The organism is Yoonia maritima (assembly GCF_043641945.1).
GTDB classification, from domain to species: Bacteria; Pseudomonadota; Alphaproteobacteria; order Rhodobacterales; family Rhodobacteraceae; genus Yoonia; species Yoonia maritima_B.
Window position 1 is genome coordinate 400117 of record NZ_JBHZRX010000003.1, and the last position, 56522, is coordinate 456638.

59 protein-coding genes and 1 tRNA gene (2 of these 60 only partly in view) are annotated in these 56522 nt (G+C 53.1%); 29 read left to right on the forward strand and 31 right to left on the reverse strand.

Annotated features, from left to right (window positions below; translation table 11 throughout):
• Positions 1-67: the 5' portion of a helix-turn-helix domain-containing protein gene (locus ACHUEV_RS08575; protein WP_394178913.1), read on the reverse strand. 368 nt of this gene lie to the left of the window's left edge; only the first 67 of its 435 coding nucleotides appear in the window; the start codon lies at positions 65-67; its stop codon lies beyond the left edge, outside the window.
• 175 nt (positions 68-242) lie between these two features.
• On the opposite strand from ACHUEV_RS08575, the gene ACHUEV_RS08580 reads away from it, so the two are divergent.
• On the forward strand, positions 243-461 hold the full coding sequence (locus ACHUEV_RS08580; RefSeq protein ID WP_176249802.1) for a hypothetical protein: 219 nt from the start codon (positions 243-245) through the stop codon (positions 459-461).
• Between the two features lie 217 nt (positions 462-678).
• Positions 679-1773 carry a tyrosine-type recombinase/integrase gene (locus tag ACHUEV_RS08585; RefSeq protein ID WP_394178915.1) on the forward strand — a complete coding sequence of 365 codons (1095 nt, stop codon included), beginning with the start codon at positions 679-681 and terminating at the stop codon, positions 1771-1773.
• Between the two features lie 87 nt (positions 1774-1860).
• Here the strand turns inward: ACHUEV_RS08585 and ACHUEV_RS08590 are convergent, their stop codons facing one another.
• Genes ACHUEV_RS08590 through ACHUEV_RS08615 form a run of 6 tightly spaced genes read right to left on the reverse strand, consistent with a single transcriptional unit; the run spans position 1861 to position 6495 of the window.
• A complete protein-coding gene (locus tag ACHUEV_RS08590; protein ID WP_394178917.1) occupies positions 1861-2703 on the reverse strand; it encodes an energy transducer TonB family protein in 843 nt (280 codons plus the stop codon).
• Positions 2700-3077, reverse strand: coding sequence for an ExbD/TolR family protein (locus ACHUEV_RS08595; protein ID WP_394178919.1), 378 nt, complete (start codon positions 3075-3077; stop codon positions 2700-2702). Before ACHUEV_RS08595 ends, ACHUEV_RS08590 begins: the two co-directional genes overlap by 4 nt.
• Positions 3074-3448 carry a biopolymer transporter ExbD gene (locus ACHUEV_RS08600; protein ID WP_394178921.1) on the reverse strand — a complete coding sequence of 125 codons (375 nt, stop codon included), beginning with the start codon at positions 3446-3448 and terminating at the stop codon, positions 3074-3076. The genes ACHUEV_RS08595 and ACHUEV_RS08600 overlap by 4 nt, the downstream gene beginning before the upstream one ends.
• Positions 3438-4100 carry a MotA/TolQ/ExbB proton channel family protein gene (locus ACHUEV_RS08605; protein ID WP_394178923.1) on the reverse strand — a complete coding sequence of 221 codons (663 nt, stop codon included), beginning with the start codon at positions 4098-4100 and terminating at the stop codon, positions 3438-3440. The genes ACHUEV_RS08600 and ACHUEV_RS08605 overlap by 11 nt, the downstream gene beginning before the upstream one ends.
• Positions 4100-4528: a hypothetical protein gene (locus tag ACHUEV_RS08610; RefSeq protein ID WP_394178925.1), complete on the reverse strand. Its 429-nt coding sequence runs from the start codon at positions 4526-4528 to the stop codon at positions 4100-4102. The genes ACHUEV_RS08605 and ACHUEV_RS08610 overlap by 1 nt, the downstream gene beginning before the upstream one ends.
• A gap of 2 nt (positions 4529-4530) precedes the next feature.
• On the reverse strand, positions 4531-6495 hold the full coding sequence (locus ACHUEV_RS08615; RefSeq protein ID WP_394178926.1) for a TonB-dependent receptor plug domain-containing protein: 1965 nt from the start codon (positions 6493-6495) through the stop codon (positions 4531-4533).
• Between the two features lie 229 nt (positions 6496-6724).
• Between ACHUEV_RS08615 and ACHUEV_RS08620 the strand changes: the two genes are divergently transcribed.
• From ACHUEV_RS08620 to ACHUEV_RS08635, 4 genes are read left to right on the forward strand one after another with little or no spacing between them, the layout of a single operon-like run.
• Positions 6725-7780 carry a hemin-degrading factor gene (locus ACHUEV_RS08620; RefSeq protein WP_394178928.1) on the forward strand — a complete coding sequence of 352 codons (1056 nt, stop codon included), beginning with the start codon at positions 6725-6727 and terminating at the stop codon, positions 7778-7780.
• A gap of 5 nt (positions 7781-7785) precedes the next feature.
• Positions 7786-8634, forward strand: coding sequence for a heme/hemin ABC transporter substrate-binding protein (locus tag ACHUEV_RS08625; protein WP_394179263.1), 849 nt, complete (start codon positions 7786-7788; stop codon positions 8632-8634).
• Positions 8635-8636: 2 nt separating this feature from the next.
• Complete coding sequence (locus ACHUEV_RS08630) at positions 8637-9710, forward strand: FecCD family ABC transporter permease (RefSeq protein ID WP_394178929.1); 1074 nt, start codon at positions 8637-8639, stop codon at positions 9708-9710.
• 3 nt (positions 9711-9713) lie between these two features.
• Positions 9714-10505, forward strand: coding sequence for a heme ABC transporter ATP-binding protein (locus ACHUEV_RS08635; protein WP_394178931.1), 792 nt, complete (start codon positions 9714-9716; stop codon positions 10503-10505).
• A 1-nt stretch (position 10506) separates the two neighbouring features.
• Here ACHUEV_RS08635 and ACHUEV_RS08640 read toward each other — a convergent pair.
• From ACHUEV_RS08640 to ACHUEV_RS08655, 4 genes are all read right to left on the reverse strand, one after another.
• Positions 10507-10582, reverse strand: a tRNA-Thr gene (locus ACHUEV_RS08640).
• A 41-nt stretch (positions 10583-10623) separates the two neighbouring features.
• Positions 10624-12072, reverse strand: a complete 1449-nt coding sequence (locus tag ACHUEV_RS08645) for a heme biosynthesis protein HemY (RefSeq protein ID WP_394178933.1) — start codon at positions 12070-12072, stop codon at positions 10624-10626.
• A gap of 11 nt (positions 12073-12083) precedes the next feature.
• The gene (locus ACHUEV_RS08650; RefSeq protein ID WP_394178935.1) at positions 12084-13271 is read right to left on the reverse strand and encodes a mitofilin family membrane protein; all 1188 of its coding nucleotides are present in this window, start codon (positions 13269-13271) and stop codon (positions 12084-12086) included.
• Between the two features lie 92 nt (positions 13272-13363).
• On the reverse strand, positions 13364-14071 hold the full coding sequence (locus tag ACHUEV_RS08655; protein ID WP_394178937.1) for a uroporphyrinogen-III synthase: 708 nt from the start codon (positions 14069-14071) through the stop codon (positions 13364-13366).
• A gap of 69 nt (positions 14072-14140) precedes the next feature.
• On the opposite strand from ACHUEV_RS08655, the gene tsaD reads away from it, so the two are divergent.
• Genes tsaD through ACHUEV_RS08680 form a run of 5 tightly spaced genes read left to right on the forward strand, consistent with a single transcriptional unit; the run spans position 14141 to position 17311 of the window.
• Positions 14141-15217 (forward strand): tRNA (adenosine(37)-N6)-threonylcarbamoyltransferase complex transferase subunit TsaD, encoded by a 1077-nt coding sequence (gene tsaD / locus ACHUEV_RS08660; protein WP_394178939.1) that lies wholly within the window; start codon positions 14141-14143, stop codon positions 15215-15217.
• The gene (locus tag ACHUEV_RS08665) at positions 15214-16176 is read left to right on the forward strand and encodes an NAD(P)H-dependent glycerol-3-phosphate dehydrogenase (RefSeq protein WP_394178941.1); all 963 of its coding nucleotides are present in this window, start codon (positions 15214-15216) and stop codon (positions 16174-16176) included. The genes tsaD and ACHUEV_RS08665 overlap by 4 nt, the downstream gene beginning before the upstream one ends.
• On the forward strand, positions 16177-16449 hold the full coding sequence (locus ACHUEV_RS08670; protein WP_394178943.1) for a YciI family protein: 273 nt from the start codon (positions 16177-16179) through the stop codon (positions 16447-16449).
• Positions 16449-16868 (forward strand): EVE domain-containing protein, encoded by a 420-nt coding sequence (locus ACHUEV_RS08675; protein ID WP_106358640.1) that lies wholly within the window; start codon positions 16449-16451, stop codon positions 16866-16868. The genes ACHUEV_RS08670 and ACHUEV_RS08675 overlap by 1 nt, the downstream gene beginning before the upstream one ends.
• Before the next feature lie 47 nt (positions 16869-16915).
• Positions 16916-17311 (forward strand): DUF1761 domain-containing protein, encoded by a 396-nt coding sequence (locus ACHUEV_RS08680; protein ID WP_106358641.1) that lies wholly within the window; start codon positions 16916-16918, stop codon positions 17309-17311.
• Between the two features lie 214 nt (positions 17312-17525).
• Here ACHUEV_RS08680 and ACHUEV_RS08685 read toward each other — a convergent pair whose 3' ends face one another.
• The 3 genes from ACHUEV_RS08685 to ahcY all read right to left on the reverse strand — a co-directional run bounded on the left by ACHUEV_RS08685 (position 17526) and on the right by ahcY (position 20162).
• Complete coding sequence (locus ACHUEV_RS08685; RefSeq protein WP_106358642.1) at positions 17526-17867, reverse strand: DUF2853 family protein; 342 nt, start codon at positions 17865-17867, stop codon at positions 17526-17528.
• 126 nt (positions 17868-17993) lie between these two features.
• Positions 17994-18767: an extensin-like domain-containing protein gene (locus ACHUEV_RS08690; RefSeq protein ID WP_394178946.1), complete on the reverse strand. Its 774-nt coding sequence runs from the start codon at positions 18765-18767 to the stop codon at positions 17994-17996.
• Positions 18768-18773: 6 nt separating this feature from the next.
• Complete coding sequence (gene ahcY, locus ACHUEV_RS08695; RefSeq protein ID WP_394179265.1) at positions 18774-20162, reverse strand: adenosylhomocysteinase; 1389 nt, start codon at positions 20160-20162, stop codon at positions 18774-18776.
• 110 nt (positions 20163-20272) lie between these two features.
• Here ahcY and ACHUEV_RS08700 point away from each other — a divergent pair, with 110 nt between their 5' ends.
• The gene (locus ACHUEV_RS08700) at positions 20273-20863 is read left to right on the forward strand and encodes an HD domain-containing protein (RefSeq protein WP_394178948.1); all 591 of its coding nucleotides are present in this window, start codon (positions 20273-20275) and stop codon (positions 20861-20863) included.
• Entirely contained in the window at positions 20860-21351 is a 492-nt protein-coding gene (locus ACHUEV_RS08705) for a GNAT family N-acetyltransferase (protein ID WP_394178950.1), read from the forward strand. The genes ACHUEV_RS08700 and ACHUEV_RS08705 overlap by 4 nt, the downstream gene beginning before the upstream one ends.
• On the opposite strand, the gene ACHUEV_RS08710 is transcribed toward ACHUEV_RS08705, so the two are convergent.
• Positions 21348-22655, reverse strand: coding sequence for a polysaccharide biosynthesis/export family protein (locus ACHUEV_RS08710; protein ID WP_394178952.1), 1308 nt, complete (start codon positions 22653-22655; stop codon positions 21348-21350). The two genes, ACHUEV_RS08705 and ACHUEV_RS08710, sit on opposite strands and share 4 nt — an antisense overlap.
• Before the next feature lie 187 nt (positions 22656-22842).
• On the opposite strand from ACHUEV_RS08710, the gene ACHUEV_RS08715 reads away from it, so the two are divergent.
• From ACHUEV_RS08715 to ACHUEV_RS08750, 8 genes are all read left to right on the forward strand, one after another.
• Positions 22843-24888 carry a putative bifunctional diguanylate cyclase/phosphodiesterase gene (locus ACHUEV_RS08715; RefSeq protein WP_394178954.1) on the forward strand — a complete coding sequence of 682 codons (2046 nt, stop codon included), beginning with the start codon at positions 22843-22845 and terminating at the stop codon, positions 24886-24888.
• Between the two features lie 59 nt (positions 24889-24947).
• Positions 24948-25559 carry a ribonuclease D gene (locus ACHUEV_RS08720; RefSeq protein WP_394178956.1) on the forward strand — a complete coding sequence of 204 codons (612 nt, stop codon included), beginning with the start codon at positions 24948-24950 and terminating at the stop codon, positions 25557-25559.
• Positions 25559-26527 carry a KpsF/GutQ family sugar-phosphate isomerase gene (locus ACHUEV_RS08725; RefSeq protein WP_394178958.1) on the forward strand — a complete coding sequence of 323 codons (969 nt, stop codon included), beginning with the start codon at positions 25559-25561 and terminating at the stop codon, positions 26525-26527. Before ACHUEV_RS08720 ends, ACHUEV_RS08725 begins: the two co-directional genes overlap by 1 nt.
• Before the next feature lie 2 nt (positions 26528-26529).
• A complete protein-coding gene (lptC, locus tag ACHUEV_RS08730; protein ID WP_394178960.1) occupies positions 26530-27129 on the forward strand; it encodes an LPS export ABC transporter periplasmic protein LptC in 600 nt (199 codons plus the stop codon).
• Between the two features lie 28 nt (positions 27130-27157).
• Entirely contained in the window at positions 27158-27643 is a 486-nt protein-coding gene (locus ACHUEV_RS08735; RefSeq protein WP_394178962.1) for an LptA/OstA family protein, read from the forward strand.
• Positions 27643-28392, forward strand: coding sequence for an LPS export ABC transporter ATP-binding protein (lptB, locus tag ACHUEV_RS08740; protein WP_394178964.1), 750 nt, complete (start codon positions 27643-27645; stop codon positions 28390-28392). The genes ACHUEV_RS08735 and lptB overlap by 1 nt, the downstream gene beginning before the upstream one ends.
• A 233-nt stretch (positions 28393-28625) precedes the next feature.
• On the forward strand, positions 28626-29201 hold the full coding sequence (gene hpf, locus ACHUEV_RS08745; protein ID WP_394178966.1) for a ribosome hibernation-promoting factor, HPF/YfiA family: 576 nt from the start codon (positions 28626-28628) through the stop codon (positions 29199-29201).
• A gap of 30 nt (positions 29202-29231) precedes the next feature.
• Positions 29232-29696, forward strand: coding sequence for a PTS sugar transporter subunit IIA (locus tag ACHUEV_RS08750; protein WP_394178968.1), 465 nt, complete (start codon positions 29232-29234; stop codon positions 29694-29696).
• Here the strand turns inward: ACHUEV_RS08750 and ACHUEV_RS08755 are convergent.
• From ACHUEV_RS08755 to cysQ, 7 genes are all read right to left on the reverse strand, one after another.
• Positions 29693-31126, reverse strand: coding sequence for a sulfotransferase family 2 domain-containing protein (locus ACHUEV_RS08755; RefSeq protein WP_394178970.1), 1434 nt, complete (start codon positions 31124-31126; stop codon positions 29693-29695). The genes ACHUEV_RS08750 and ACHUEV_RS08755 overlap by 4 nt on opposite strands.
• Positions 31123-32826 (reverse strand): DUF5927 domain-containing protein, encoded by a 1704-nt coding sequence (locus tag ACHUEV_RS08760; RefSeq protein ID WP_394178972.1) that lies wholly within the window; start codon positions 32824-32826, stop codon positions 31123-31125. The genes ACHUEV_RS08755 and ACHUEV_RS08760 overlap by 4 nt, the downstream gene beginning before the upstream one ends.
• Complete coding sequence (locus tag ACHUEV_RS08765; protein ID WP_394178974.1) at positions 32823-33833, reverse strand: glycosyltransferase family 2 protein; 1011 nt, start codon at positions 33831-33833, stop codon at positions 32823-32825. Before ACHUEV_RS08765 ends, ACHUEV_RS08760 begins: the two co-directional genes overlap by 4 nt.
• Before the next feature lie 28 nt (positions 33834-33861).
• Positions 33862-34824 carry a glycosyltransferase family 2 protein gene (locus ACHUEV_RS08770; RefSeq protein ID WP_394178976.1) on the reverse strand — a complete coding sequence of 321 codons (963 nt, stop codon included), beginning with the start codon at positions 34822-34824 and terminating at the stop codon, positions 33862-33864.
• Positions 34825-34895: 71 nt separating this feature from the next.
• Positions 34896-35789, reverse strand: coding sequence for a UTP--glucose-1-phosphate uridylyltransferase GalU (gene galU / locus ACHUEV_RS08775; protein WP_394178978.1), 894 nt, complete (start codon positions 35787-35789; stop codon positions 34896-34898).
• Between the two features lie 97 nt (positions 35790-35886).
• Positions 35887-36687 (reverse strand): 3-deoxy-manno-octulosonate cytidylyltransferase, encoded by an 801-nt coding sequence (gene kdsB / locus ACHUEV_RS08780; protein ID WP_394178980.1) that lies wholly within the window; start codon positions 36685-36687, stop codon positions 35887-35889.
• On the reverse strand, positions 36687-37484 hold the full coding sequence (cysQ, locus tag ACHUEV_RS08785) for a 3'(2'),5'-bisphosphate nucleotidase CysQ (protein ID WP_394178982.1): 798 nt from the start codon (positions 37482-37484) through the stop codon (positions 36687-36689). Before cysQ ends, kdsB begins: the two co-directional genes overlap by 1 nt.
• Before the next feature lie 121 nt (positions 37485-37605).
• On the opposite strand from cysQ, the gene ACHUEV_RS08790 reads away from it, so the two are divergent.
• The 4 genes from ACHUEV_RS08790 (at position 37606) to radC (ending at position 42613) form a co-directional block, all read left to right on the forward strand.
• Complete coding sequence (locus ACHUEV_RS08790; RefSeq protein WP_394178984.1) at positions 37606-38427, forward strand: ABC transporter permease; 822 nt, start codon at positions 37606-37608, stop codon at positions 38425-38427.
• A 215-nt stretch (positions 38428-38642) separates the two neighbouring features.
• The gene (gene dnaK, locus ACHUEV_RS08795; RefSeq protein WP_394178985.1) at positions 38643-40547 is read left to right on the forward strand and encodes a molecular chaperone DnaK; all 1905 of its coding nucleotides are present in this window, start codon (positions 38643-38645) and stop codon (positions 40545-40547) included.
• A 76-nt stretch (positions 40548-40623) separates the two neighbouring features.
• The gene (dnaJ, locus tag ACHUEV_RS08800; protein ID WP_394178987.1) at positions 40624-41772 is read left to right on the forward strand and encodes a molecular chaperone DnaJ; all 1149 of its coding nucleotides are present in this window, start codon (positions 40624-40626) and stop codon (positions 41770-41772) included.
• Positions 41773-41845: 73 nt separating this feature from the next.
• Positions 41846-42613, forward strand: coding sequence for a RadC family protein (gene radC / locus ACHUEV_RS08805; RefSeq protein ID WP_394178989.1), 768 nt, complete (start codon positions 41846-41848; stop codon positions 42611-42613).
• Here radC and ACHUEV_RS08810 read toward each other — a convergent pair.
• On the reverse strand, positions 42610-43596 hold the full coding sequence (locus tag ACHUEV_RS08810) for a hypothetical protein (protein ID WP_394178991.1): 987 nt from the start codon (positions 43594-43596) through the stop codon (positions 42610-42612). The two genes, radC and ACHUEV_RS08810, sit on opposite strands and share 4 nt — an antisense overlap.
• A 69-nt stretch (positions 43597-43665) precedes the next feature.
• Positions 43666-46359: a preprotein translocase subunit SecA gene (gene secA / locus ACHUEV_RS08815; RefSeq protein ID WP_394178993.1), complete on the reverse strand. Its 2694-nt coding sequence runs from the start codon at positions 46357-46359 to the stop codon at positions 43666-43668.
• 183 nt (positions 46360-46542) lie between these two features.
• Here secA and ACHUEV_RS08820 point away from each other — a divergent pair, with 183 nt between their 5' ends.
• The 3 genes from ACHUEV_RS08820 to mutT are packed head-to-tail and all read left to right on the forward strand — an operon-like array spanning position 46543 to position 49002.
• A complete protein-coding gene (locus ACHUEV_RS08820; protein ID WP_394178995.1) occupies positions 46543-47388 on the forward strand; it encodes a peptidylprolyl isomerase in 846 nt (281 codons plus the stop codon).
• Between the two features lie 4 nt (positions 47389-47392).
• A complete protein-coding gene (argJ, locus tag ACHUEV_RS08825) occupies positions 47393-48607 on the forward strand; it encodes a bifunctional glutamate N-acetyltransferase/amino-acid acetyltransferase ArgJ (protein ID WP_394178997.1) in 1215 nt (404 codons plus the stop codon).
• The gene (gene mutT / locus ACHUEV_RS08830) at positions 48604-49002 is read left to right on the forward strand and encodes an 8-oxo-dGTP diphosphatase MutT (protein WP_394178999.1); all 399 of its coding nucleotides are present in this window, start codon (positions 48604-48606) and stop codon (positions 49000-49002) included. The genes argJ and mutT overlap by 4 nt, the downstream gene beginning before the upstream one ends.
• Here mutT and ACHUEV_RS08835 read toward each other — a convergent pair.
• From ACHUEV_RS08835 to rimP, 6 genes are all read right to left on the reverse strand, one after another.
• A complete protein-coding gene (locus tag ACHUEV_RS08835; RefSeq protein WP_394179001.1) occupies positions 48997-49197 on the reverse strand; it encodes a lipopolysaccharide assembly protein LapA domain-containing protein in 201 nt (66 codons plus the stop codon). The two genes, mutT and ACHUEV_RS08835, sit on opposite strands and share 6 nt — an antisense overlap.
• A gap of 1 nt (position 49198) precedes the next feature.
• On the reverse strand, positions 49199-49633 hold the full coding sequence (locus ACHUEV_RS08840) for a hypothetical protein (protein ID WP_394179003.1): 435 nt from the start codon (positions 49631-49633) through the stop codon (positions 49199-49201).
• Positions 49634-49825: 192 nt separating this feature from the next.
• Positions 49826-52306 carry a translation initiation factor IF-2 gene (gene infB, locus ACHUEV_RS08845; RefSeq protein ID WP_394179005.1) on the reverse strand — a complete coding sequence of 827 codons (2481 nt, stop codon included), beginning with the start codon at positions 52304-52306 and terminating at the stop codon, positions 49826-49828.
• Positions 52303-52938 (reverse strand): RNA-binding protein, encoded by a 636-nt coding sequence (locus tag ACHUEV_RS08850; RefSeq protein WP_394179007.1) that lies wholly within the window; start codon positions 52936-52938, stop codon positions 52303-52305. Before ACHUEV_RS08850 ends, infB begins: the two co-directional genes overlap by 4 nt.
• Positions 52939-52965: 27 nt before the next feature.
• Positions 52966-54579 (reverse strand): transcription termination factor NusA, encoded by a 1614-nt coding sequence (gene nusA / locus ACHUEV_RS08855; protein ID WP_394179009.1) that lies wholly within the window; start codon positions 54577-54579, stop codon positions 52966-52968.
• Positions 54579-55154 carry a ribosome maturation factor RimP gene (gene rimP, locus ACHUEV_RS08860; protein ID WP_106358672.1) on the reverse strand — a complete coding sequence of 192 codons (576 nt, stop codon included), beginning with the start codon at positions 55152-55154 and terminating at the stop codon, positions 54579-54581. Before rimP ends, nusA begins: the two co-directional genes overlap by 1 nt.
• Before the next feature lie 256 nt (positions 55155-55410).
• Here rimP and ACHUEV_RS08865 point away from each other — a divergent pair, with 256 nt between their 5' ends.
• Complete coding sequence (locus tag ACHUEV_RS08865; RefSeq protein ID WP_394179011.1) at positions 55411-56352, forward strand: glycosyltransferase family 92 protein; 942 nt, start codon at positions 55411-55413, stop codon at positions 56350-56352.
• A 91-nt stretch (positions 56353-56443) separates the two neighbouring features.
• On the opposite strand, the gene ACHUEV_RS08870 is transcribed toward ACHUEV_RS08865, so the two are convergent.
• Positions 56444-56522: the 3' portion of an ABC transporter substrate-binding protein gene (locus ACHUEV_RS08870; protein WP_394179013.1), read on the reverse strand. Its footprint extends 1463 nt past the window's final position; only the last 79 of its 1542 coding nucleotides appear in the window; its start codon lies off the right edge, out of view; its stop codon occupies positions 56444-56446.

A 56522-nucleotide genomic window follows, 5' to 3' on the forward strand; every position in this document is an offset into this window, starting at 1 on the left:
CCTCCTGGGAGAGCTTTGACATGTTTCTCACCGCCGCAAGGCGTTCCCCCATCCCTTGAATAGACATTCTGAACTTTCGTTTGTAATCGTATTGACCTCATTCGTGAGCATATCTAACAATATGTGTTACGAACGATGGCGATACGCCTGATTCATGCACGATCAGCGTAGTTTTGTTTCTTTCTGAACGCAAAACTAAATCCCTCGCCTCGAATTGTGAGCAACCGATTGAGAGGCGATCTATGACCAAACTTCTCGAAACACCCAAAGAGCTAGCAGAGCGAGTTGGCATTCCGGTGACCAACGTTCGTTATCTGATCCGCGAAGACATGTTGGACCACATCTACACGGCACCAGGAAAACGTAACCCCAAGATTCCGAGTGGAGCGTGGGAAAAGTATGTTGCCCTCTTCACCGTCAAGGCCGAGCCCAAATGCGCAAGCAGTGGCAGGAAGGGATGAAGGTAATGCAAAATGTAGAACACGCTGACAGCTCGCAAATCCTTGGGCTTGGAAAGACACCCGCTCAATGGGTCGAAGTCATGGCGGGCTTAGGCATCGAGATTTCCGAGCGCACGCTTCGCGAGCGGGCGAATGATACGGGAGCGTATTATCGGTTGGGACGGACCATGCTTATCACTCCTGCACAGATCGACACCATTTTTGAGAGAGGCCCGTCATGCCGACCAAAATCTATAAGCGGGGCCGATACTTCTATGTCTACGGGACGATCGAATACAACGGCAGACCGATCTCACGTAAATACCGCGACAGCACTGGGTCGACTACAGAAGCAGGCGCACGGGACTGGCTAGCGCATGAGACCGAGTATCAAATCCGTCAATATTTGCTCGGGGATGAACCAAGCAAAACGTTTTCAGATGCGATCATGCTCTACAATGCCTCTCCAAAAGCGGCCAAGCAGTTGATCGATATTGTTAAGGAAATTGGCGATACGCCATTAAGAGCGATATCCGGTGCGCTGCTAAAAGGGTTGGGGCCGAAGTTGAAGCCGAAGGCGTCTACCGATACGTGGTGGCGCGAGATTGTGACGCCTGCCAGCGCGGTCATAAATAACGCGCACGAACTGGAAGGTACGCCGCTCATTCGGGTGAAGCCCTATGATAAATTCGAACGGATCGCACAGGACAGACGGCGCGGGAAGCAGAGCAGAATAGAACGGAAACCAGCCGACAAGAATTGGATCGAGGCGTTCTGCCGCGCTGCTGATCCGTACAACGCGGCGTTGGTGCGGTTCATGTTCGAGACAGCGGCGCGGATAGATCAGGCCGTATCATTGGAGCCTGACGATCTGAGGCCAACTGAGAACAAAGTCAGGGTGAAGGCCCAGAAAGGGCATCCGGAGAGCTGGATCACCGTTTCGCCACAGATGATGGACGAGCTGCTGGCATTGCCAGCGAAGCGACCCAAGAACCGAAAGACCGGCAAGTTCATGAAACCGCGAGTCTTCGGCTATGGCAGCTCGACAGGTTACAACACGCGCTGGAAGACAATCTGCAAGCGTGCGGGCATTCCTTACCTGTCGGCCCACCCAGCAGGGCGGCATGGGTTCTTTACTGAGTTGGTTGTCCGTCAAGGAGTCGATCCGGTCACAGCGGCCAAAGCTGGTCGTTGGTCCGACCCCAATTTGCCTATGCGCATTTATGCTCATGCTGAGACGGATGAGGCCGATGTCAGGGCCCGTTTTCGTACAAACCATGTACAGCAGGACACTGTACAAACACCCAAACAACAGAAATCAAAGAAGGAATAGCGCTATGAACGGTTCCCTCCTAAGGGGCAGGTTACTGGATCGAATCCAGTCGGGGTCACCATTTTTTGACTATCGTTTTTAACTTCACTAACGCGTCGTTATCTCGACCTGAAAGCGCGTGCGCGCGCCGGGTGGTGGCGGTGTGAACGGGGCCGCGCGCTGGACGACCTGCATCGCCATTTGGTCCAGCGAAGCACTTCCAGAACTGCGTGCGATCTGCACCGATGCTAAGCTCCCGTTTGCGCCAATGCTAAATGCTACCTTGGCAGCACCATTTTCCCGGCTTCGCGGTCTCCGAACCCGGCTAATACGTCGCATGACTTGTCCCGGATAGTTTGTGACAGCCGCATTGCTTGCCGCCGTTGCGGCGCCAGATGATGCTTGTGATCCAGACGATATTTGCGCCGATGCGGTCTGACGGTTGTTGGAGCCGGCGGTCGCTTGCTGGTTTGCGTTGCCGCGTTCGCGAACTGGCGTCGGCCTTTGGCCTAGATTTCTAGGACGAGCCGTTGGTCGAATTGATGACGTTGGTGCATTGTCGACGATTTGCGCCTCTGCTGGCTCAGCGGGGGCAACAGGCGCAGCTGGAGGTACAATGGGCGCAGCGCTTGGCTGAACGGCCTCTGGTGCCTTGGCAACTGGAGTGGGTTCAATTTGCTCCGCGACGACGGGATTAACCCCTATCATCGTCGCTGGCATCACCGGTGACGGCGTTGTGGGCGCAACACGCGCGGGTGCTGCAACTGTAGGAGTCATAACGCCAACCGCCATGTCTGCGAATGATGATCCCATCTTGGTTTCGACCTGCGCACCCGCAGCGGCAATCAAAACCGGCGGCGGTGGCGTCGCGGGACGCCAGAAGATCACAACATGCAGCGCCATCGCCGCGACCAGAGCGACTACTTTGACGATATGAGAATGCGCAATCATTGGATGGACCGCTCGGTTGCAATGAGGATCGTTTCAGCTCCCGCTTCGCGCAGCGCCGCGCCGATTTGTAGCAGTGTCTTCGCAGGAAGCGCCTGATCAGGGATTACCCGAACAGTCTCTGCACTATGGGTGGCAAAATAATCTTGGGCGCTCGCAATCGGATTGCCATCCGCCTGCAACGTGCCATCGGCATTAATCACCAAGCCTTCGGGTGGCGCCGTGCTATCTAGGTCGCGCGTATTCACCAGCGTAAGATCGGGGTCTAACGGTGGCGCAAGTGTCCCTGCGATCAAAAAGAAGATGAGCATCAAAAAGACCACGTTAATCAACGCAATCGTCGGCTCGCCCTTGGCCTTACGGCGTTTCGGTTTCATGCGGGCACCAATACGTTGAGGGTGAGATAAGGGATCGATTTCACGACCGCGAGCACATCGGTCAAACGCTGAGCCGTTACCTCTGGCCCCAAGCCGACAATCGCCGCTTTTGGCGTGCCGGCATCGCCAGCAAGCGCGGCGGCCAAAGCGTCAAGCGCAATCGTTTCACCGTTCAAGCTGATGTCCTCTGCCGTGACACGTAAGAACAATGGTGTTGATTGCGACGACACGGACCCAGCAGTCCCAACAGGAAGCGGGACTTCGGCGAACTTTGAAAAAGTCGACGACAGCATGAAAAACAGAAGCAGCAAAAAGATGACATCAATCAATGATGTCATCGAGAGCCGGTTTTTACGTTTCTTACGCTGCATTGGTGCTTAGCTGCTTTTCGCTCCAGCTTTCGCTTGGTGCGACGACGGCTTGGATCAATTGCCCTGCAAAAACACGTTCTGCATCCATGCGTTGCTCGAACCACGACAGAATCAGGGATGTCGGCATCGCAACGGCAAGACCAACAGCTGTGGTCATCAATGCGACCCAGATACCACCAGCAAGGATTGATGGATCAACTTGGTTGCCCGCATCCTGCAGCGATTGGAACGCAGAAATCATGCCAAGTACCGTGCCGAACAGGCCCAGCAATGGCGCAAGCTGCGCGACGTTATCCAAGAAACGGAAACCGCGCTCGAGCTTCAAGAACTGTGCTTCTGCCTCAGCCTCTAGGCGGGCGGATAGATCAGATGGGGCGGTATCGCGCACATAGTAGCCAGTACGAATAACTGGCGCGAGATAGCTATTGCTACGGTTCAACGCTTCGATCGCGGGGGCTGGCTGGTTCTGATCCCAAAGGCTCACGGATTGGCGCAGCACGACGTGACGCCCGACACCAGCGCGGTAGAACTGCCAGATCTTATACAGGGTGACAGCCGCAGCCAGAACCGAGCATCCGATCAAAATGGCGACAACAGGACCACCTGTTTCAATGATGCCCATAAGGGGCGCGATAAGCGTTTCAAAATCCATTAGCCCAACAATCCAATCTCGGTGCGGCTGGTCAATTCCAGCGTGGTTGCACAAACGTCTGCGCCCAGTTCGGCGGCTTCACAGGTGCTCGCACCATTGATGAGGATACGGCTAAGGTCGGTGCATGCCATGCCCGCGAATTCAAACTGACGAACGCGTGCGCGCCCAGACGGAAGGCTTCCGAAATCCAGAAGTGTCAACTGCTGGACGCCGCCCTCAGCATTGAACAAAACGGCCTCATACGCCGCCTTTTCGATATCCGCAGGGTGATCGTTCTGTATTAAAAACGACAACCGACACGCTGTGTCGGTGGTTTGTGCGGTGTTCAGTTCAACGCTGAGTTTCGGTTCTACCGCCACTTCCTCTGCCGCGGCGGGTGCCGCGACAGAGAGGACGATGGCAAAATGCCAAAGTGTGCTGATGCGCATGATCAGAAGGTCCTTGCTAGGGTGAGTTTTACGTTACGGCCAGGAGCCGCGTTAAGTGCCAGGCTGGGGGTGTATTCAGCGTCGAATGCGTTTTCGACACCGAGACGCATTTGCGTACCTTCCAGAATGCCAGATTGCGGTACATATGTTGCGCGAAGGTTATTGACGACAAACCCTTCATATTTGGTTCCATCGCGGGTGATGTCTGCATCCACAACTGTTTCAAAACTTAGGTCGAGTTCTTCACCAAACTTTTTCCCAAGCGCAAACTGAAGGCTATTTGCCGGGGTGTTATCCCAGTCGCCTGCGACATCCGCTAGATCGTACGATGTACCATCAACGATATTGGCGTTCACATCGGCATAAATTCCGTTTTCCATTGAATACGATGCTTCGATTTCAACGCCTTCGGTCTCGACCTTAGAAACGCGCGAGTAAGAGGTCACATCCCAGAGTGTCGTTTGATAGACGTTCGCTTTTACGGCGAGGCTATCGCCGGATGTGAACACATCCAGATTGTCGAATGACGCACCCAGTTCAAAGGTTTCAGCCTTCTCGCTTTGTGTCATGTACGGGACATTACCCAAGTCATCGATAATTGGCAGATTTTCTGTATATGCGGCGCTACCAAACACAGCAAAGCCGCTGTCAAATGCATAGCGCGCCGACAGCCCACCCATTACCGCGTCATTGTCATAAGTTCCATCGTTGGGTGCAGTATCACCTTCAAGATGCGAGACTTCCGCACGCAGAGCAGGCGTTAGAGTAAAGTTGTCGCCGAACTGCATTTCGTCGATCAAGAACACTGCAACCCGTTCATCTGTACCGCCCGGAGCGGCATACGCGTTGAGGCGATCTTTGTGTATCAGTTCTAATCCAGCCTGCAGCGTATGGCCAACGCCACCCGTGTCAAATAGGCTCGTATTGGCAGCACGCAGTTTGGTTGTTTGGTAGCGGTTATCGGCATCCAACAAATTGCTACCTACGCCAGAAGCATCCTCGCTCCGAATATCTTGATCTGAATACGAAAGGGTAACGTCTAAATCGATAAGATCGTTGCCGACCGGATTATAAGCATAATTCAATGCAGTAGTGACATTGTGCGTTTCACGGTTCACATAGCCAAACATCGGATTGCCGCTGAATGAATCGTATGGGACTGCACGTTCATCCGTTCGGGTATCAGTATAAGATAGCGTAATCGCCTGTTCGTTGTTTTCGCCAAACACGTACCGACCTTTGATCAAGCCAGATGGTAGCTCGATGCCTTGTTCGGTAATATCGTCACCGCGACCATCAGTTTGAACATCAAGATAGCGTTGAGTGTAGTTGGCAAGAAATTCCACATTCTCGGTGGGCTGCCAAGCTAGAATTGTAGAGCTAGTCACCCCATCGCCGTTGCTAGAAAACTGGAGCGTTTCACGAACCTTGAACCCGATCTCACCATTCGTAAAGTCGGACGCATCTTTGGTATCAAGCTGCACGACGCCACCAACAATGCCGGAACCATACGCAAAGCTGCCGACGGTTCCACGGATGACGCTGACCGATTTGTATAGTTCTGGATCTGTGTAAAGCTGAGTACCGATGCGATACAGTTCTTCTGATCCAACCGATGCGCCATCCACGATGATCGCAACCTTTTGGTCAGACCCGTATGTGCCGTTCGCACCATAGCCGCGAATATTGATGCCAGAGCTTTGCGGTGTTGATCCATTAATCAGTGAAACGCCGGGTACAGAATCAATTAATTCTGCGATCGTACCCGCTTGACGGTCGTTGATTTCATCTTGATCAACCTCCGTCACCGATACCGCTGTATCCGTTTGCACGTCGCGCTTACTTTCTGACAACTGAATCGTGCCCAAAAATGTACCGTCTTGCGCCACTGCAGCCTGCGCGACCAGCATCCCTAATACGATACTGGCCGTGCTTAACAACGTTGTTTTTACTTGTACTTTTGCCATTTCATTTCCCTTGAAGCTGACTGTTGCTAGGCTTGCTTTTTGGGCTGGCGGCGCGTGTTTTTTGTCCTGAGGTGCGAATTATATTTGCATCTGCTGTGGCTTCGCTATTAAACCATACTAATTCTGTCAAGAATAAACCCGCGACATTTTCATGTCGCCCTAGCCAGGCGGTTTTTGCATTCCCGGCCCAGCCATAACCCACTGAAATTGCATGCAAGCAAGGTGACCCATGGCCAATACAACCCTGATGACACCCGAAGACATTCGGACTCAACACGCTGAGAACCCCAAAACCCGCGAACGCGACCTTGCTCACAAGCTAGGTATCAGCGAAGGCGAGATCGTTGCCGCCTACTGTGGAGAGGGCGCGACACGTATCGACGCTCACCCCGACAACATCATGGGAATTGCGCAGCAGCTGGGGGAAGTCATGGCCCTGACCCGCAACGAAAGCTGCGTAAACGAAAAGGTTGGCGTTTACGAAAACTACCGCTCTGGTCCGCATGCGTCGATGGTACTAGCAGATGACATCGACCTACGGATTTTCCCGGCACATTGGAAACACGCGTTCTTGTTTGAAAAGCGCACAGATGAATCCATGCGCCGCAGCATTCAGGTATTTGACACGGCCGGCGATGCGGTTCACAAGATTTTTTTGCGCGATCCGACCAGCCATGCCGTCTGGGAAAATGCCCGTGACACTGGTGCGAGCGAAGATCAGAGCCAGACAATCGCCACGACACCGCGCGTCCCGACAGAGGCCCCAAAGGCGGAGCCAGAAAAACTGGACATATTGCGCAAAGAATGGACGCGCATGACGGATACGCATCAGTTTATGCGCCTGACCAGCAAACTAAAGATGAACCGTCTTGGCGCTTATCGGATTGTTGGCGCCCCTTTCGTGCGTCCGCTTGCTATCGAAGCTGTCAATCAAGCATTGGAAGCAGCTGTCGCCCAAGAGATCGAGATCATGGTCTTTACCGGCAACCGTGGCTGCATCCAAATTCACAGTGGCCCGATCAAAACGCTGCGTCCAATGGGGCCTTGGCAAAACGTCATGGATCCACGTTTTAACATGCATCTACGCGCCGACCACATCGCAGAGGTCTGGGCGGTCGAGAAACCGACCCAACGCGGTCCTGCGATCTCGCTCGAGGCGTTCGATGCAGATGGCGGCAACATCTTCCAGATTTTCGGAGTAGGCAAACCAGACAACAACCACCGCCCGGCATGGGATGATGTGGTCAACGGCCTACCCGGTCTTAAGCAGGCGGAGACAGTATAATGCGGATGCAAATCAAAGCGGCTGCATTTGCCGCGCTCACAGCAGTTGTGCCAAACTTAGTGCAAGCCGAAGAAACCCAAGGCATCGTGTCCATTGGTGGTTCTATCACCGAGATCATTTACGCGCTTGGAAAGGGCGACCAACTGATCGCGCGCGATACGACCTCTAGCTTCCCGGCAGCGGCTAATGATCTGCCTGACGTCGGCTACATGCGCGCCCTGTCCCCCGAAGGCGTTCTTTCGGTGTCGCCCGGCCTCATCGTTTCTGAAGACGGCGCGGGACCGCCCGAGACAATTGACGTGCTAAAGGCTGCGGACATTCCGCTTGTCATGATCACCGACGAATTCTCACGCGCTGGGATCGTCGCCAAGATCCGTGCAGTGGGTGAAGCTGTCGGCGCAACGGATGAGGCCGAAGCGCTCGCTATTGAAATCGACACAAAGCTGCAGTCTGCCGAAGAAACCGCAACTGCCCGCGCTGGTGAAACGCCCAAACGCGTCCTGTTCATCCTAAGCACCCAAGGTGGCCGCATCATGGCATCAGGTCGGAACACAGCAGCGGACAGCATCATTTCAATGGCCGGTGCCGTGAATGCCATCGCTGAATTCGAAGGGTACAAGCAACTCAGCGACGAAGCCATCAGCGTTGCCGCGCCCGATGTCATCTTGATGATGGACCGAGGCGGCGATCACGGCGCGGACAATTCTGAACTGCTATCGATGCCTGCCATTGTCACGACGCCAGCCGCTGAAACGGAATCTGTCCTGCGTATGAACGGCCTCTATTTGCTTGGCTTTGGTCCACGCACCGCAGATGCGGTCCTTGAACTAAGCGCCGCGCTCTACGGAGAGTAACAATGACCGTCGCAGACAATCTAACGGTCCCAATTCAGCGCGAGGATCGGCGGGCCAAAGCCCGCCGCGCGCATATTTGGCTGGCCGCACTACTGGCCGTCACTGCAATCCTTAGCCTCGCGACTGGCCCCACGGGCACGTCCCTGTGGGGTGCGTTGGGTAAGCTGATCACGGGCGACGAATTGACCACAATGGAACGTGTTGTCCTATGGGATATTCGGCTTCCACGGTTGATTCTTGGTATGGTCGTGGGGGCATCGCTGGCCGTGTCGGGCGCTGTGATGCAGGGCCTATTCCGCAACCCTTTGGCCGATCCCGGCCTTGTGGGCGTTGGCGCTGGTGCCGGGCTAGGCGCGATTGTCGCGATTGTTCTTGGTGCGTTGCTACCGATTTGGCTACGCGATGTAGTTGGCAACTACCTCGTGTCATTCTCGGCCTTCTTTGGCGGCTGGTTATCCACCATTATCTTGTACCGCGTATCGACGCGACGCGGGCAAACGTCTGTCGCAACGATGCTGCTGGCAGGGATCGCACTTGGTGCACTGGCAGGGGCGGTTTCTGGGATCTTGGTCTATATGGCCGATGATCAACAGCTACGTGACCTCACCTTTTGGGGCATGGGATCACTGGCTGGGGCAACATGGGCCAAAGTGGTCGTCGCCGTTCCATTGATCGGGATTGCCGTCGTCGCATCGTTCTTCTTGGGGCAAGGGCTGAACGGTTTAGCCTTGGGCGAAGCCACAGCTGCCCACCTTGGCATTCCAGTTCAGCGGTTGAAATCTGCGGCGATCATGATTGTCGCCGGCGCAACCGGCGCTGCGGTCGCTGTCTCTGGTGGGATCGGCTTTATTGGGATTGTGGTACCACATCTGCTGCGGTTGGCCACCGGGCCAGACCATGACACGCTTTTGCCGAATGCGGCATTGCTTGGCGCGACTTTATTATTGGGGGCCGACATCATCAGTCGCCTGATCATCGCCCCAGCCGAACTCCCCATTGGGATCGTAACGGCAGTATTGGGATCACCCGTATTCCTATGGATTCTCTTGCGGCGACGCGGATTGGTGGAGTTCTGATCAATGATTGAAGCGACAAACATCAAAGTCAAAATCGGCAAAGCCGCAATCCTACATGGCGTCAATTTCACCGCAGAACCGGGCAAAGTGACCGCAATCGTCGGACCAAACGGATCAGGAAAAACGACCCTATTACGGGCGATAACCGATGAAATCCCTTGGACTGGGCAGATTACAATCAACGGCAAGTCAATCGGTGATTATAAGGCTTGGGAACTGGCCGCCGTCCGCGGCGTGCTTCCACAAGCAGCAACTCTGGCTTTCCCATTCACCGTGATCGAAGTTGTACGCATGGGGCTGACGTCGGGTGTGCATGGCAACAAAGATGCGCTTGCATCGCAAGCACTAGCCCGCGTTGGGTTGTCCGGTTACGAAGACCGGTTTTTCCAAGAACTCTCTGGTGGCGAACAACAGCGCGCACATCTCGCACGGGTGTTATGCCAAGTCTGGGAACCCGTATTAGACGGGCAACCCCGTTGGCTGTTACTCGACGAACCTGTCGCAAGTCTCGATATCGGCCATCAGCTGTTAATCATGCGGTGCCTACAAGAATACGCAAAGCAAGGTGGCGGCGTCATCGCCGTGATGCACGACCTGAACCTGACCGCAATGGTCGCCGACGCGGTAACAATCGTTGCGCGCGGACAGGTTGTGGCCCAAGGCGGCGTCCAAGACGTGCTAAACGATCAGGCGCTCTCAGCAGCATACGATTGCCGCCTAAAAACCAACACACCACCACTGTCTGGCATGCGTTACGTACTGCCGCAGGCAGCCGAAGCGGTTAATCTACGATAACTGGTGCCGCTGATAGGACTCGAACCTACGACCCCATCATTACGAATGACGTGCTCTACCAGCTGAGCTACAGCGGCTTTTCGGGGTGCTCATGGCACCCCGATTTTCTCTCGAAAAGCTATTTTGATGGTTCGGGGTCGACGATTTCGGCCTCTGCTACAGCCACCTCGGCTGGCAGGTCCGTCTTGCTATTTTGCCCGACAATTAGCGGAAGCATTTCGGTGCCGGATGGCATCGCGACTTCCTCTGCCGGGGCATTTTTCCAAGACAGCGTATCGAAGGAACCACAGTTGCTACATGTCGGCGCCCATTTTGGATGGATGTGCTGACAATTGTCACAAATCCACTGCGGACCACGTGGTGCAGTCAGGGCACGGGTCAACCATCCACGGACGACGGAATCGTCAGCGCCTTCGCCACGCTCAATCGCGGCCATCAGGGTCAGGCTACGCGCAGTCGGTTCTTTTTCGACAAGATCACCCAATGCGCGCTTCGCAGCAGGAAAATCCTCAGCGGCGATGTTGAGTTCGGCCAACAGCATCTTGGTTTCCGGATGATCCACCGTTGACTTTGTTAGCGTGCGGAACCGTTTAATACGTTGTTCAGGTGTTTCATCTGGAACGATTTCCGCAAATGCTGTGGCAATATCGGGGTGCGGTTGCGCATTCCACGTTTTCGTCAACACGCGGCTGGCATAGCGGGCGTTACCATCGGCGATATAGCTACGCGCGGCCATAATCGCGGCAGGAATCAAATCGGGTGAAAGGCGGTTAGCCTCAACAGCAGCTTCGCGCGCCTCAATGGTTTTGCCTTCGTCGAGGATTTCGACTGCCTCGGACAACGCGAGTACCGCATCACGGCGTTTGTGGACGTCGCGTGGCAGATAACCCGACTTTAGCTTTGCGCCCAATGTTTGACGTGCACCTGCCCAATCGGCCTTTTCCGCCTGGAGGCGCAACAAAACATCCTGGGTTTCTTCGTGCTTTGGTTTTAGCGCGAATGCCTTTTGCGCCAACGCCAGTGCAGTCGCGGTGTCACCTTCTGATAGCTTTTGTTTCATGATGCCACGCACACCGACAAACCGGGTCCGATCATCCTGAAGCAGTTTTTTGTATGTTTCTTCTGCTTTGCGACGATCGCCAGTCATTTCCGCAGCTTGCGCGGTTAGCAAATTCGTCAGCTCAGGCTGCTTAAGGTATTTGTCCGCACGTGCGGCCTTTGTCATGGCAAGGTGACCTTCGCCAGAGGCGAGCGCCATCATGCCTTCTGACAAGGCTTCATAACCTTTGCGTTCACGGTTGCGGTCGAAGTAACGGGAAATCGCGGTTTCATCTCCATTCAGGAATTTGAATGTCGCGACAAGAAATGCCATCAGCTTCAGCCCAAGCCAAACTGTCACGGCCAACGCCGCCAGTGCAAACACCATTTCCAGCGTGCTTAGCGTGATTTCTTTGCCAGCGACGCCGATTGTTGCGCCACCTTCGACGTCCATCAGCATCATTGCGCCATACGTCAGCGCAGTGACGGCAACAACAAACGCAATAATTTTAATCAAGGACCAGAGCATACAAATCGCCTTTAGTTGTCACTAAGTGAGGTGGATAGCATATCGATTGCGGCCTGCGCATTCGCGCGTGCCTCGGCACGGGATAGCCAGTCAGACATTTCGGCGCGTGCGACTTCGGGCAAGCCGCCAACTTCAGCCAAAGCTTCGGAAAGACGACCAGCATTTAGCGCGGACTCAGCCCGCGACAAGATCGCATCAGCATCGTTACCTTCGCGCGGCGCCGTTGATCGCACGTCCAACTGATCGCGCAAGAACGCGCCAAAGCCGCCTTCTGCTTCTCCGGAAACGCCCTCGCTTCGGGCAGTCGCGAGTGCCTCGCGCGCAACTTCAGGGTAACCTTCGCGCAAGCTTTGCATCGTCGGAACGCCGTCTTGCACAGCAAGCAGAGCGTCAGGTGCGCTTGCGCCCAAAGCATCTTCGAGATCGCCAAGCGCTGCACCGATCGGTGCGCCGCTTTCCAATCCGCTTTGAATACGCGCCAATGCCGCACGGCCAGCCGCGCTTCGTGCAGCGGCGGCGGCGTTTTCTTCGATTGCAGCGGCCTCAGCACGTGCTGTTTCAAGACGCGTTTCTGCGATGTCGGCCATATCAGCAATTTGCGCACGCAAAGAGTCCAGCTCGGCTTGATACGCGCTTGTCGATGGCGCAGTTCCGTCGCCAACAACACGCGGCATATCTTCCAATGCATCAACACGACCTGCCAAAGCATCGGCTGTCGAGCGGAATTCTGTTTCTAGCGTGCCAATGTGGTTCGATAATTCACCCTGCGCGTCTTGAAGTGCGGTCAAACCTTCATCGTTAATATTTGCGACCTGGCGTTTAAGCCCTTCGATAGCGCTCGCTTGTGTAGCAACTTGGTTTGAAAGCGTAGAATCTGCCGAAGGTGCAGTGAGTGATGCGACACCAAAGCCAATCGCGCCTGCGATAACGCCACCAATCAATAACGGGAAAAACCCGCTGCCCTGACGTTCAGGTGCAGGCTCTGGCGTCGGTGCGGAAATGACCGGTTCCGGCTTAGGGGCGACTTCTTTTTCAACCACTTCGACGGGCTCCAGAATGATTTCGGGCTCTGCATCGGGTTGGCTGGGATAAACTTCAGCGGGAATTGAATCAATTAAAGGGGAAGCAGCGCCGGTCGATTCGACAGTTGTCTTTGCTTTCGCTGGTGCCTTGCGGCCCTTGGCAGGCTGTTTTGCCACGTTTTCACCCTTTCCGCAGATTCACCCACCGTTTTTGCGGGTGATCCAAATACACTAGCGCGCCCGAGTCGAACGCTCAACCATCGGCTTAACTATGACGCATTATTAATTAAGGCATCAAGACGCGCAAACGTTGCCCCAACCATCGCCTGACCATTTGGCTGCGCGGCAACGGTGATGGTTTGCGCACCAACCGTGCCGGCTGCCTTCTTAACCACGTCACTCATTACCACTAAGTGTAGAGGCGCAACAAACTGCCTCTGTTCACTTAATATGGTAGCGGTGCGTGGCGAAAACAGGGGCAATACGACAGGAAATTCCCCCTTGAGCGCCTGTTTGGCTTCTGCAGTCAGCGCCAGCGCACGCTGTTCGTAGGCAACAATATCGTCACACTGCAGCCCGTGGGCTTGCAGGGTCCCCGCCACGTTTCCACGCGCATGTTGCCCACGAATATGCGCCAATCGGCCGCAGGGCGCGCGATCTACGATCAGTTCAACAAGCCCCTTTGCATCCCCGGGACCAACCACGACGTCAAACCCCGCGTCTTTTGCGCACTCAGCCGTTCGCGGCCCCACGCACCAAGCCGTAATGCCTGCGGGCAAATTCACGGCGCCCACAGCATGAGCGGACGTGAATATGACCCCTTCCAGATCCGGAAAATCATCGGCCACCGGCAAGGTCGAAATCTCAATCAACGGAGACAGGATTATTCGCACCTGATCTGCGTATCGTTCACGTACAACACGCGCGAACTCTTCTCCCTGCTGCGCGGGTCTTGTCACGATCAGGGTCGGCGTCATCTGCTCACCATTGTTTGGACGGTTGTGCAATGTTACCTGCCTAGAACACACACGCAACCGAGTTACGCCATGACACTGACCATTCTAGGAATCGAAAGCAGCTGCGATGATACGGCCGCCGCCGTCGTACGCGACAACGAAGTGCTGTCGTCCGTGGTCTATGGCCAAACCGATTTGCACGCTGACTTTGGCGGGGTCGTCCCCGAGATTGCAGCACGCGCACATGCCGAAAAGCTGGACCACTGCATCGAAGAAGCATTGCAAAATGCGGGTCTAACATTAGAAGATTTGGATGGAATCGCTGTCACAGCAGGCCCCGGCCTGATCGGCGGAGTTCTGTCCGGGGTGATGTGTGCAAAAGGTATTTCTGCCGCGACTGGCCTGCCCTTGATCGGTGTAAATCACCTAGCGGGGCACGCACTGACGCCCCGCCTGACCGATCAAATACCCTACCCTTATTTGATGCTGCTGGTTTCAGGCGGTCATTGCCAATTTTTGATTGTCGAAGCGCATGATAGATATCAGCGGATCGGCGGGACTATCGACGACGCCCCCGGCGAAGCGTTTGATAAAACCGCGCGTATCCTTGGACTTCCACAGCCCGGTGGCCCATCCGTCGAACAAGCGGCGAAATCAGGTGATCCGAAACGGTTTAATCTGCCTCGGCCCCTATTGAACCAGCCCGGCTGCGATATGTCGTTCTCTGGCCTTAAAACTGCTATTCTGCGTGCCCGAGATAGCGTGGTCGCAGAAAAGGGCGGGCTAACTGTCCAAGATCAATCCGATCTATGCGCTGGCTTTCAGGCAGCAGTCACCGATGTCCTGATCGAAAAGACACGCCGTGCGATGCAGCTTTATCTTGACCTGAACCCTACAAAACGCAGTTTTGCGATTGCAGGAGGCGTTGCTGCCAACGGTGCGATCCGCGGCGGTTTAATGCAGCTTTGTGCTGGATTAGAGACTGATTTTGTCGCTCCACCACTACGCTTGTGTACCGATAACGCCGCGATGATTGCCTATGCTGGGATCGAAATGATGCAAGCAGGGCACCGCGATGATCTTACCTTGTCCGCAAGACCAAGATGGCCGCTTGACCAACGGGCTGCTCCCATGCTCGGATCAGGAAAAAAGGGAGCAAAAGCATGAAGATCGGGATCGCAGGCGGCGGGGCATTTGGAACCGCGCTGGGGGTGGCACTGGCGCTTGACGGCAACGAAATCTCACTATGGGCACGCAATCCGGACGCGGTTGCCACAATGCAAAATGACCGCACTAACCCTAAACTACCCGGTGTGACGCTGCCTAAGAATATTACGTTTTCAGATGAATTAGAGTCTATTCTTGCTTGCGACACCATCCTTTTGGCGATCCCTGCGCAAACATTGCCAGCGTTCTTGAACGCACATGTTGAGCGACTGAAAGGGAAATATCTTGTTGCTTGTTGCAAGGGCATCGACCTTAAGCGGATGACGGGTCCAGCAAGCACGATCAGGGATTTGGTGCCTGATGCGATTGCTGCAATGTTGACTGGCCCCAGCTTTGCCGCAGATATTGCACGCGGCCTGCCCACTGCACTTACGCTTGCCTGTGCCGACGATACTGATGGCGCGATCCTTCAGACAGCTCTTTCGACGACATCGCTTCGTATCTATCGAACGACCGATACAATAGGCGCAGAGCTGGGCGGTGCATTGAAGAACGTGATGGCGATCGCGTCAGGCGTCGCCATTGGCGCAGGCCTTGGCGAAAGCGCACGCGCTGCGCTGATTACGCGCGGCTTTCCTGAAATGCAGCGGTTGGCGACTGAACTTGGCGGTCAGGCTGAAACACTGTCAGGGCTTTCCGGCTTTGGTGACCTCGTGCTGACCTGCACGTCTGAACAGTCGCGAAACTTCCGATATGGTCTAGCGCTTGGGCGTGGTGAAAGCTTTGACAGCGACACCACCGTCGAAGGGGCGGCAACAGCCCGCGCCGTGCGTCAGCTTGCGACTGATCTAGACATTGATATGCCAATCTGCACAGTCGTGGCAGATTTAACAGAAAACAAAACTGACGTGATGAGCGCGCTAAACGCGTTACTTTCGCGCCCATTAAAGGAAGAATAAATGCGCTTTACCCTGATCACCACCGACAAACCCGGCGCGCTGCAAACCCGCAAAGACAACCGCGATGCCCATTTAGCATATATTGCGGAAACCGGTGTGGTCGAAATGGCGGGGCCGTTCTTGGACGACAACGATCAGATGTGCGGATCGATGATCGTACTAGAGGTTGCCGATATGGCAGCAGCGCAGGCTTGGGCCGATAACGACCCATATGCAAAGGCGGGCCTATTTAGCGACGTTCGTATTCAAGCTTGGAAAAAGGTGGTGGGCTAATGGCACATTGGTTGTTCAAATCCGAACCTGACGTTTGGGGTTGGGACAAACAGGTCGCTAAAGGCGACGCAGGCGAAGAATGGGACGGTGTGCGCAACTATCAGGCACGCAACAACATGCGTGCAATGAAGCTGGGTGACCGCGGGTTCTTTTACCATTCACGCACCGGGCTTGAGATTGTCGGCATCGTCGAAGTCTGTGCCGAAGCACATCAAGACAGCACCACCGATGACGAACGCTGGGATTGCGTTGATATCAAGGCAGTGCGCCCCTTCATCAAACCCGTCACGCTGGAACAAATCAAAGCAGATGATCGCCTTACCGAGATGGCCCTCGTGAAAAGCTCGCGCTTATCGGTACAGCCAGTCACTGATGAAGAATGGGAAATCGTCTGCGCAATGGGCGAAACAAAACCCTAGCCCGAAATGTAATTCCCACCCATAATTAGCAAAAATGGGAGGAAATCATGGGCTACATTTCTGTTTTGGTCGCCGCGGCAGCGGGGTTTGCGTTTGGCGCGGCTTGGTACATGACACTTGCAAAACCTTGGATGCAGGCCGCTGGCATCAAAATGACCGCTGACGGCAAACCAGATGGCGACGGAAGCCCGCTACCGTTTGTGCTTTCGGCAATTGCTATGGTTCTTGTAGCGGGCATGATGCGGCATATCTTTGCGCTTTCTGACATCGAAACGCTTGGTAAAGGGCTGACATCCGGGTTGGGCGTTGGGCTATTTTTTATCAGCCCTTGGATCATGATTAACAATGCCTACGCAGGTCGCCCTTTTAAACTGACGCTAATTGACGGCGGCTACGCGACCTTTGGGTGTGGCATAATTGGGCTTGTCCTGACGCTATTCTGAAAAAGAGGGTTCAGACACAATCCGAACCCTCTTTTCACCCCGCGTGCTCCTAAGCCACCACACGCATATGAATCTGTAGGTCCGGACCTACTGGTCCTGATCGATATCTAGCGTCATTCGTTCATCTAGGACAAATGAATAGAATTTTGCATTTAATTAAAACGCGAAACGCCCGCGAAGACTGCGGGCGTTTTACCTTCAATACATCACAGCTTTAGCCGTAGATGGATTCTTTTTTGAAGTGCTTTGTCAGCATGTAGTAAACGACAGCGCGGTATTTGTTACGCTCTGATTTGCCATATGTTTCCAGAACAGAGTCGATTGCGGAATCAAGGTCGGCGCTATCTTTGAGGCCAAGCTTCTTGATCAGGAAGTTGTTTTTTACAGTCGCAATCTCGTCAGGTTGGCTGGATGCGACAGTTGAAGCGTCAGCGTTATAGATCGCGGGCCCACAACCGATGGTCACTTTTGTCAGCAGATCCATGTCTGGTGTCATGCCGCACTTGTTTTTCAGGTCGTCCGCGTACTTTGCGATCAAATCGTCTCTTTTACCCATGAGATTGTCCCCAGTGTTGGTGTTATTATCTAGTCGACGCCGCATGTTTGCGCAGCGTTGGGTGCACGTTAAAGGGGCAAGTTACATTTCGTAAAGAAAAAAGCCTAAAGGCGGCGATGTTTCGCCTTACCGACATAACCCCCAGCCGCGTGATTGCAGGTGGAAATGGTCCGCGTGCAGCGCATTGTAGTCGGGCGATAAGGTCAGTTTGAAAAACCGACAGGCCCCATCACGCGCAGCCCGCAAGAATTTTGCCTCATCGCTTTCGCCACCCCAGTCGTCGATCAAACGCAGGTTACGCCCATCGGAAAACTGAAAACCGCTAATATCGATGGCATCCGCTGTGGCATGCGTGCTCATTCGGGTCGTGTCACCTCTTCCGGTGCGCATGGCCCGGCAATTGTAGCTGCCAATATGCGTAATTTCGCTGACGTTTGCGCCAAATAGTTCTTGCGCTACGGGCTGAAGGCTATGCTGTTCCCACATGGCAAGGCGAAGTGCGATTGGGCAGCGTGTTTCAATCTCAGCTAGGCGTGATTGGCCCACGCCCGATAACGTCACCCGATTGCGAATATGGCACTGCGCGGTGATCTCAAGGTCATCCATTGTCGTGACCGCCCCGTGATCACCAAGGGTGGCAATGCAGGACTCAGGCGTGGCGGTGGCTCGCGCAAGCTTCCACTGGGTTAGCGGCGTCACCGGATCAGTGATACGCAAAGGCTGCACCGGGTTCCATTCGCGGGGCAAAGGCGTCGCCGGGTGCATCAGTAATTGATAACTGCCAAACCCCAACATCCCCAAAAACAGCAACGCGGCCGCCCCTTGCAATAAGGGACGACCGCGCTTTTTTGTTTCTTTTGCGACCTGCTGCGCCTTTGCTTGACGTATGCTGTGTCGCATGACCGGTTAGTAGCGGTAGTGTTCTGGCTTGAACGGGCCTTCGACGGTGACGCCGATATAGTCGGCCTGCTCTTTCTTCAGCTCAGTCAGTTTCACACCGATCCGATCAAGGTGAAGGCGCGCAACTTTTTCGTCCAGATGCTTGGGCAGGATAAACACGCCGGGCGCATATTCGTCGCCTTTGGTCCAAATCTCGATCTGCGCCAGTACTTGGTTCGTGAACGAAGCCGACATCACAAAGGATGGGTGACCAGTCGCGTTACCAAGGTTCAGCAAACGGCCTTCAGAAAGCAGGATAAGACGGCTGCCAGAAGGCATCTCAATCATATCGACCTGTTCTTTGATGTTCGTCCACTTGTGGTTCTTGAGCGCCGCAACCTGAATTTCGTTGTCAAAGTGACCGATGTTACCAACGATCGCCATATCCTTCATCTCACGCATATGCTCGATGCGGATGACGTCTTTGTTGCCGGTTGTTGTGATAAAGACGTCAGCGCTGTCGACAACATCCTCAAGCACAACAACTTCGAAACCGTCCATTGCCGCCTGAAGCGCGCAGATTGGGTCGACTTCGGTTACTTTGACGCGGGCACCAGCACCGGCCAATGACGCTGCAGAGCCTTTACCAACATCGCCATAACCACAAACGACAGCGACTTTACCAGCCAACATGGTGTCAGTTGCGCGACGGATACCGTCGACCAGCGATTCCTTACAGCCGTATTTGTTGTCGAACTTAGATTTGGTGACAGAGTCGTTCACGTTGATCGCAGGGAAAGGCAGCTGGCCCTTCTTGTGCAGATCATAAAGGCGATGAACACCTGTTGTTGTTTCTTCAGAAACGCCTTTGATGGCTTCACGTGTTTTCGTGAACCAACCGGGCGATTCCGCCATCCGTTTTTTGATCTGGTTAAAGATCGCTTCTTCTTCTTCAGATGTCGGCACTGACAAAACGTCTTCGCCCGCTTCAGCGCGCGCACCCAAAAGGATGTAAAGCGTTGCGTCGCCGCCATCATCAAGGATCATGTTCGCGCCTTCTGGGAACTGGAAGGAACGGTCAAGATAATCCCAGTGCTCAACCAGTGACTGACCTTTGATCGCAAAGACAGGCGTACCACCCGCAGCGATTGCCGCAGCAGCGTGGTCTTGAGTTGAAAAGATGTTGCAAGACGCCCAGCGCACATCAGCGCCCAGTGCGACCAGCGTTTCGATCAAAACCGCGGTCTGGATCGTCATGTGCAGCGAACCAACGATCCGTGAACCCGCAAGCGGCTTGCTATCACCGTATTCTGCACGCAGCGCCATCAGGCCCGGCATTTCAGTTTCAGCAATATCCAGTTCCTTACGACCAAACGCGGCGAGGTCGATATCTTTTACAACATAATCATGCGACATCATTCATACTCCTAGGAAGGTTGATGCCGCATAGCACCCCAAGGGCCTTGCTACAATCCAAAGCCACGTACTATCCATTTGTTTCAGTCGTTAATTGAAGCAGAAACATTATGAAACAACCACGAGCTTGGCAAAGGATGTTGTCGGGGCGCAGGCTCGACCTGTTGGACCCCACCCCAGTTGACATCGAGATCGAAGACATCGCGCATGGCTTGGCCTTTGTTGCGCGCTGGAATGGCCAGACACGCGGTGACTTTGCCTATTCGGTAGCAGAACATTCCCTGCTCGTAACCGAAATCTTCAAACAGCAACAGCCCAGCGCACCCGTAAAATGGCAACTGGCCGCGTTGCTGCACGATGCCCCCGAATATGTAATTGGCGACATGATTAGCCCGGTCAAAGCTGCCGTCGGCCCAGATTATGAGGCCCTTGACGTTCGGCTTACCACCGCAATCCACATCAGGTTTGGGCTACCCGCCCAGATACCTGCAACGATCAAGCGTCAGATCAAGAAGGCAGATAAACTTTCCGCTTGGTTAGAGGCTGTGCAAATCGCTGGCTTTACCGAGGCAGAGGCGAACAAGTTCTTTGGCAAGCAAGACACAGCACTGACTGAAAAGCTGAGCATTCGGCTGCGTCCGCCGATGGAGGTTCGTGATGAATTCACTGCCCTACATCAACAATTAATGGATCAATTATGATTATTCGTCCCGCGACAAACGCCGACGCTGACAGCATGAAAACACTGCTGAATGAAATCATCGCGCTTGGTGGATCTACTGCCCATGAACGTCCATTCGATACAGAGAGAATGCAATCGCACTATATCGCAGGTTCGGAACTCATTAGCTGCCAAGTCGCCGAGGACGCCGGCCAAGTCATCGGGTTTCAATGGCTCGGCTGGGCGACCGAGCCTGACGGCCCGATGTCAAATGGGTGGGGGATTATCGCGAGCTTCGTCGCGCCCAGCGCAGCCGGAAAGGGCGTAGGTCAACACCTATTCAGCGCCACCAAAGCAGCCGCACTGTCGGCCGGAACAACGGTCATTGATGCGACAATCCGTGCGGATAACGTCGCTGGGTTGCGTTACTATTCAGGACTTGGGTTTCAAGACTATGATCGCCTGCACGGTATTCCGTTGCTGGACGGAACAAAGGTTGATCGCATTCGAAAGCGCTTTGACCTCTAATTCGCGGCCAGCCCAGCACCGCTGGTGATCAATGACGGTACAATTTGCTGAACCACGCGATGCCAACGCGTCACAGGTTGTTCCGCGACAAAGATGATATCATTGGGCTGCATAACCATCCGCGTCGCAAGCACCATGTTGGCGACATTACTTCCATCCAAGTGCCAAGCCGTGACCGTCCCGCTTTCGTCACCCCGGAGTACATATATTTGTGACGGATTTGCCGTCATATTAGCAAACCCACCCTCTGCGAATAATGCATCTGCAAGGGTTGCATGTTGTTCAAACGGAAGCGCAAACCGCCCCGGAACGCTGACCTCGCCCGTTAGGTAGACATAGTCGCGCGCAACGGCGTCCAGACTTAGCCTGTCCTGAAACGTAGAGCGCCGTTCCGACAATGCCGCCCGCTGTAAATCAATTTCCGACGCCAGCGCTGACAAGGCGTGTGCCCGACTTTGGTGCCGTAACTGTGTCATCGCGATCTGCTTTTCAAAAAACGCCTGTGCGTCATCAAGCGAATAAGAAACATCCACATAAATGCTGTCCCCAGGCAAAAGCCGCAGCTTCTGCAGCGACGGATCGGCCAAATACTGGGTCAGTGGTATCTGATACAGCGCTTCATCCCGATACATCCGGATCGACGTATAATTCGGATCGGCCGCGCCAATCCCCCCTGCCCGTGTCAATGCCTCGTTCAAATACAGAGGCGTCAGCGTAATCGGGATCACGACAGGCGTTGCGACCGCGCCCCCAAGCACCACGCGCGCAGCGTTGAATTCTGCGATTTCCAAATTGAATGTCGGGTCAATACCTGCGGCAACAAAGCTTTGGAACAACTGGGCCTCGGCCTGTTCGAGAGTTGAACCCGCCAAAGACACGTGACCAACGTCCGGGACAGAGATCGTGCCATCATCCTGCACCGTATATCCCTGTCGGTTACTTTGTGCCGCTAACAAACCAGTCAAGTGGTCCGCTCCGCCACTTGGAAACTTGGTTCCGAGCTGTACGACATCTCCAACCCCAATCACATATGGGCCAGGATCCACATTGGGGGGAATACGCGCCGGGACCTGTGTCGGCTGTGGGGCGGCGCCCAAGGTTGGTAAACGCGGTTCGGTCAATGGGCGGCTAGCGGCAGTTTGTGAAAACGCAGCGGGTATCGACCTTGGTACGTAGCGAGTTTGGTTGGCGATTTCCAACGTATCATTGGTTAGTTGATGCACGATCACAGTGTCATCAATCGGCACAACACCTGGGGATACATAGGCAACGCCACAGCCCTGAAGCACCACAGCCGCAGCCATCAAACGACACCCGCGCTTCATTAATCTTAACATCTGGATTTTTATCATTCTCACCGAAACCACCGGCGTCAGAATGTCCGAATACTGGTTAACGAACGTTTAATTAACAAATCAAATGCAATCGCACCTAACGTTACCTTAAACAATCAAGTCCATCTTGCAGACGGTTACCCTCTAGGATTCGTCAATGCAGCTCATACGACTTATCGCATCGCGCGCCAAAAACATGATCAAACTCCGCCGTCCGGAACGGTTGTGGGTGCATTCGTGCTTGGCGTTGTTAACGATCCTTTGCTTGCTTGCCGCTACGCAGTTCATCAACCGCACCATCGTCGAACGTCAAATAATTGCCGCAACCGGGATAAGAGTATCCCAATCGCAGATCATGCATGCGCATGAAATCATTCTGATCGCAGAACAGTTCATCATTATTGACGACGTAGACTTTGCTCCGATGAACAAAGCAATTGGACTTTTTGAAAAAGACTACGCCATGTCAATTTCCGGCGAACTTCGGTCCGAAAAACAATGGCTGCACTATTTCAATGCGTCGAATTCGCTCGATTCCCTTGTTCGGAACTTTATCAACTTGGCGTCGCAGCTAGAGGACGCACCAAAGAACCAGCGTATCGTTTTAGTGCAGCAGCTAAAGGAAATATACACAGAACAAGGGTTGCGGGACGGGCTAAGGGCCGCGGCCATGTCGATGGAACAGCAGGCACATGCAGACGCTGCCCGACTATCATGGTGGGAACGGACGATTTTGATTTTTTCTGCAGTCACGCTTCTTGCCGAGGCCGCATTTGTTTTCCTTCCCACCCATTTGGCCGTCCAATCCACAATTGGGCAACTGCAACAGCAGGCGAAAAAACTGCGCGACTCACGATCGCAGCTTCAGCAAATGAACCGTAAACTCGAACTGCTCGCGCATCGGGATCCGCTGACGGGATTGCCCAATCGGGCAAGTCTGGCTGACTACCTTGAACGGTTATCTAAACATGACAGAAACAAGGCGTTGTCCGTGCTATTCGTCGGTTTGGATAACTTTAAGTCTGTGAATGATACGGCTGGGCACGACTACGGTGACGGGTTGTTGATAGCGGTGGGCAAAACCCTGCAAAGCTGCATCGACGAAGACCATATGGCGGCGCGCGTGGGCGGCGATGAATTCGTTCTTGTCACTGATGAGCCTGCCGAGGAACTGGTTGCGCGGATACGTGCATCGTTTACCGAACCGTTCGAAGTGAAAGGTCGCCGCCTGCCAATGAATGTCAGCATCGGATATGTCGAATTCGAGACAAAGACGAGCGACCCAATGAGCGTCATCGCGAATGCAGCGATCGCGCTACAAACCGCCAAGAACGCGGGCGAGAACAGCACACAACAGTTTACGCAATCGCTTCGGGACGAAGTCGACAGCTTTCGCATGCTCCAGATGGAACTAAGCGACGCGATCAAACGCGGAGAGATAGAACCGTGGTTTCAGCCCCAAATCAGATTATCTGATGGGTGCCTTCACGGTGCTGAAGTCTTGGCCCGCTGGCGTCATCCCACGCGCGGCCTGTTGACGCCTGACAGGTTTATCCCGGCCGCAGAAAGGGCTGGGCTAATCATTGAAATGGACCACACGATTTGGCGCAGCGCGATGGCGCATGCCGAGCTTTGGCAAAAAGAAAGCCTTTGGCATCCCTGCATTTCGCTAAACGCTGCACCCGACACCATTTCCGACCCATATCTGATCGAACGTTTTTTGCTTGAACTGCAACGGTCGGGCCTAGGGGTGGACCAAGTCAACATTGAAGTGCTGGAAACCACGTTAATTAACGGGGCCGACGATATGGCCGCCATTAACATCGACAGCCTTTCCGAATGCGGCATTGGGCTTGAACTTGACGATTTTGGCACCGGCTACGCATCTTTATCCAAACTGACGCAATTGCCACTAAGTGGGATCAAGCTTGATCGTTCCCTTGTAGCGCCCCTACCGGACGCGGCAGCGGATAGCATCGTCAGGGCGATCCTCGCACTCGCAGGTGAACTTGGACTTCACGTCGTTGCAGAGGGCATAGAAGAAGACGCACAAGCGCAGCATCTAAATGATCGAGGCTGCGCCGTTGGCCAAGGATACGGTTATGCAAAACCTATGCCTGCCGCGGAATTTAGAACGTGGTTAGAAACGAACGCGAAAAACCCCTTGCGGATTGCCGCCCCTACGACGCATTTTATCCAGTAGCCTTGAGGAATTGATGCCCACACCGTATCTGATAGGGAAGACACCCAAAGGAACAGCGAATGGCCAACCATTTATACCAGAACGACTTGCCGGACGGGCTGGACCTTGGGCCGATTGTTGCAATTGATTGCGAGACGATGGGACTTAACCCGCATCGCGACCGCCTATGCCTCGTTCAAATGTCGTCCGGCGACGGTGATTGCCACCTTGTTCAAGTTGCAAAGGGTCATACAGACGCGCCAAACCTGTGCGCGATGCTTGAAAACCCCGACGTATTAAAACTATTCCACTTTGGGCGCTTTGACATCGCGGCGCTCTACAATGCGTTTGGCGCACTGACCGCGCCGGTCTACTGCACTAAGATCGCGTCGAAACTGGTGCGGACATATACAGATCGTCACGGGCTTAAGACGCTACTGCAAGATATGGTTGGGGTCGATATTTCCAAGCATCAACAGCAAAGCGATTGGGGAGCCGTGACATTGACCGACGCCCAACTTAACTATGCTGCATCCGATGTGTTGCACCTTCATAAACTCAAGTCTGCGTTCGATGTCGTGCTGGAACGCGAAGACCGAACCGAAATTGCTCAATCCTGTTTTGATTTCCTACCAACTCGTGCCAAGCTGGACGTTGCAGGCTGGCCCGAAACCGACATCTTTTCGCACTGATGTCAGACGCAGATAAATTCTTGGACACCGGTCGCCGGGTCATCACCGAAGAAGCTGCCGCATTGCAGCAGCTTGCAGATGGTTTGGGCGATGGCTTTGCCAGCGCGATTGATCTTTTGCTAAACGTAAAAGGCCGCGTCATCGTTTCTGGCATGGGCAAGTCCGGCCATATCGCACGCAAGATCGCTGCGACCTTTGCCAGCACTGGGACGCCAGCACATTTCGTCCACCCAGCCGAAGCAAGCCATGGCGATTTGGGCATGATGACATCTGGGGATGTTGTGCTCGTGCTTTCGAATTCAGGCGAGACTCCTGAACTTGTCGATCTGGTGACTTACACCCGTCGCTTTGGGATTCCGATGATTGGCGTCGCCAGCCGCGCCAACAGCACGCTTTTGCAGCGGGCCGATGTGAGTATCGTTTTGCCACAAGTTGGCGAAGCCTGCGGTTATGGTGTCGTCCCGACGTCTTCCACGACGATGACACTCGCGCTCGGTGACGCGCTCGCTGTCGCGCTGATGGAGTACCATCAATTCACCCCCGAAAACTTCCGCGAATTTCATCCAGGTGGTAAACTCGGTGCGCAGCTCGCCAAAGTGGCTGACCTGATGCATGACGGCGATACTATTCCAGTCGTTTCAACCGACACACCAATGACAGAGACACTTCTGACCATCAGCCAGAAAGGATTTGGCGTGGTTGGGGTTGTCGATGCAAACCAGTCTCTTGTCGGCATCGTGACTGATGGGGATTTACGGCGCCACATGGACGGTTTGCTTACGCATTCCGCCGGTGAAGTCATGACCCAAAACCCAACGACCGTGTCATCTCAGATGCTCGCGGCCGAGGCATTGGCGATCATGAATAACCGAAAAATCACCTGCCTGTTTGCCACTGATTCAAACGATTCAGGAAAAGTACTGGGAATTTTGCACATTCATGACTGTCTCCGCGCGGGTGTGGTTTAGTCGTGGGTGGCAAGGACAATCTTTATTCACAGGTCGTCGGCCTCGCAAAGATTATCCTGCCTATTGGTGCTCTTGCTTTGCTGTCCACTTTGTTTCTGTTTGCACGCGGCAAGAACGATCCCACCGCCATTGATCTGGCGGAAGTAACCGAAATTGCGCGCGAACAACGGCTGTCTGCACCCAAGTATTCTGGTGTGACAGATGACGGGGCAGTGCTAGCCATCTCCGCGGCAAGCGCCCACCCGAGGGACGGTGACCCAGATACAGTAGATATTGAGGACATACGAATGCGTATGGAGAACCCGAGTGGCGGCATATTATCCGTAACCGCGACCACTGGTAAACTCGACGGCCCTGCCAAGATTGCCCAATTTTCAGGGTTGGTACGCCTAGAGACCTCCATCGGTTACGAGATGGAAACCAACGGCCTGATCGCAGAACTGGAAACAGGAACGGTTACGTCAGACGGGCTATTGGAAATCCACGCACCCTTTGGCGAATTGACAGCTGGTCAGGTAACGTTTCAAGTCTCAGCGGATAATACCGGCCAGCAGATGCTATTCACCAATGGCGTGAAACTGATATACAACCCTCAAGAGTGATGGCCCTTCAACAAAGGAACTCAGCCAAGTGTTCAAATATATCGCTATCCTGACTGCCATCGCATTTAGCTTCGGCGGGCCTTCTTACGCCCAAACCAATATCGATCTTGGCGGAATGACAGTCGACACCAGTGCCGCGATAGAGGTCATCTCGGACAGTCTTTCAGTCGATCAGGATAGTGGCAAAGCAGTCTTTGTTGGCAACGTCATTATTGGCCAAGGTGATTTGCGCCTTTCAGCTGGTCAAGTTGAGATAATATATACAGCAGAGACTAACGACATCGCCCAGCTGCTCGCGACCGGCGGGGTCACGTTTGTCACCGCCGACGAAGCCGCCGAGGCACAAAGCGCTGAATACGATATCACCTCTGGCCTGTTGACGCTTACGGGTGACGTATTGTTGACCCAAGGCGCAAGTGCGATTTCAGCGCAAAGCATGATTATAAATGTGTCCACTGGGACCGCTTCTATGGAAGGACGCGTGCGTACCGTTCTGCAACAAGGCGGAAACTGATGGATGGTTCGACGCTCAACACCGATGTCGGGTTGCACATCGTTAACTTGCGCAAAAGCTATAACAAGCGTCCTGTCATTCGCGATGTAACCATTGATCTTGGGCGCGGTGAAGTCGTCGCGTTACTGGGGCCAAATGGTTCAGGCAAGACGACCTGCTTTTATTCTATCGCCGGACTGGTTACGCCCGAAGGTGGTAAAGTCATCATCGATGGTCGCGAGGTGACGACGCTACCGATGTATCGCCGCGCGCAGCTTGGGATCGGATATCTACCACAAGAAATGTCGATTTTCCGTGGTATGAACGTCGAAGACAACATTATGTCTATCCTCGAAATCGCAGTTAAAGACAGACACCGGCGGCGTGAGCGGCTGGAAGAACTGTTATCCGAATTCTCGATTGAACACCTTCGTCGCGCATCTGCTATGGCGCTTTCCGGTGGTGAACGCCGCCGCGTTGAAATCGCCCGCTGTCTGGCTGCCGGGCCGAAATACGTGTTGTTGGATGAGCCTTTTGCTGGTGTCGACCCTATCGCCGTTGGCGAAATCAGACATCTGGTGGCCGACCTCAAGAACCGCGGCATTGGTGTATTGATCACGGATCACAATGTTCAAGAAACGCTTCAAATTGTGGATCGTGCCTACATTCTTCATGATGGAACCGTCTTGATGAATGGCACAACTGCCGAAGTGATTGCCGACGAAAACGTCCGTCGCGTGTATCTGGGTGACAGCTTTCGCGTGAACTGATTCTTTGTCGACATTGGTCACTGCAATATTGACAAAATCCCATTTTCATCGCCAACTGTAGGAGATGACTGACCAAACTTCTTTTCCCGCAACTTCGCCGGCTCTCGCGCTGGTGGTTGGGAATAAGATTAACAAATTTGGGGTGTTATCGTTTTCCAACGACTAGACGTGCGATGCTGCACCGCCCGTACGGCGGTGTATTGCGCGTCTGCAACCACAAGATAGGAGAAACGATGCGGTATCAAATCAGCGGTAAGCAAATCGACATTGGCGAGGCACTACAAACGCATGTTAAAGCCGAGCTTTCAGAAATTCTAAGTAAATATGCTGGACGCCCAACAGAAGCTTATGTCGTTTTCTCCAAATCAGGCCATGAATATGTCTGCGAATCCGTTGTACATCTATCGACCGGGCTTACTGCACAAGCCACTGGCAAAGCGACAGAAATATACGCAGCATTGGATAGCAGTGCTGAGAAAATGGACAAACAGCTACGGCGTTACAAGCGTCGGTTGAAGGATCACCATGCTGATAGGTCGCAACCGGTTGAACTTTCTGATGCTGGGTCCTATATCCTCGCACCAAGTGATGAGTCAGATGAGGCTGAGCCGGACACTGTAAACGCAATGATCGTGGCAGAGATGGAAACGAAAATTCCGTCGCTGTCGGTTGGTGAAGCGGTGATGCAAATGGAAATCGCAAACAGCCCAGTGCTGGTTTTCCGCAATGAGAAACACAACGGAATTAATGTCGTCTATCGACGTGACGACGGAAATATTGGCTGGATTGACCCAAAGACGCAGGGTTAAGCCCGGCAAAATTGGTGAGAGAAGCGACGGATGCAAGTTGCAGATATTCTAAAGCCAGATGCGGTCAAAACGATCGCATCTTGCACCAGCAAGAAGCGGCTGTTTCATGACTTGGGCGAGCTAGCAGAAGCAAGCTATGGCCTGAAATCTTCTGAAGTGATCGAAGCGCTTATTGAGCGTGAAGGCCTTGGTCCAACTGGTGTTGGACATGGTATTGCGCTTCCGCACGCCCGGCTCGCCGGGGCGAAGGCTGTGCAAGGTATCTTTTTGCGTCTTGAAAAGCCGCTAAATTTTGATTCCGTTGATCGCCAGCCCGTAGACTTGGTCTTTTGTCTGATTGCACCTGAAGATGCAGGCGTTGATCACCTAAAAGCCTTGGCGTTGGTATCCCGGACAATGCGCGATGCTGCGACTTGTGCAAAATTGCGTGCGAATAGCGACGCATCAACGCTTCATACTATTTTGACAGAAGCGCAGGCATCACAGGCTGCCTAGGACCAGTTTTCAAATCCAAATGCTTCGTAGTCGCGCCCGTATGCTTCGCGCGCGGCTTCTTCTATTGTGGCATCGTAAATCGACACCAGACGGTCGTGATGCGCATGTTCTGTCGGAATGAGCTGCGGTGTTTCAGTAATGCCGACCTGTTCTGCTAACATCTGCAAATCAGCTGCCAATCGGTCCTCGCGTAGGATCATGTCTGGCACGGCGAATTCGGCCATGCCTTGCAACAGTGTCAATTGGCTGGCCCATGCCGGATCAACCCGGATCGACGTTTGCCCCGCCAAATTGTTCCGCAAAAAGCGCAAGAACCCAAGAAACGCGTCTTGATGGAGCGCATCGTCATAGCCGGACCGATCTGACAGATCAGTTGCATCTTCTGAGATTGGCAAGCGATGCACTTTGCGCAGGTTTGCCCGAATACCCGGAAAACTGCCAGGACCGTCGCCTAGGATACAATCACAAAACGCAGCATGCGCACGCGCCACCGGATGCCGCAATACAGCAAAGCCACGATGGCCAACATGTGCCTCTTGCCACTGCCGCAGTGTCTTTTGCGTAAATTTGCGCTGCAGTTCACGCGGCCTCATATCTTCGAGATCGCCCAACCAACGCACAACCGCCCAATCCGGACCTGAACGCAGCGGCATGTACAACAGCCCCGCCTTGTCAGCTGCTACATATGTCGGAATTGCCGGTCCGCGGCGTGGCTCAAAACTGGGCGTGCGCGAAAGGTCAAACCGGTCAAGCTGCCGAAGCGCATCTTGCATGTCTGAAAAATTGCTCACCCGATCTTCAAGCGGTTCGGGGTTTTGCTTTTTAAGCTTTTTGTCCAGATTTTCGAGCCGCGCATCGACACCGAGGAAAGCGGCCAAACCGTTCATAACATCGACATCGCGCAGATCATCATAACCAATATAGAACGCAGTTTGCCCGGTACGCTGCAGGACGTTTTGTACCTTCATCTGGAACGCCTGCGTCGCCTCAAGCTGTGCCTCGAATTCGTCAGGGTCAAAAGTCACTTGGAGCGATTTTGAATGGGTCGCGTTGGTTAGCTTCCATTGACCGGTGGCCTGCGCTGCCTTCCAACTAACGTAGCTGTCGACGGGGTTGCGGGTCAGGATAATCTTGGCGCATCGTGGATCATCCAAACATATCGTTAACGCCCGTGTGTCGTGGTCGTGAAAGAACCGAAACCCAGAGAGCCCCTCGTGAGATTTCACCTGTTCGATAAGACTTAGCGGATCATGTTCGCGTTGTTCGTGCGAAAGGCCAAGCAATGTTTCGGTCTTGGGGTACCCAATGAACGCTGGATTGAATGCTTCACCATGACAGCTAACGCCATCTAAGGCGTTCAGGTTGGCCTCTAGAAAATTGGAACCGGTCCGCATTTCGGCCAATACGATAAAGTAGTCAAATTTACTCATCTATGGTCAATCACATATGATCTGGGCTGCGCGGCGGTCTTTGCTCTTTTTTGTATCTCATCGGACAAATCCCCCGTCAAAAACGGATGCATCCCTTGGTTTTTCAGTTCTTGCAGGAACGCGGGCAGACCAGTGAGGTCAACCATCTCTGGCAAGTCGGAAAGTTCATCAGCGCGGTGACCCGCGATTTCGTCCACAACCATCTGCATAACGTCACGCGGATTTTCGAGAAAATCAGCAAGCGTGGCGATATGGATGCGCGCGTGGGCATCAGGCGCGCGCAGCGCCTTCAGCAACTGATGCTCTGTACGTTGCAGCCTAGCGGCCTCTGCGCGTACTTCGCTTGCTGGTTTGCGTGACAGGAACAACGGAATGGACCAAGCACCCGAGATCACCCAAACACGCGCGTTTGTATCATGCGCAAGTAGCCAGCTAATGCTTTGCGTGTCGGCAGGTCCAAACATAAGACACTGATGCGTATCCCGAGCGTTCCATACAAGGTTCGTCAAAAACCCTTGGGCGTTGTAGTCGCGCAAACGCGCGCTGTCGGATAAGGCACCACGAAAAACTGATACCTCATTCGCGAAATGCGCTTTGTCCTTTGCATAAAGGTGACCATGAACCTGTGCGCCAGTCTGCTTGGATAGCCAATCCTGAAAGTTGGTGAACACATCATCGAAACCTTGCAAGACGGAAAACGGCACTGCAGCAATCCCATTTGCGTTCAATAGATTAGGAAAACGGCTGTGCATGTATAGGCCCTGCCGCCCGCGTGTCCGGCGTTCAAGCGCGCGCGCAAAAATCCGGTCGACCGTCCCGGTGCTAGGCTCTGCATTCGCTGTTTTCGGATCAGAGCCCCTAGGAAAGACCCTGTAGAGCAGACCAGCATTTGGCCAAATCTTGCGCGCAACGAAACACTCTGATCGCCGCAGTATCTCTGCGTGGTCATTGTAAAAGATATGCGGCTTTCCTTGGAAATCGAATTTGGAAAGCGTCAGTGATCGGCTTTGGATGCGCGTTGCATGCAGGCGAACCAGCGTCTGAAAGTAACTTTCATCCGGGATCCAAACACGCCGAAAATACCTGTCGTATTTTGGTCGCTTGGGGTCATTCAAAATCGCGCTCAGCGTCTTACGCGTCAAACACCACCACTGCGACCCCATGTGCGGCACGAGGCCCGCAGGAATTCGGCGCTTTACACCCAAGAACTGTTGTAGACGGACATATCCATCAAACAGCCTGCGGCGCCTTTTCCACGAGAATGGAAACCGCAACGTGAACCTTTCTCGGTCCAGTCCACCAACCGTCCACGGTACATCCGCGGTTGTCGCGCTTTCGATGAAATCGGTTTCTGGGCGTTCCGCTAGAAACGCACCTAGCTCCGACACTGGACGCAGCGGAAGACATGCTCCGGACGCCAGAAACACGTGACCTACCTCTGGGAATTCCTGAAGCATCAACTGGGACGCTTCTTGGGTCGCTTCTACCAGACCCCACATCCCCCATTCACATTGGAATCGTTCGCTAAAGCGAACGGTATCAAGGTCGGCCAATGAATGAACGAAGGCGTCATAGGTTTCCTGATCGACGTCACTGTCGACATGCACAACAACCGGACAGCCCCCAGCCACCCAGTGCCGGATAACTTCCTCGGCGCGATTGAACGCTGTGTGCACCAACATGACGACGCCGAATGTCATGCCCAGTTCCCCTTTGACATAAGTCCAAGAGCTTCTAGTTGGCGCCAATTGATGTATTGCTCGCTCCACTGACACCAGATTTCATGGTCACCGTCATCTTCGGATATGTACGATTTGTATTCGCGGCCTTTGCCATAGTGCTCGGCACGTTCTGCCTCTTCCGAGGCCCGGTCACTAAAGAGATTTAGGAATTTCGCGTGCAACAACACACCTGAAGATTTCTCGCCACCATTTTGTCCGTAGACCAAATTCAGACCGCGTGGCAGCAACATATGGGTCGAGCTGACATAGGCGTAATCCCTATCCCATTTCACAAACGGTATCTTGTTCAGCGCCGGGGCCTGCTTTGGGTTTTCCGCAAAGAACGTCCGCGCACGCGGCCCACCTTGGATCCACAAATTGCGATAGAGGTCATTTCGTTCGAGGATGTAGTTCCCAGGATCAAACCAGTTTGCCAATTTGAACGGATCCGCACCACGTTCGTACACCGCAGCAGAAACCGGACCCTTGGGATACATATCCAACATCATCGTTCCGAATGACCGAACGTCGGATGCTTCTAGCCAATCGGCCAGCGCCCGGATTGGTCGCGTGTCACAGAATGGATACACAAAGAATTCATCGACATCGACTGTCAGCGCCCAATGCCCATGCGCGTATTCGTCTTGCAGGTAGGTCAGCCAATCAATGCCAAAACGCGACCGGCCATATGGGCCTTTTGTTGTCCAGAGCGACACGTCTGGTTGGTCTGCCGCGTATTCTGCTCCGCCGTCGCTGCTATCGTTATCGACAAGGATAAAATGGTTCACCCCCAGATCACGATAGTACTGAAGAAAGAACGGCAATCGGATATCTTCGTTGCGGAAGGTGCAAAACAACAAAACATCGTTCGGCTTGATGTCATGCGTACGGTCTTGAACTAATGACAGCTCACGTCCCTTTCGGCGCGCCCGGTATTTCCAGCGCTTCCGACGCAACCGTAGACGATATGACGTCCAAGCTCCCAATACTTCGCTCCCTCCGCAATTGCGGGTACTAGTTCCAATCACCTTGGGACATCAGGCCTAGCTTCTCAAGCTGTTGCCATCCCATATACTCTATTGACGTTTCATCCCATAAGTCAGGACCGTCAACCAAATCCTGATAGTATTGCTTGTACAGCTTACTATTCTCAAAGTGCTGACCACGGCTTAACTCTTCGGTAGATCGGTCGCCAATATCTTGCAGAAACTTAGTGTGCAACAGGGCACCCGTGAGCATGTCACGGCGCGGCCAATCAAAAACCTGGTTCAGTCGACGCGGCAGCATATGATGGGTCGAAGTGACATAAACATTACGCCAATTCCATTTCACCAACGGCGTCTTGTTTAACGTTGGTGCGCGTTCAGGTTCGCTCGCGAAAAACACACGTTCACGTACGCCGCCCTGTATCCAATAATTGCCGAAAATCGGATGTATCTTGTGTCGGTATCCACTGCCATCAAACCATGAAAGCACGGATAGTGGGTCTTCGCCCGGGCGATAATGCTGATCGGAAACCGGACCCTTTGGGTACATATCAAGCATGAGCGCGCCAAAGGTCGTCCGCTCCTCACCGTCCAAGTACCCCGTCAAGGCGTACAAATCGCGACTATCGCAATGCGGGTAGACCAGAAGCTCGTCCGCATCGACAGTTAAGCACCAGTGGCCATGACCATGTTGCCACTGTAGCCAACCTAACCAATCCATTCCAAACCGGGACAGCTTATAACTGTGGCTGGTGGTCCAAAGCGACACATCAGGTTGCGTGGCTAAGAATTCTGCGGTGCCATCATCGCTTGCGTTATCGACAAATAGAAAATGTGCGACACCCAACTTGCGATAGTATTTTAGAAAATGGGGTAGCCGCAGCATCTCATTGCGTACCGTTGAAAACGCCAGAATTGCACCTGGCTTAATCACATCGGTTCTGTTCACTGTACTCGCGATTTGGTGCCGCTTGCGCCAGATGCGGAACAAAAACCGCCTCCGCTTCCAGCGCATTCGATAATCTAGCCAAGCATCATTGATCACAGCGCCCAAGTCAGCCCTTATCCGGCCGCCGCGCTGTTTAGATCGAGACCCTTCAAGAACGAGGTAAGCTCGCCGCGTAACTCTGGGCGATTCAGCGCAAATGAAACGGTAGCTTGAAGGAAACCGTCCTTAGAGCCGCAATCAAAACGCTGTCCTTCGAACTTGAAACCAAAGATGTCGCGTCCGGTGGTCAATTCATATGCAATGGCGTCAGTAAGCTGAATTTCTCCACCTGCACCACGTTCGATATTATCCAAGTTTTGCATAACACGTGGCGTCAAGATGTAACGCCCAATCACTGCGAGGTTTGAAGGCGATGTACCTGCAGGCGGCTTTTCAACCATTCCTTTTACTGAAACAACTGGGCCGTCTTCACTCAGGACATCAAGAATACCGTAAGATGACGTCTTTTCAGGCGCCACTTCCATCGCAGCGACCATAGCGCCGCCTGTCTCTTGGTATGCTTCAATCATTTGCTGAAGACATGGCTTTTCAGCGGCGATCACATCGTCCGGTAGAATAACAGCGAAGGGTTCATCACCGACTAGTTTGCGCGCGCAAGACACCGCATGCCCCAAACCAAGCGCCTTGTGCTGACGGATATAAGCAATGGCGCCACTGTCCATGTTTGTAGCTTGAAGCGTATCTAAAAGCGCTGTTTTATCAGAATCACGAAGAGCCGTTTCCAATTCTGGCGAATGATCAAAGTAATCCTCAAGGGCAGATTTTCCTCGAGACGTCACAAAGATAAAATCCTCGATCCCTGCAGCGCGCGCTTCATCAATTGCATATTGAATCAACGGGCGATCAACCAGCGTCATGATCTCTTTGGGTACCGATTTTGTCGCCGGAAGAAATCGTGTCCCAAGCCCTGCTACTGGAAAAATCGCTTTCGTTACTCTTCTTTTCATGACCACGCCTCTTTACTGCATTCTAGTTAACGTATTGTCGAAAGCCTTTAGTCAAAAGGGGAAACATCTCAAGAACCTCACCACAGCATGACAGCGTTTATGCCTGCCCCATTTCCTGCAGCATTGCCTCAATAAGAGGCACATCTTCAGGGTTGTTCAACTCCCAAAACTGTCGTCCTTTGCCCTCAACTTCAACACAGAGCATGGGGACACCGCGCTCAAGAAACCGAAGCTGTTCGAGCCCCTCGAGTTGTTCTAGCGGACCAGAAGACCAACCCGAATAGGCCGCAAGTGCGGCTGGTCGGTAGGCATAAACACCGACATGATGAAAGACAGGTGTCTCATCATCGTCGGCATAGGTTTTACCTGTATAGGGGATGACCTCTTTCGAAAAATACAGCGCATTGTTATCTGCACCAAACACGGCTGTCGTTCCACCCACGCGTCCAGCGCGCCGATCAGACAAAAATCCGTTCAGTGCACGCCCCTCGGTCCGCAATACTGGAGTCGCAACATCTGCATTAGGTTGCGCGCGCAATCCTGCAACTAGATCTTCAACGAACCAAGCAGGCGTGAGTGGCGCATCCCCCTGCAGGTTCACAACGATATCGTAGTCGCCCTCAACCTTACCCACCGCCTCTGCACAACGCTCGGTTCCGTTTTGGCATTCAACCGAAGTCATCACGACATCCGCACCAAATGCACGGGCCGCATCCGCAATCCTTTCGTCATCAGTTGCCACGACAACTCGATCAACGCCTTTGACCTGCATTGCAGCATCCCACGACCGACGGATCAGGCTCTTCGCATCTCCGTCTGCCCCGCGCAGTTCCACAAGCGGCTTGCCGGGATATCGCGTTGACGCGTAGCGTGCTGGAACGACGATTAAGACTGACATTAGGCTTTTTCCAAAATCACATCAGGTGAGAGTGCAATGAAGAAGGGGTTCGCAAACCCTGACTTGCCGTATTTCAGTGGCGTATGATCGTCAAAGCGTACCACGCGACCGCCAGCACCGTTCAGGACGGCATGCCCAGCTGCTGTGTCCCATTCCATTGTGCGACCAAGGCGTGGATAAAGATCGGCCTCACCTGTTGCGACAAGACAAAACTTGAGCGACGAACCCGCGCTTTTCATATCACGAACACTATATTTGTTGATGTAGTCGTCCGTAGCTTCATCCCTGTGAGACTTCGAAGCCACAACCAGCAACGCATTGTTGTCTGGTTTTGAGACATGCATCGGCTCTGTCTGTCCAACTACATCTTTCGCGAAGGGGCCAGTTTCTTCAACGGATGCACCTTCAGCGTCAGTATAAAACAGCCGTTCTTTTGCTGGCGCATAAACGATGCCGCGAACGGGTACACCATCAACGACATAGGCGATGTTCACTGTAAAATCACCGCGACGCTTAATGAATTCTTTCGTTCCGTCCAGTGGGTCAACAATCAAAAATGTGCTGACCGATTGGCTATGTGAATTTGATTGCTCTTCAGTAACAAGCGGAACATCGGGGAATGCTTCACGCAAACCAGCGCTAATAATCGCATCCGCAGCCTCATCAGCTACTGTCACCGGGCTTTCATCACTCTTGGACCGAATCTCAAAATCATCGGCCGCATAGATTTCCATAATCTTGTCACCTGCCAAGAGCGCCAGCTCTCGCATCACTTTAGTTAGTTTATCGAAATCCATGAGGCGGATCCTATTTATTGAATAGTTAAGCTATACTCGTTATGGATGTTCATTCTAATATGAGCAAGCCGATCCCATCACAACCTGTGCTGGTATTTTTAGGATGCAGTGAAAACGTAACATGTTCCAGACGCGCCAAAATGCAACCACGACCGGAAGCTTCTTTAGCAATCTAGAGCTTATCTACTACGTCACTGTAAGATCTGTTCGCGGCGGGCATCGCAACGCTGTGGTTGGCATGATCATAACGATCCTGCAAAGCCTCGTGTTGGTCGCGGTGTTTTTCGCGATGTATCTCGTTATCGGTATTCGTACATCTCCAATACGTGGCGATTTTCTACTTTATATTATGTCAGGCGTGTTGTTGTTTCGCGCGCACATCCAAACGGTAAAATCCGTCGAAAAAGCTGGCGGCGCCCTCGCGCCAATGATGCTTTACGCGCCAATGAACCCAATCGTTACGATGTGCTCGGCCGCGCTGTCGACACTGTACCAACAGATCCTCGCGATCGCGATTGTTCTTACAATCTACCACTGTGCTGTGACGCCCATTTCCATCAACGATCCGGTTGGTGCGATGGGTATGCTACTGCTTGCATGGTTCTCTGGCATTGGCGTGGGCATCATTTTCTTGGCCATCACGCCTTGGTTTCCACGCACGATGGCTATTGTTGGCCAAATGTATCGACGTTTGAATATGATTGCGTCTGGCAAAATGTTCCTAGTGAACTCTCTTCCGGCGAGTATGATCGCCACTTTTGACTGGAACCCACTCTTCCACATTATTGACCAAAACAAAGGGTTCGTTTTCCTGCACTACAATCCACATTTTACTACCATTTCTTACCCCTTGTATGTTTCGTTGGTCTTACTCGTCATTGGTATGATGGGTATGTTCTTTACGCGGCAACACGTATCAGCCAGTTGGAGCGCTGGACGTTAATCCCGTGAACGACCCGCATTAACTTTTTATGCACAAAATTACGGGTTTTTTGCAAATTGAGTCGCCTTAGAGCGCTTGCAGCCCAGTTTCCGCATCCCTATATACGCCTAGATCATTTGTTTAGGGGTCTTCCCCTGATCATCAGAACGTAACTGGCGCGGGTGCCGAAACGGGTTCGCGCTACTCAAACCGCCTAAAGTAAAGGGATTTGAAACATGGCCAAAGTAATTGGTATCGACCTCGGAACAACCAACTCCTGTATTGCCATCATGGATGGCTCTAAACCACGTGTGATTGAAAACGCCGAAGGTGCGCGCACTACGCCATCTATCGTCGCGTTCACCGACGAAGAACGTCTTGTCGGTCAGCCTGCCAAGCGTCAAGCAGTCACAAACCCAGAAAACACAATCTTCGCTGTTAAGCGTCTGATCGGCCGCCGGTTCGACGATGCTGATTTGGCAAAAGAAAAGAAAAACATGCCGTTTGCTATCGTAAACGGCGGCAACGGCGACGCATGGGTGGAATCCAAGGGTGAGAAGTACTCCCCTAGCCAAATCTCTGCGTTCATCCTTGGTAAGATGAAAGAAACCGCCGAAAGCTACCTTGGCGAAGAAGTTTCCCAAGCCGTTATCACGGTTCCTGCATACTTTAACGATGCTCAGCGTCAGGCGACGAAAGACGCCGGTAAGATCGCTGGCCTCGAAGTACTACGCATCATCAACGAGCCAACAGCGGCTGCGCTGGCATATGGCCTTGATAAAAAAGACACACAGACAATCGCAGTCTATGACCTTGGTGGTGGTACATTCGATGTAACCATCTTGGAAATCGACGACGGCCTGTTCGAGGTGAAATCTACCAACGGTGACACGTTCCTTGGTGGTGAAGACTTTGACATGCGCATCGTTAACTACCTCGCAGACGAGTTCAAAAAAGAACACTCTGTCGACCTGACCAAAGACAAGATGGCGCTACAGCGTCTGAAAGAAGCTGCTGAAAAAGCGAAGATCGAACTGTCCTCTTCTTCCAGCACAGAAATCAACCAGCCGTTTATCTCTATGGGTTCAAACGGTCAGCCACTGCACATGGTCATGAAACTGACCCGCGCAAAGCTGGAATCGCTTGTACTTGACCTGATCAAAAACTCGATCAAACCATGTAAAGACGCGATCAAAGATGCTGGCCTATCTGTTGGTGACATCGACGAGGTTGTTCTTGTTGGTGGTATGACCCGCATGCCACGCGTAAAAGAGGAAGTCGGCAAGTTCTTTGGTAAAGAACCACATCAGGGCGTGAACCCAGATGAAGTTGTTGCCATGGGTGCTGCTATTCAGGCCGGCGTTCTGCAGGGTGACGTGAAAGACGTTGTTCTTTTGGACGTGACACCACTGTCGCTGGGTATCGAAACACTGGGTGGCGTGTTCACTCGTTTGATCGACCGCAACACAACAATCCCGACGAAAAAGTCTCAGGTTTTCTCGACTGCCGAAGACAACCAGAACGCTGTGACACTGCGCGTGTTCCAAGGTGAGCGTGAGATGGCTGCCGACAACAAAATGTTGGGTCAGTTCAACCTCGAAGAGATCCCACCAGCACCACGCGGCCTGCCACAGATCGAAGTCACCTTCGACATTGATGCCAACGGTATCGTTGAAGTTGGCGCGAAAGACAAAGGCACTGGTAAAGAGCAAAAGATCACGATCCAAGCATCTGGCGGTCTGTCCGATGAAGACATCGAAGCAATGGTCAAAGACGCTGAGGATAACGCCGAGGCAGATAAAGATCGTCGCGAATTGATCGAAGCGAAAAACCAAGCTGAGAGCCTGATCCACTCGACTGAAAAGTCTATGGAAGAGCATTCTGACAAGGTTGACCCAACAACGATCGAAGCGATCGAACTGGCAATCGCTGCACTTAAGGATGACCTTGAAGACGGCACCGCCGACAAGATCAAATCTGGCATCCAGAACGTTACTGAATCCGCCATGAAACTGGGCGAAGCTATCTACAAATCCTCTCAAGAAGAGGCCGGTGAGGCAGAGCCCGAAGCACCAGCAGCCGATGACGACATCCTTGATGCCGACTTCGAAGATCTGGACGACAACAAGCGCAGCGAATAAGCCAGCGCGCGTTTAGGAAAATGGACCGGCCCAAATCCGGGTCGGTCTTTTCCATTCCCAAGGGGGAAAATTTATCATGGCAAAACGTGACTATTATGAAGTGCTTGGCATCGCTAAAGGTGCCGACGCTGCTGCCATCAAGAAAGCCTATCGCCAAAAGGCGAAAGAGCTGCACCCTGACCGCAACGCTGACGACCCAACCGCCGAAGCAAAGTTCAAAGAAGCTAATGAAGCTTACGAAGTCCTCAAAGACGAGAACAAGAAAGCCGCTTATGACCGCTATGGTCATGCTGCGTTTGAAAACGGCATGGGTGGCGGCGGACAACGCCCAGGTGGCGGCCACGGTGATTTTGGCAGCGCATTCTCAGACGTGTTCGACGATCTATTTGGCGACTTCATGGGTGGTGGCCGCGGTGGCGGTGGCCGTCGTGGCGGTGCGCAACGCGGTAATGACCTGCGCTATAACCTTCGGATCAACCTCGAAGACGCCTATGCTGGTCTGAAAAAGACGATCACTGTTCCAACTGCTGTTGGATGTGACTCCTGTAACGGCACCGGTGCCGAAGGTGGTTCTGAACCCCAGACGTGTCCGACATGTGCTGGCATGGGCAAGGTCCGCGCGCAGCAGGGTTTCTTTACTGTCGAACGCACTTGCCCGACATGTTCAGGTATGGGTCAAACGATCAAAAACCCATGCAAATCCTGTCATGGCCAAGGTCGCACCGAGAAAGAGAAATCGCTTTCGGTCAACATCCCAGCTGGCGTTGAAACCGGCACACGTATTCGCCTTGCTGGCGAAGGCGAGGCCGGCATGCGTGGTGGCCCGACAGGTGATCTGTACATCTTTATCGAGGTCAACGACCACGCGCTGTTCGAACGCGAAGCAAGCAACCTGTTCTGTCGGGTTCCTGTTTCGATGGCGACTGCAGCGCTTGGTGGTGAAATCGAAGTACCGACCATCGACGGTGGCCGTAGCCGCGTCAAGGTTCCAGAAGGTTCGCAATCGGGTCGTCAGATGCGTTTGCGTGGCAAGGGTATGCCTGCGCTTCGCGGCGGCGGCAGTGGCGACATGTTCATCGAACTTGCCGTTGAAACACCTGTGAAGCTCACTGCGCGCCAGCGTGAAATTCTAAAGGAATTCGACGAACTTAGCGAAGACAACAACCCTCAGGGTTCGACCTTCTTTAAGTCAGTCAAAAACTTTTGGGATTCGATGAAAGGCTAAGTATTTGGCCCCGATGTTTGTCACCGGGGCCAAATTCACCGTTCATTAACTGATCTTGGCAGACACTAGGGACATGTCCCATTTTGCCGAATCTCGTTCCTTATTCTCTGATGCTGATGAAGTGGTCGAAATCCGACCGCTGCCTTCCGGGCGAACGCCGTCCTATATGCGCGATCACCGTAAGCGATTGCGCGAACGGTTTTTGACCGGCGGCGCAACGGCGGTTCCGGACTATGAGCTACTTGAGCTCATCCTATTTCGTGCGATCCCAAGGCAAGACGTAAAACCACTTGCCCATGAGCTGATCAACACCTTCGGTGACTTTAATCGGGTGCTTTCTGCTCCGCTTCATCAATTACAACAAGTCAAAGGTGTTGGAGACGCAGTCGCGCTCGAGATCAAAATAGTGGAAGCTGCGTCACATCGATTAGCTCGTGCAAAAGTTATGCAGCGCCACGTGGTTTCTAGCTGGGATGCCCTGCTAAATTATTGCCATACCACGATGGCACACAGAGACACGGAACAGTTCCGAATCCTATTTCTAGATACCAAAAACACCGTAATAGCAGACGAAGAACAGGCCAAGGGCACCCTAGATCACGTACCAGTCTACCCGCGAGAGGTCGTTAAACGCGCTTTAGAACTGAATGCGGCGGCGCTCATTCTGGTACACAACCACCCATCTGGTGATCCAACCCCTTCCGCGGCTGACATCGGCATGACTGGACAGATCAACCGCGCGGCACAAGCGCTCGGAATTACCGTTCATGATCACTTGATCATCGGTAAGTCATGCGAGGTCAGCTTTCGCGCTGAAGGAATTTTCGAGCAGTTTCGCTAGCGGATTAGCGCGGTATAGGGTGCTAATGCGTCGACCAAGACAATGAATTGGCTCGCATTGTCGCAAGACGGTGTATCGATTGACACATTAGTGGGAATGGACACTTGGCCCGCGACCACTTGAATGACCTGAACATTGAAAGAACGATCACAGTTTTCGTCGGTCACCATCACACCAACAGGCATTTTCACAACCATGTCAGCGCGCACGGAACGGGCGGGATAGGTATAGACCTCTGCCTGATAAGGGATAGCCGCGTAGCGGGTGCCATAGTGTGCGACAAAGCCGTGTTGCCCCAAAATAGCGAGGTTTGGCGTATGCGCCGACCCTGACCAAATATGGCCGTTTTCACCAAAGCTTGCATCACCTTCGAGCACGTGAAGCTGTAGGTTTTCTTCGCCACGCCATTGAAGAATAGTACGATCATATTGCAGCGCGTCGCGCATAGCGATGGATGTCCGCGCCTGTTCCACATTGTTGATCAAGACGGAAATCTCACCATCCTGCGATAATACTGGGATTGAAACACTGCCAATCCCGTCGCGGTCGGTACGACCGGAAAACCGCAAACCGTCATGCGAAATAACAAACTCGGTCCGCTTGTTGCAGGGCGCGTTAATCGACAGCCCAGCCATAGCCGCAGGAACGGCGGCCGCTGACAATGTCACTTTGCAGCGATCATCTATCACTGATGTTGCCGAAATCGTCCCAAGTTCTGGCGCAGGTTCTTCGGTATAGTTTTCGGCAACATGTACGACCGCCTGAACATTCGCCAAATGGTCAGCAAGTGTATGGGTATTCTCTGCCACCCCAAATACGGATTGCGATTGTCTACTAGTCACAACCGTCACCGCACGCGGGACCGTTGTCGGTGCGGCTTCGCCAGATGCCGCGCCGCCAGAATCGTATTGGACAAGAAAACCTAGGCCCAAGGCCACCGAAAACGTCGCCAAGACCGTCTTGATCGTTCTCATACGCGACATGTGGGGTTCCGTTAACTAATCACTCTGCCTAGACGATAGCAGTACCGGGCAGAGTGATTAAGCAATAATTCACGCAAGCCGACCATGGCAGTGCTTGAACTTCTTACCTGAACCGCATGGGCAGTCGTCATTGCGCGATGGATTTCCCCAAGTCGCTGGATCTTTCTCGTCAAACCCTTCGCGCGCGTTTCCTGCGATCGCCCCAGTTGCTTGTTGCCCAGCCGCGGCAGCTGCCTGCTGTTGCTTCAAAGCTTGAGCAATCATTTCTTCTTGCTCTTCTTTGGACATCGGGCGGATGCGCGCGAGCTGCTTAGTCACGTCAGAACGCAACCCATCCAGCAAGCTTTCGAAAAGTTGGAAGCCTTCGGTCTTATATTCGTTTAGCGGATCGCGCTGCGCGTACCCACGGAAACCAACGACTGACCGCAAGTGGTTCAGCGTCAAAAGGTGTTCACGCCATTTGCCGTCGATGGTCTGAAGCAGCAACTGCTTTTCGACACGGCGCATGGTTTCGGGGCCAAATGCCTCGGCCTTTTCACTCATGAATTTGTCACATGCCTCTTCCAAGCGCTCGACGATGTCGCCATCATCAACACCCTCTTCGGCGGCCCAGTCAGCAACAGGTAGATCCAGCCCAAGCTGTTCTTTCACAGCTTCGGACAATCCATCAGTATCCCACTGATCTGCATAGCTTTTTGGTGGAATGTAATCTGTGACCAGATCGTCAATCACCTGATCACGCATATCTTTGACGATCTCAGATAGATCAGACGCTTCCATGATTTCGCGGCGCTGTGAAAAGATCACTTTGCGCTGCTCATTCATGACGTCATCGTATTTCAACAGCTGCTTACGAATGTCAAAGTTGCGTGCTTCGACCTTTGCCTGCGCACGTTCTAGCGACTTGTTGACCCATGGGTGAACAATCGCTTCACCTTCTTTCATGCCCAATCCGGACAGTACTTTATCAAGCCGCTCTGACCCGAAAATACGCATCAGATCGTCTTCCAATGACAGGAAGAATGATGAACGGCCAGGGTCACCCTGTCGGCCAGAACGACCGCGCAATTGGTTATCAATGCGGCGGCTTTCGTGACGTTCAGTCGCCAAAACGAAGAGGCCACCAGCGTCTTTTACAGCCTGTTCATCGGCATCATGTGCGGCTTCGATCTCTGCGCGGATCGCAGCGTGATCGCCATCAGGGTTGGCCTCAATGGCCTCCATGATTTTGAATTCGACGTTGCCGCCCAGCTTAATATCTGTCCCGCGGCCTGCCATATTGGTGGCAATCGTCACTGCATTCAAACGGCCTGCATCGGCAACAATCTGCGCTTCTTGCTCGTGCTGACGAGCGTTCAGAACGTTAAATTTGATTCCCTCCGCCTGAAGAAGGCGGGCCAAATGCTCTGATTTCTCGATTGAGGTCGTGCCGACGAGAATCGGCTGGCCTGTCTCGTGGGCTTCTTTGATCTCTTTGACGACACCTTCGAATTTTTCTTTGGCGGTACGGTAAACTTGATCATGCTCATCAACACGGGCGATTGGCCGGTTCGTCGGAACCTCGACCACGCCTAGGCCATATATCTCCATGAACTCTTCAGCTTCAGTGGTTGCTGTACCCGTCATGCCGCCCAGTTTTTCGTAAAGACGGAAGTAGTTCTGGAAAGTAACCGACGCGAGCGTCACGTTCTCGGGTTTAATTGCGACGCCTTCTTTGGCCTCGATCGCCTGATGCAGACCATCAGACAGACGGCGACCGTCCATCATACGGCCCGTGAATTCATCAATCAGAACGACCTGATCATTGCGCACGATATAGTTGTCATCTTTGACGAACAGCTTGTGCGCTTTCAGGGCTTGGTTCACGTGGTGAACCAATGTCGCGCTTTCCGGATCGTACAGCGTCTGACCTTCAGGCAGCAGGCCCAGTTCTGTTAGCCGTGCCTCGAGGAAATCATTGCCTTCCTCGGTGAAGGTTGCCTGTTTAGATTTTTCATCCAGCGTAAAGTGCTCGTCCTGAACTTCAGGGATCACTTTATCGATGGTCGCGTACATTTCGCTGCGATCTTCGGCAGGGCCAGAGATAATAAGCGGTGTCCGTGCTTCATCGATCAGAATACTGTCGACCTCATCCACAATCGCGAAGTTGTGAGGGCGCTGGTACATCTGATCCAGCTCGGACTTCATGTTGTCGCGCAGATAATCAAAGCCCAGCTCATTGTTCGTGGCATAGGTCACGTCACAAGCGTAGGCTTCCTTCTTTTCGGCGTCGGGCTGGTTTGGGACCACAACACCTGTAGTTAGGCCTAAAGCACTGTAAACGCGGCTCATCCATTCGGCGTCACGGCTGGCAAGGTAATCGTTCACGGTAACGATATGAACGCCTTTGCCTGTCAGTGCATTCAGATAGGCCGGGAACGTCGCAACAAGGGTTTTACCCTCGCCGGTTTTCATCTCAGAAATGTTACCTTGGTGCAGGAAAATCCCACCCATTAGCTGCGTATCGAATGCCCGCAGCCCCAATGAGCGCTTGGCAGCTTCGCGACAGTTCGCGAATGCCTCTGGCAGCAGTTTATCAAGGCTTTCGCCACCCTTTGCACGCGTGGCAAGTGCCTCGGTCTTTGTCTTGATGCCTTCGTCAGAAAGCGCCTCGAACTCGGGCTCTAGCGCGTTGATCTTTTCGACCAGTGGACGGACAGCTTTTACTTTGCGGTCGTTCGGTGTGCCAAACACCTTTTTGGCAATCGTTCCGATACCCAGCATATTCACTCCGGCGGCGCATCCGCGCCTGTCTGACATCAATTTGAGACGAGGTCGCTTGTAGGCCCGTGATTGGCCACATACAAAGGGCCAAGACCAGCCCCGTCGAGGCATCTTAGGGATGTAAGGGGCCGGATATGCAGTGTCAACGCCACGCGCCTGCGTGGGTCATTAAGGGATCAATTTATGCTGAAACATGTTACATTTTTGGGTGCATCTGCACTGGCCTTGTCTTTGTCTAGCGCCGCGTTCGCCCAAGACGACGTAACAGCCGACACAGTCATCGCGACCGTCGGTGAAACCAACATCACACTGGGTGAACTGCTCATCGCACGCACCCAGCTGCCAGAGCAGTACGCGACCCTGCCAAATGAAATGCTGTTCGAAGGCTTGGTAGATCAACTGATCCAACAACAGCTTCTTGCAGATGCCATCAAAGAAGTTCCTGCCCGCGTCACTTATTCGCTGCAAAACGAAGAGCGCACATTGTTGGCAGGTGCTGTGATCACCGAAGTTGCAGAAAACTCTGTCACGCCCGAGATGATCCAAGCCGCTTACGACGAACGCTTTGCGGATGCGGAAGAAGTACCTGAATTTCACGCAGCACACTTGCTGACTGAAACTCAAAAAGAAGCTGCTGCTGCAAAAGCACGCATCGACGAAGGTGAAGAATTTGCCGACGTTGCACGCGATGTATCGACAGGCCCAACTGGCCCAAATGGCGGAGATCTGGGTTGGTTTGGCCCAGGCGCAATGGTTCCTGAATTTGAGACTGCAATTACAGAACTTGAGGTCGGCGGCGTTTCAGAGCCATTTGAAACACAGTTCGGTTGGCACGTTGCAACATTGTTGGAACAGCGCGCTCAAGCTCTGCCAACGCTCGAAGAAATGTCACAGCAAATCACTGCTGAATTGCAAGAAGCAGCGATTACAGCTTATCTGGAAGAACTGGCCGCTGGTCAGGATGTTGTAAAACCTGAAGCTGACCAATTCGACCCAGAGATCATCGGTCGCTTCGAATTGCTGGACTAAACACATGGCTGTTTCACCACTTGCACCTGAAAGGTTTCCGGAGCTTCCGGAAATCGAAGGCGTTACTTTCGCATCTGTTGCCGCTGGCGTTCGCTATGCGGGCCGCACAGATGTAATGCTTGCGTGTTTGACTGCAGGTTCCGCCGTTGCAGGCGTGTTCACACGATCTGCTACGCGGTCAGCAAACGTGCTTGATTGCCAATCAAAGCTAGGCAGCGACCCAACTGGCGCCGCAGCGATCATCGTCAATTCGGGAAACTCAAACGCGTTCACGGGCAAGCATGGTGATGGCAGCGTTGCTGCGATCTGTACTGCCGTCGCGGATGAGCTAAAGATCGACCCAAGTCGCGTCTTTACCGCGTCGACAGGTGTAATTGGTGAACGGCTTCCTCACGAACGGATCACAGCGAAAGTAAGCGAACTGGTCGCCAACCAAAGCCCTTCCAAGATCGAAGAGGCCGCCCGCGCGATCATGACCACGGATACCTTCCCCAAAGGTGCCACAGCGACAGTGATGGTCGATGGGAAACCCGTAAAGATCGCAGGTATCGCAAAAGGGTCTGGCATGATTGCACCGGACATGGCGACGATGCTTGTCTACATCTTTACGGATGCCAAGATCAGTCAACCAGACCTGCAAAAGATCATCAGCACGCAAAACGACAAGACCTTCAACTGCATCACTGTTGATAGCGATACATCAACGTCAGACAGTCTTGTCGCTGCTGCCACTGGTGCATCGGGTGTTGATGTCACCGGAAACGATGCATTCGTTGATGCCATGCATGGCGTTATGTTGGATCTTGCACACCAAGTCGTCCGTGACGGCGAAGGCGCAACCAAATTCGTTACAGTTGATGTAACAGGTGCGGCCGATGATACGGATGCACGCAAAGTTGCTATGGCGATTGCCAACTCACCGCTGGTGAAAACGGCGATTGCTGGCGAAGATGCCAACTGGGGCAGAATTGTCATGGCTGTTGGTAAATCTGGTGCAGCGGCAGATCGTGATCTACTGAGCATTCGGTTTGGTGACATCCTTCTAGCGGAAAAAGGCTGGCGTTCACCCGACTATTCCGAAGAGGTCGCTAGCGCCTATATGAAGAATCAAGAGCTAACGATCAGTGTTGATCTAGGGCTAGGTTCCGGCAAATCGACCGTTTGGACCTGTGATTTGACCCATGGTTACATCGACATCAACGCGGATTACCGGTCTTGAAGACTGTTCTTGTTTCCGCTGTCGCACTGATTGACCCCGACGGGCGCGTGCTGCTTGCACAGCGCCCCGAAGGTAAATCTATGGCAGGCCTATGGGAATTCCCGGGCGGCAAAATCGAGGTTGGTGAAACCCCAGAAGCTGCGCTTATCCGTGAACTTCAAGAGGAGTTGGGCATCGACACTTGGGCGTCATGCCTAGCGCCGCTCACTTTCGCGAGCCACAGCTATGAAGATTTCCATCTTCTCATGCCGTTGTTTGCATGTCGGAAATGGGAGGGCACACCACAAGCACGTGAAGGGCAGACGCTAAAATGGGCACGCGCAAATGAACTACGCGACTACCCTATGCCTGCGGCAGATGTCCCGCTGATACCGATCCTGCGCGACTGGTTATGAACGTCGTTGGCGCGATGTGCCAACGACCCAACCAATCATAAAACCAAACAAAATACAGATCACCACGACGACTGAACGGCGCATCTCAAAGTCCGCGTTCAAGAACTTGAACTCAACCAAAGCGGCGTTCTGAATCATAAAGACTATGATCATAGCGGCCCAAAGGCCAAGAACTGTCCATTTCAAGCTACGCATTTTAGTTCCCACCAAATTGACGAGGTCGCATCTGTATACCGCGTCCTTCAATCATTCCCAAATATGCGCATGTTCGCAATACAGCCCAATAGCCCGCATCGATGTTCGTGGTCAGCCTTTTGGGTGAACCTGAAATCGGCAGCAGTACAGTTTGGTTTACGTGACCATCTTGTGCAATTTCGGTCCAGCCGCGTGAACAAATCCGATCAGAAAAGACAAGCGACAGGCGCCCTCTCATCCACGCAAGTGTTGGCACACTTAACAAACGTTCAAAAACTGCTCCGGCGACTGGATCATGACCTAACGCAACAATTGACGGCCCACTAAAATGGCCACCAAGCCGATAACCCGCAGGTTCGGCTCCACTCTTTGACGCTACTACATCGACCAAATGCGCCAAATCTTGCGCATCCTGCCGCGGTAAAAAATGTTCCATCATGGCTACCCTCTGCATTGATGTATTTCCATGACCCAAACAAAATGGCCTTGTTTGGATTTGCAGAGACGTACTTCACAAATGAAATTAAGAGAAATTCATAATATTTACCCTTAAGGCAACTATTACTCATTACAAAAAAGGCCGCCCAATTGGACGGCCTTTCTTACTAGTTTTTCAAATGCGTAGCCGTTACAGGTTACGTTCGACTTCTTCACGCTCGAAGATCTCGATCACGTCATCAGGACGGATATCGTCGTAGTTTTCGAACGCCATACCGCATTCTTGACCAGACTGAACTTCTGCGACTTCGTCTTTAAAGCGCTTCAGCGTCTTCAGCGTGCCTTCGTGGATAACCACGTTGTCGCGTAGCAGACGTACGCCTGCAGAACGACGGGCCACACCTTCGGTGACGATACAACCGGCAACCTTGCCGACGTTAGACACCTTGAAGACTTCTTTGATTGCAGCGTAACCGATGAATTTCTCGCGAATTTCGGCGGACAGCAGGCCAGATGCCGCTTTCTTCACGTCGTCTACAAGATCGTAGATGACTGAATAGTAGCGAATTTCGATACCCTTCTGGTTGGCAGTGTTACGCGCCGATGTATTGGCACGTACGTTAAAGCCAAACACTGGTGCGCCAGATGCCTCGGCAAGACCGATATCTGTTTCAGTAATCGCACCAACACCGGAATGCAGAACGCGGACGCGGACTTCATCGTTACCGATTTTTTCCATCGCCTGAACGATCGCTTCGGCAGAACCTTGAACGTCGGCCTTCACAACAATCGGCAGTTCGCTGACGTTTTCGTCGGCTTTGGCGTTTGCCATCAGTTGCTCAAGCGTTGTTGCTGCACCAGCTGCTGCACGTTTTTCTTTGGCCGCTTTTTCACGGTATTCCGCAATTTCACGTGCCTGCGCATCAGTATCGACAACGTTCAAAACGTCACCGGCTTCTGGTGTGCCGTTCAGGCCAAGCACCTCAACAGGAACCGCAGGACCAGCTTCGCTTACACGTTCGCCTTTGTCGTTGATCAGCGCACGAACTTTACCGTACTGCTCACCCACAACAAAGATATCACCTTGGCGCAGCGTACCGTTCTGAACCAGAACAGTCGCAACCGGACCACGGCCTACGTCAAGCTGGGCTTCGATCACAGCACCTTCGGCAGCGCGATCAGGGTTCGCTTTCAGTTCCAGAATTTCCGCCTGAAGCGCGATAGCTTCAAGCAGTTCGTCCAGACCTTTGCCTGTCATTGCAGATACTTCAACGTCCTGAACATCACCGGACATCTTTTCAACGATAACTTCGTGCTGCAGCAGATCGGTACGAACTTTGTCTGGGTTCGCTTCTGGCTTATCGATCTTGTTAATCGCTACGATCATTGGAACCTTAGCAGCCTTAGCGTGGTTAATCGCTTCGATTGTTTGCGGCATAACCGCATCATCCGCAGCAACAACCAGAACAACAATGTCCGTGACCTGTGCACCGCGCGAACGCATCGATGTAAAGGCAGCGTGACCTGGTGTATCTAGGAACGACAGAACAGCGCCGCTGTCAGTAGTGACCTGATAAGCACCGATGTGCTGAGTGATCCCGCCAGCTTCGCCAGCAACAACTTTCGCGTTACGGATCGCATCAAGAAGCGATGTTTTACCGTGGTCGACGTGGCCCATGATCGTGATGATCGGAGGACGCGATTTCAGATCCTTAGGATCGTCTTCAACTTTGGTGATCACGTCTTCAACGTCAGCGTCAGAAACACGGACCACTGTGTGGCCGAATTCTTCGATGATCAGTTCAGCGGTATCAGCGTCGATTGTCTGGTTCTGGGTTGCCATGATGCCGTTTGTCATCAGTGCCTTAACCACATCTGCCACACGTTCGGACATACGGTTCGCCAGTTCAGAAACGGTGATCGCTTCTGGCAGGGCTACTTCGCGGAATACCTTTTCACGCTCTACAGAACCGCCCATTGCCTTTGCACGGGCACGGTCTTGTTTACGCTTCATTGCGGCCATTGAACGCTGACGACCACCTTCGCGGCCAGCCATCGCATCATTCAGTGTCAACTTACCGGAACGACGACCATCATCACCACGACCCGGCTTCGCCTTCGAAGCCTTCTCGCGAGTTTCACGCTCTGCTTTGCGCGGGGCAGAAGATGGACGTGACACTGCTGTTTCACCCGGAGGCGCATCAGCAGGTGCCGCAGGCGCAGCTGCAGCTTTTGCCTTAGCTTTTGCAGCTTCGGCGCGTTTACGCTCTTCTTCTTCGGCTTTTGCCTTTGCGCGTTCTTCACGGGCGCGATCTTCAGCTTCTTTCGCTTCGATCTCTGCACGGCGTGCTTCACGCTCTGCTGCGCGGGCCTTTTCTTCGGCTTCGCGCTTTGCTTGTTCTTCGGCTTCGCGGGCTTTCGCCATCGCAAGTGCCTTCATCCGGCGCTCTAGCTCGACATCAGAAATGCCTGCGGGCCGCTTTGAAGGGTCGCCACCAATCGGGCCAGAACCACCAGTTGGCTTGGCTGCGCCGGGCTTTGGAACCACAACACGTTTACGTTTGGTTTCCACCACGACGTTCTTGGTCCGCCCATGGCTAAAGCTTTGCTTCACGTTGCTTGGACGCGAACCACCGAGACCGAGTGTCTTTTTACCGTCGTTATCGCTCATTTAGCTTCTTTATCCTTCCCGGAGGCCGTATCGCCACCGTCCACTTCGCGCAAGCCACGTAGCTTTGTGGCTTCGTCTACAACACGATTGCTGAGTCCGCCAGTCGCAAGCGCGCCATGTATCACACTTTGCCGCCCAAAAGCCAAACCCAATTCTTCAGCAGTAAAACAGCCAAAATATCGGGCACCTTCGGGCGTCCACAATTTCGTCTTGCCACGTTCGGACCCATCAGAGGCCTGAACCAAAACGCGGACCCGCTCGCCACCGGCGAGCCAACCCTTTACCTTTTCAAATCCACAAACCGCACGCCCGGCCTTACGGGCCATTGCGATCATATCTACCGCATGACGCGCAAGCTGACGCTCGACTTCGTCCGCCAAACCGTCAGGCACGGTCACTGGCTTTTTCGCGGCGCGAGAAAACTGCCCCTTAGTGGCCGCTTCCAACGCTTCACGCGTTGACGACACATACATGCCGCGGCCGGGCAGTTTACCCAACACATCGGGATAAACTTGGTTGTCGGGACCAACAACAAAGCGGATGAGCCCAGCTTTTGGCTGCGCCTCTCCGGTGACGATGCACTTCCGTGTCGCCTCGTCGTCTTTTACTTTGTTGTGGCCACCACGCGCCATAAATTTATCCCCTTAAAAGGCCTAAACTTAGGCCTCTTCTTCCTCTGTCAGTTCGTCTTCGTCTTCAGCGTCTGCTTCAAGTTCAGCTGGATCAACCCAACCCAACATCACACGTGCAGTCATCACCATGTTCTGTGCCTCTTCCAAGGACACGTCGAATGGCTCGAGTACGCCTTCGTCTTTGGTGCGTTCGCCATCAACGATGGTCCAGCCGCCTGCAAGTTCCCAGTCAGCGCATGTTGCAAAGTCTTCAAGCGTCTTAACGCCGTCTTTACCCAACGCTTCGAGCATCTGTGGTGTCAGGCCTTCAAAGTTCACAAGGCTGTCTTCCACGCCCAACTCACGGGCCGCGTCCATGGCTTTCTTGGCTTTCGCTTCTAGGTAGTCACGTGCACGGGCTTGCAGTTCGCTTGCTGTGCCTTCGTCTACGCCTTCGATGACAAGCAGTTCGTCAACTTCAACGTATGCAACTTCTTCAAGGTTCGTGAACCCTTCAGATACTAGTAGTTGGGCAAAGAACTCGTCCAGATCAAGAGTATCCATGAACAATTTAGTACGCAGTTCGAATTCTGCCTGACGACGCTTAGATTCTTCTTCTTCGGTCAGGATATCGATATCCAGACCAGTCAGTTGCGAAGCAAGACGTACGTTCTGACCACGGCGGCCAATTGCCAGCGACAATTGCTCATCTGGAACAACAACTTCGATTTTGCCAGCTTCTTCGTCCAGAACAACCTTGGAAACTTCAGCAGGCTGAAGCGCGTTTACAAGGAACGTTGGCATATCTTCATTCCAAGGAATGATGTCGATCTTTTCGCCCTGCAGTTCGTTCACAACAGCCTGAACACGGCTACCGCGCATACCAACACATGCACCCACTGGATCAATGGAACCGTCATAAGAGATCACTGCAATCTTCGCACGTGAACCCGGATCACGGGCCACTGCTTTGATCTCAATCACGCCTTCATAGATTTCTGGAACTTCCATCTTGAACAGTTCGGCCATGAATTCTGGTGCTGTACGTGAAAGGAAGATCTGCGGACCGCGCTGTTCGCGACGCACTTCTTTGATGTAGCAACGAATACGATCGTTCGGGCGGTATGCCTCGCGACCGATTTTTTCGTTGCGGCGCAGGACAGCTTCGCCAGCACCCACATCAACGATGACATTGCCGTATTCTTCGCGCTTAACCAGCGCGTTGATAATTGTACCGGCCTTGTCTTTGAATTCTTCGTACTGCTTGTCACGCTCTGCTTCGCGGACTTTCTGCAAGATAACCTGCTTTGCAGATTGCGCAGCGATACGACCCAACTCAACTGGCGGGACTTCTTCGACGTACTCTTGGCCAACTTCTGGATCTGCCATGTACTGCTTGGCTTGCTCTACAGTGAACTCAGCCTGATAGTTTTCCAGTTCTTCGTCTTCGACGACAGTACGCACGCGTGTAAACGTTGCCTTACCTGTCTTGCGGTCGATGGAAACACGAATGTCCATTTCAGCGCCGTAACGGGACTTTGCAGCCCGAGCGAGCGACTCTTCCATCGCTTCGACAACCAAGCCAGGCTCGATGTTCTTTTCGCGCGCGACGGCTTCAGCCGTTTGCAAAAGTTCCAGCTGGTTCGCGGAAGTATATGCCATCAGGTGTTCTCCTCACCGTCGATTATGGTTTCAATCTCATCAAATTGGGCCTCATCAATCTGGCCCGCATCTTTGCGCCCGCGCAGTACGTCACGGATCAATTCATCTGTCAGCACCAGCTTGGCATCTGACAGCCATTCAAATTTCAGACCAATCGTTCCCTCAGGGATCGTGATCAGGATTTCGTCGCCTTCAGTACCGGCCAACGCACCTTTGAACCGGCGACGACCGTCGATCAGCTCATCTGTTTCGATCTTGGCTTCAAAGCCTTCCCACTGGTCAAAGTCTTTCAGGCGGGTCAGCGGGCGGTCGATGCCCGGGCTGGAAACCTCAAGGTTATAGACGTCAACAATCGGGTCTTCGACATCCAACACAGCGCTCAGCGCTGTGGACACGTGTCCGCAATCGTCAACTTCCATCGTGCCATCAGGTTTTTGCACCATGACTTGCAAGATCGTTTCCTTGCCCGACATCAGCCGAACGCGCACAACTTCAAACCCCATGTCTTCGACAACAGGCGTGATAATTTCAGCGATACGGCGGTCGATGGCCGCTTTAGCGATCAGGTCGTTCATATCTCTCTCAAGCACAAAAAAACGGGCGCGCGGCCCGTTGATGTTTCCCGGTGGAGCCGTTGGGTTTGGAAGCCAAGGCGCCGCTATTGCCGATCATATACGCCGAGAAGTCCGAGTCTGCAAGGTACCAATGTTCGACTCCTCGAAATCTGTGTCGTCAGAAGGTAATAACACCTATTGTTGTCACCGCTAGCAACTGTAATCACTGTAGACGAAACGGTGCTGCCGCAAAAAACTACTATCCAGGAGACGCAGAATGCGCATCTTTCGATCTCAATCAAAAAAGATAGAAGCAACGCAGTTCTATATTGAAAAAGCTGAGATGCAGAGTACCGGAACAGCACTAGCCCTTGCCGTCATTGTCAAAAACGAAGCCTCATCAATCCGCGAGTGGATTGAATTTCATAGGGCGGCCGGAGTTGACAACTTTATAATATACGATGATGGCTGTACCGATAAAACAATTACTATCGCAAGACAGCTTCTTACACCTGAATCGCTTGATGTCATTCCATGGTGCCAACGGCTGCAAGACGCCCACCAAGGCAGAGCTCTGCACAGCCAAGGCCTAGCTTTTGCACATGCGATTGCAAATTTTCGTCATCGGTTTCGCTGGATGGGCTTTATCGACATTGATGAGTTTTTGTTTCCAACCGAAGCCAACAGCATTCCAGATGCATTGGCCAAACTAGAGCACACTGACAATATCCTTTTGCCATGGCACATGTTCGGACGTCAGGGCTTTGCACACACACCAGAACGCGTTCTTCCAAACTACACGCAACGCTATCGCGATCCTTATGCGTCCAACGTTACGGGCATCTTAAACTTCAAGTGCATTGTGAATCCGTCAAGAACGACAAAAGCATATGTCCACGGCTTCGAAACTAGTGGAAACAAAACAATTTGGAACTCGATCGGCCAAAAATTTCGATTTGGAGCGCACAAGAAAGACACGTTTCATCGCGATCATCACCTGCAGCTTAACCACTACTTCGTCAAGTCAGACGAACAACTTGCCGCTAAAATTGGAAAAGGTTCGATTGGACTTTCTGAATTTACAAAGCACTTCAAGAACCTTGATGATCGCGCAGCGATCCTCACTCGACGCACCGAAGAAATTGAACGCGACACAGTCGAGGATCGCGCGATACTGGATTTTTGCGCACGAATTGGCTTTGATCCAACCCAAAGCTAGGCGATTAGCTAGTGCGTCTGTCTAAGCGGAAAGAATTGCACGCCCCACCTTTCGGTGGGGCGTAATAAATTGTTGTTTGGCCAAGACTAATTTACACAGCCCACCAACGCTCTGCCATGCGGCAGTTATCCATTTGCCACAGATTACCAACAACGTCAGGCGATGCGATC

Excerpts from the sequence above, each read along its gene's own strand:
- dnaK (WP_394178985.1), top strand. The coding sequence starts at position 38,643 with ATGGCCAAAGTAATTGGTATCGACCTCGGAACAACCAACTCCTGTATT.
- ACHUEV_RS08715 (WP_394178954.1), top strand. The coding sequence starts at position 22,843 with ATGCAGCTCATACGACTTATCGCATCGCGCGCCAAAAACATGATCAAA.
- ACHUEV_RS08790 (WP_394178984.1), top strand. The coding sequence starts at position 37,606 with ATGTTCCAGACGCGCCAAAATGCAACCACGACCGGAAGCTTCTTTAGC.
- radC (WP_394178989.1), top strand. The coding sequence starts at position 41,846 with ATGTCCCATTTTGCCGAATCTCGTTCCTTATTCTCTGATGCTGATGAA.
- ACHUEV_RS08655 (WP_394178937.1), bottom strand. The coding sequence starts at position 14,071 with ATGACGCCGACCCTGATCGTGACAAGACCCGCGCAGCAGGGAGAAGAG.
- ACHUEV_RS08585 (WP_394178915.1), top strand. The coding sequence starts at position 679 with ATGCCGACCAAAATCTATAAGCGGGGCCGATACTTCTATGTCTACGGG.
- ACHUEV_RS08675 (WP_106358640.1), top strand. The coding sequence starts at position 16,449 with ATGGCACATTGGTTGTTCAAATCCGAACCTGACGTTTGGGGTTGGGAC.
- ACHUEV_RS08750 (WP_394178968.1), top strand. The coding sequence starts at position 29,232 with ATGCAAGTTGCAGATATTCTAAAGCCAGATGCGGTCAAAACGATCGCA.
- ACHUEV_RS08840 (WP_394179003.1), bottom strand. The coding sequence starts at position 49,633 with ATGGAACATTTTTTACCGCGGCAGGATGCGCAAGATTTGGCGCATTTG.
- infB (WP_394179005.1), bottom strand. The coding sequence starts at position 52,306 with ATGAGCGATAACGACGGTAAAAAGACACTCGGTCTCGGTGGTTCGCGT.
- ACHUEV_RS08725 (WP_394178958.1), top strand. The coding sequence starts at position 25,559 with ATGTCAGACGCAGATAAATTCTTGGACACCGGTCGCCGGGTCATCACC.
- ACHUEV_RS08710 (WP_394178952.1), bottom strand. The coding sequence starts at position 22,655 with ATGGCTGCGGCTGTGGTGCTTCAGGGCTGTGGCGTTGCCTATGTATCC.
- ACHUEV_RS08580 (WP_176249802.1), top strand. The coding sequence starts at position 243 with ATGACCAAACTTCTCGAAACACCCAAAGAGCTAGCAGAGCGAGTTGGC.
- ACHUEV_RS08605 (WP_394178923.1), bottom strand. The coding sequence starts at position 4,100 with ATGGATTTTGAAACGCTTATCGCGCCCCTTATGGGCATCATTGAAACA.
- ACHUEV_RS08810 (WP_394178991.1), bottom strand. The coding sequence starts at position 43,596 with ATGTCGCGTATGAGAACGATCAAGACGGTCTTGGCGACGTTTTCGGTG.
- ACHUEV_RS08620 (WP_394178928.1), top strand. The coding sequence starts at position 6,725 with ATGGCCAATACAACCCTGATGACACCCGAAGACATTCGGACTCAACAC.
- ACHUEV_RS08665 (WP_394178941.1), top strand. The coding sequence starts at position 15,214 with ATGAAGATCGGGATCGCAGGCGGCGGGGCATTTGGAACCGCGCTGGGG.
- ACHUEV_RS08760 (WP_394178972.1), bottom strand. The coding sequence starts at position 32,826 with ATGACATTCGGCGTCGTCATGTTGGTGCACACAGCGTTCAATCGCGCC.
- ahcY (WP_394179265.1), bottom strand. The coding sequence starts at position 20,162 with ATGTCGCATGATTATGTTGTAAAAGATATCGACCTCGCCGCGTTTGGT.
- nusA (WP_394179009.1), bottom strand. The coding sequence starts at position 54,579 with ATGGCATATACTTCCGCGAACCAGCTGGAACTTTTGCAAACGGCTGAA.
- lptB (WP_394178964.1), top strand. The coding sequence starts at position 27,643 with ATGGATGGTTCGACGCTCAACACCGATGTCGGGTTGCACATCGTTAAC.
- ACHUEV_RS08720 (WP_394178956.1), top strand. The coding sequence starts at position 24,948 with ATGGCCAACCATTTATACCAGAACGACTTGCCGGACGGGCTGGACCTT.
- ACHUEV_RS08835 (WP_394179001.1), bottom strand. The coding sequence starts at position 49,197 with ATGCGTAGCTTGAAATGGACAGTTCTTGGCCTTTGGGCCGCTATGATC.
- hpf (WP_394178966.1), top strand. The coding sequence starts at position 28,626 with ATGCGGTATCAAATCAGCGGTAAGCAAATCGACATTGGCGAGGCACTA.
- ACHUEV_RS08595 (WP_394178919.1), bottom strand. The coding sequence starts at position 3,077 with ATGAAACCGAAACGCCGTAAGGCCAAGGGCGAGCCGACGATTGCGTTG.
- dnaJ (WP_394178987.1), top strand. The coding sequence starts at position 40,624 with ATGGCAAAACGTGACTATTATGAAGTGCTTGGCATCGCTAAAGGTGCC.
- ACHUEV_RS08700 (WP_394178948.1), top strand. The coding sequence starts at position 20,273 with ATGAAACAACCACGAGCTTGGCAAAGGATGTTGTCGGGGCGCAGGCTC.
- ACHUEV_RS08685 (WP_106358642.1), bottom strand. The coding sequence starts at position 17,867 with ATGGGTAAAAGAGACGATTTGATCGCAAAGTACGCGGACGACCTGAAA.
- ACHUEV_RS08705 (WP_394178950.1), top strand. The coding sequence starts at position 20,860 with ATGATTATTCGTCCCGCGACAAACGCCGACGCTGACAGCATGAAAACA.
- galU (WP_394178978.1), bottom strand. The coding sequence starts at position 35,789 with ATGAAAAGAAGAGTAACGAAAGCGATTTTTCCAGTAGCAGGGCTTGGG.
- ACHUEV_RS08690 (WP_394178946.1), bottom strand. The coding sequence starts at position 18,767 with ATGCGACACAGCATACGTCAAGCAAAGGCGCAGCAGGTCGCAAAAGAA.
- argJ (WP_394178997.1), top strand. The coding sequence starts at position 47,393 with ATGGCTGTTTCACCACTTGCACCTGAAAGGTTTCCGGAGCTTCCGGAA.
- ACHUEV_RS08615 (WP_394178926.1), bottom strand. The coding sequence starts at position 6,495 with ATGGCAAAAGTACAAGTAAAAACAACGTTGTTAAGCACGGCCAGTATC.
- ACHUEV_RS08645 (WP_394178933.1), bottom strand. The coding sequence starts at position 12,072 with ATGCTCTGGTCCTTGATTAAAATTATTGCGTTTGTTGTTGCCGTCACT.
- ACHUEV_RS08590 (WP_394178917.1), bottom strand. The coding sequence starts at position 2,703 with ATGATTGCGCATTCTCATATCGTCAAAGTAGTCGCTCTGGTCGCGGCG.
- secA (WP_394178993.1), bottom strand. The coding sequence starts at position 46,359 with ATGCTGGGTATCGGAACGATTGCCAAAAAGGTGTTTGGCACACCGAAC.
- ACHUEV_RS08820 (WP_394178995.1), top strand. The coding sequence starts at position 46,543 with ATGCTGAAACATGTTACATTTTTGGGTGCATCTGCACTGGCCTTGTCT.
- ACHUEV_RS08865 (WP_394179011.1), top strand. The coding sequence starts at position 55,411 with ATGCGCATCTTTCGATCTCAATCAAAAAAGATAGAAGCAACGCAGTTC.
- ACHUEV_RS08755 (WP_394178970.1), bottom strand. The coding sequence starts at position 31,126 with ATGAGTAAATTTGACTACTTTATCGTATTGGCCGAAATGCGGACCGGT.
- ACHUEV_RS08670 (WP_394178943.1), top strand. The coding sequence starts at position 16,177 with ATGCGCTTTACCCTGATCACCACCGACAAACCCGGCGCGCTGCAAACC.
- ACHUEV_RS08635 (WP_394178931.1), top strand. The coding sequence starts at position 9,714 with ATGATTGAAGCGACAAACATCAAAGTCAAAATCGGCAAAGCCGCAATC.
- ACHUEV_RS08610 (WP_394178925.1), bottom strand. The coding sequence starts at position 4,528 with ATGCGCATCAGCACACTTTGGCATTTTGCCATCGTCCTCTCTGTCGCG.
- ACHUEV_RS08630 (WP_394178929.1), top strand. The coding sequence starts at position 8,637 with ATGACCGTCGCAGACAATCTAACGGTCCCAATTCAGCGCGAGGATCGG.
- tsaD (WP_394178939.1), top strand. The coding sequence starts at position 14,141 with ATGACACTGACCATTCTAGGAATCGAAAGCAGCTGCGATGATACGGCC.
- cysQ (WP_394178982.1), bottom strand. The coding sequence starts at position 37,484 with ATGGATTTCGATAAACTAACTAAAGTGATGCGAGAGCTGGCGCTCTTG.
- ACHUEV_RS08680 (WP_106358641.1), top strand. The coding sequence starts at position 16,916 with ATGGGCTACATTTCTGTTTTGGTCGCCGCGGCAGCGGGGTTTGCGTTT.
- ACHUEV_RS08850 (WP_394179007.1), bottom strand. The coding sequence starts at position 52,938 with ATGGCGCGTGGTGGCCACAACAAAGTAAAAGACGACGAGGCGACACGG.
- kdsB (WP_394178980.1), bottom strand. The coding sequence starts at position 36,687 with ATGTCAGTCTTAATCGTCGTTCCAGCACGCTACGCGTCAACGCGATAT.
- rimP (WP_106358672.1), bottom strand. The coding sequence starts at position 55,154 with ATGAACGACCTGATCGCTAAAGCGGCCATCGACCGCCGTATCGCTGAA.
- ACHUEV_RS08600 (WP_394178921.1), bottom strand. The coding sequence starts at position 3,448 with ATGCAGCGTAAGAAACGTAAAAACCGGCTCTCGATGACATCATTGATT.
- ACHUEV_RS08625 (WP_394179263.1), top strand. The coding sequence starts at position 7,786 with ATGCAAATCAAAGCGGCTGCATTTGCCGCGCTCACAGCAGTTGTGCCA.